The 54,292-nt window shown below is 64.9% G+C and carries 63 protein-coding genes (1 of these 63 cut by a window edge); 29 read left to right on the forward strand and 34 right to left on the reverse strand.

The features are described from left to right. Positions 1-58 precede the first annotated feature (58 nt). The 6 genes from fabF to ACREBX_RS07975 all read right to left on the reverse strand — a co-directional run bounded on the left by fabF (position 59) and on the right by ACREBX_RS07975 (position 6,460). Positions 59-1,318: a beta-ketoacyl-ACP synthase II gene (gene fabF, locus ACREBX_RS07950; RefSeq protein ID WP_431561216.1), complete on the reverse strand. Its 1,260-nt coding sequence runs from the start codon at positions 1,316-1,318 to the stop codon at positions 59-61. A gap of 168 nt (positions 1,319-1,486) precedes the next feature. Beyond that, complete coding sequence (locus ACREBX_RS07955) at positions 1,487-1,723, reverse strand: acyl carrier protein (protein ID WP_003039428.1); 237 nt, start codon at positions 1,721-1,723, stop codon at positions 1,487-1,489. A 46-nt stretch (positions 1,724-1,769) separates the two neighbouring features. After that, positions 1,770-2,981 carry a serine hydrolase domain-containing protein gene (locus ACREBX_RS07960; protein ID WP_431561217.1) on the reverse strand — a complete coding sequence of 404 codons (1,212 nt, stop codon included), beginning with the start codon at positions 2,979-2,981 and terminating at the stop codon, positions 1,770-1,772. 31 nt (positions 2,982-3,012) lie between these two features. Then, positions 3,013-4,776: a tetratricopeptide repeat protein gene (locus ACREBX_RS07965; protein WP_431561218.1), complete on the reverse strand. Its 1,764-nt coding sequence runs from the start codon at positions 4,774-4,776 to the stop codon at positions 3,013-3,015. Positions 4,777-5,106: 330 nt separating this feature from the next. After that, positions 5,107-5,772, reverse strand: coding sequence for a hypothetical protein (locus ACREBX_RS07970; protein WP_431561219.1), 666 nt, complete (start codon positions 5,770-5,772; stop codon positions 5,107-5,109). 169 nt (positions 5,773-5,941) lie between these two features. Beyond that, positions 5,942-6,460 (reverse strand): DUF3617 domain-containing protein, encoded by a 519-nt coding sequence (locus ACREBX_RS07975; RefSeq protein ID WP_431561220.1) that lies wholly within the window; start codon positions 6,458-6,460, stop codon positions 5,942-5,944. A gap of 88 nt (positions 6,461-6,548) precedes the next feature. Here ACREBX_RS07975 and uvrB point away from each other — a divergent pair, with 88 nt between their 5' ends. The 5 genes from uvrB (at position 6,549) to ACREBX_RS08000 (ending at position 11,561) form a co-directional block, all read left to right on the forward strand. Further along, positions 6,549-8,735, forward strand: coding sequence for an excinuclease ABC subunit UvrB (uvrB, locus tag ACREBX_RS07980; protein ID WP_431561221.1), 2,187 nt, complete (start codon positions 6,549-6,551; stop codon positions 8,733-8,735). Between the two features lie 62 nt (positions 8,736-8,797). Continuing rightward, complete coding sequence (locus ACREBX_RS07985; RefSeq protein WP_431561222.1) at positions 8,798-9,331, forward strand: hypothetical protein; 534 nt, start codon at positions 8,798-8,800, stop codon at positions 9,329-9,331. Beyond that, positions 9,328-9,693 (forward strand): type II toxin-antitoxin system RelE/ParE family toxin, encoded by a 366-nt coding sequence (locus tag ACREBX_RS07990; RefSeq protein WP_431561223.1) that lies wholly within the window; start codon positions 9,328-9,330, stop codon positions 9,691-9,693. The genes ACREBX_RS07985 and ACREBX_RS07990 overlap by 4 nt, the downstream gene beginning before the upstream one ends. Beyond that, the gene (locus tag ACREBX_RS07995; protein WP_431561224.1) at positions 9,668-9,958 is read left to right on the forward strand and encodes an addiction module antidote protein; all 291 of its coding nucleotides are present in this window, start codon (positions 9,668-9,670) and stop codon (positions 9,956-9,958) included. The genes ACREBX_RS07990 and ACREBX_RS07995 overlap by 26 nt, the downstream gene beginning before the upstream one ends. A 97-nt stretch (positions 9,959-10,055) precedes the next feature. Beyond that, entirely contained in the window at positions 10,056-11,561 is a 1,506-nt protein-coding gene (locus ACREBX_RS08000) for a S10 family peptidase (RefSeq protein ID WP_431561225.1), read from the forward strand. Positions 11,562-11,599: 38 nt separating this feature from the next. Here ACREBX_RS08000 and ACREBX_RS08005 read toward each other — a convergent pair whose 3' ends face one another. From ACREBX_RS08005 to ACREBX_RS08015, 3 genes are read right to left on the reverse strand one after another with little or no spacing between them, the layout of a single operon-like run. After that, on the reverse strand, positions 11,600-12,049 hold the full coding sequence (locus ACREBX_RS08005) for a hypothetical protein (RefSeq protein WP_431561226.1): 450 nt from the start codon (positions 12,047-12,049) through the stop codon (positions 11,600-11,602). A gap of 20 nt (positions 12,050-12,069) precedes the next feature. Beyond that, positions 12,070-12,678, reverse strand: coding sequence for a TetR/AcrR family transcriptional regulator (locus ACREBX_RS08010; protein WP_431561227.1), 609 nt, complete (start codon positions 12,676-12,678; stop codon positions 12,070-12,072). Positions 12,679-12,688: 10 nt separating this feature from the next. Continuing rightward, entirely contained in the window at positions 12,689-13,243 is a 555-nt protein-coding gene (locus ACREBX_RS08015; RefSeq protein WP_431561228.1) for a DUF4287 domain-containing protein, read from the reverse strand. Between the two features lie 97 nt (positions 13,244-13,340). Here ACREBX_RS08015 and ACREBX_RS08020 point away from each other — a divergent pair, with 97 nt between their 5' ends. Then, positions 13,341-14,039, forward strand: a complete 699-nt coding sequence (locus ACREBX_RS08020) for an NRDE family protein (RefSeq protein ID WP_431561229.1) — start codon at positions 13,341-13,343, stop codon at positions 14,037-14,039. 107 nt (positions 14,040-14,146) lie between these two features. Next, positions 14,147-14,887: a hypothetical protein gene (locus ACREBX_RS08025; protein WP_431561230.1), complete on the forward strand. Its 741-nt coding sequence runs from the start codon at positions 14,147-14,149 to the stop codon at positions 14,885-14,887. Positions 14,888-14,902: 15 nt separating this feature from the next. Here the strand turns inward: ACREBX_RS08025 and infC are convergent, their stop codons facing one another. Both infC and ACREBX_RS08035 read right to left on the reverse strand, forming a co-directional pair. Beyond that, complete coding sequence (infC, locus tag ACREBX_RS08030; protein ID WP_039572576.1) at positions 14,903-15,439, reverse strand: translation initiation factor IF-3; 537 nt, start codon at positions 15,437-15,439, stop codon at positions 14,903-14,905. A gap of 190 nt (positions 15,440-15,629) precedes the next feature. Continuing rightward, positions 15,630-16,766, reverse strand: a complete 1,137-nt coding sequence (locus ACREBX_RS08035) for a penicillin-binding protein activator (protein ID WP_431561231.1) — start codon at positions 16,764-16,766, stop codon at positions 15,630-15,632. Between the two features lie 61 nt (positions 16,767-16,827). Here ACREBX_RS08035 and rsmI point away from each other — a divergent pair, with 61 nt between their 5' ends. Genes rsmI through ACREBX_RS08055 form a run of 4 tightly spaced genes read left to right on the forward strand, consistent with a single transcriptional unit; the run spans position 16,828 to position 19,624 of the window. Then, the gene (gene rsmI, locus ACREBX_RS08040) at positions 16,828-17,688 is read left to right on the forward strand and encodes a 16S rRNA (cytidine(1402)-2'-O)-methyltransferase (RefSeq protein ID WP_431561232.1); all 861 of its coding nucleotides are present in this window, start codon (positions 16,828-16,830) and stop codon (positions 17,686-17,688) included. Then, positions 17,685-18,035: a YraN family protein gene (locus tag ACREBX_RS08045; protein ID WP_431561233.1), complete on the forward strand. Its 351-nt coding sequence runs from the start codon at positions 17,685-17,687 to the stop codon at positions 18,033-18,035. Before rsmI ends, ACREBX_RS08045 begins: the two co-directional genes overlap by 4 nt. Before the next feature lie 10 nt (positions 18,036-18,045). Then, complete coding sequence (gene gshB / locus ACREBX_RS08050) at positions 18,046-18,996, forward strand: glutathione synthase (RefSeq protein WP_431561234.1); 951 nt, start codon at positions 18,046-18,048, stop codon at positions 18,994-18,996. 22 nt (positions 18,997-19,018) lie between these two features. Beyond that, positions 19,019-19,624 (forward strand): DedA family protein, encoded by a 606-nt coding sequence (locus ACREBX_RS08055; RefSeq protein WP_431561235.1) that lies wholly within the window; start codon positions 19,019-19,021, stop codon positions 19,622-19,624. Here the strand turns inward: ACREBX_RS08055 and ACREBX_RS08060 are convergent. From ACREBX_RS08060 to rph, 4 genes are read right to left on the reverse strand one after another with little or no spacing between them, the layout of a single operon-like run. Continuing rightward, on the reverse strand, positions 19,621-20,511 hold the full coding sequence (locus tag ACREBX_RS08060) for a tyrosine recombinase XerC (RefSeq protein ID WP_431561236.1): 891 nt from the start codon (positions 20,509-20,511) through the stop codon (positions 19,621-19,623). The two genes, ACREBX_RS08055 and ACREBX_RS08060, sit on opposite strands and share 4 nt — an antisense overlap. 24 nt (positions 20,512-20,535) lie before the next feature. Beyond that, a complete protein-coding gene (gene hemW, locus ACREBX_RS08065; protein WP_431561237.1) occupies positions 20,536-21,741 on the reverse strand; it encodes a radical SAM family heme chaperone HemW in 1,206 nt (401 codons plus the stop codon). A gap of 38 nt (positions 21,742-21,779) precedes the next feature. Beyond that, a complete protein-coding gene (rdgB, locus tag ACREBX_RS08070; protein ID WP_431561238.1) occupies positions 21,780-22,403 on the reverse strand; it encodes an RdgB/HAM1 family non-canonical purine NTP pyrophosphatase in 624 nt (207 codons plus the stop codon). Position 22,404: 1 nt separating this feature from the next. After that, positions 22,405-23,121, reverse strand: a complete 717-nt coding sequence (gene rph, locus ACREBX_RS08075; RefSeq protein WP_431561239.1) for a ribonuclease PH — start codon at positions 23,119-23,121, stop codon at positions 22,405-22,407. 104 nt (positions 23,122-23,225) lie between these two features. Here rph and hrcA point away from each other — a divergent pair, with 104 nt between their 5' ends. Further along, on the forward strand, positions 23,226-24,269 hold the full coding sequence (gene hrcA / locus ACREBX_RS08080) for a heat-inducible transcriptional repressor HrcA (RefSeq protein WP_431561240.1): 1,044 nt from the start codon (positions 23,226-23,228) through the stop codon (positions 24,267-24,269). Between the two features lie 4 nt (positions 24,270-24,273). Further along, complete coding sequence (gene grpE, locus ACREBX_RS08085) at positions 24,274-24,828, forward strand: nucleotide exchange factor GrpE (protein ID WP_431561241.1); 555 nt, start codon at positions 24,274-24,276, stop codon at positions 24,826-24,828. A gap of 179 nt (positions 24,829-25,007) precedes the next feature. On the opposite strand, the gene def is transcribed toward grpE, so the two are convergent. Further along, positions 25,008-25,541: a peptide deformylase gene (gene def, locus ACREBX_RS08090; protein WP_431561242.1), complete on the reverse strand. Its 534-nt coding sequence runs from the start codon at positions 25,539-25,541 to the stop codon at positions 25,008-25,010. 31 nt (positions 25,542-25,572) lie between these two features. Beyond that, positions 25,573-26,169 (reverse strand): recombination mediator RecR, encoded by a 597-nt coding sequence (recR, locus tag ACREBX_RS08095; protein WP_431561243.1) that lies wholly within the window; start codon positions 26,167-26,169, stop codon positions 25,573-25,575. Between the two features lie 231 nt (positions 26,170-26,400). On the opposite strand from recR, the gene fmt reads away from it, so the two are divergent. Both fmt and truA read left to right on the forward strand, forming a co-directional pair. After that, on the forward strand, positions 26,401-27,321 hold the full coding sequence (fmt, locus tag ACREBX_RS08100; RefSeq protein WP_431561244.1) for a methionyl-tRNA formyltransferase: 921 nt from the start codon (positions 26,401-26,403) through the stop codon (positions 27,319-27,321). Continuing rightward, a complete protein-coding gene (truA, locus tag ACREBX_RS08105) occupies positions 27,318-28,058 on the forward strand; it encodes a tRNA pseudouridine(38-40) synthase TruA (protein ID WP_431561245.1) in 741 nt (246 codons plus the stop codon). The genes fmt and truA overlap by 4 nt, the downstream gene beginning before the upstream one ends. Before the next feature lie 212 nt (positions 28,059-28,270). On the opposite strand, the gene ACREBX_RS08110 is transcribed toward truA, so the two are convergent. Then, entirely contained in the window at positions 28,271-28,798 is a 528-nt protein-coding gene (locus ACREBX_RS08110) for a CarD family transcriptional regulator (RefSeq protein WP_431561246.1), read from the reverse strand. A gap of 313 nt (positions 28,799-29,111) precedes the next feature. Between ACREBX_RS08110 and ACREBX_RS08115 the strand changes: the two genes are divergently transcribed. Beyond that, positions 29,112-29,924: an SDR family NAD(P)-dependent oxidoreductase gene (locus ACREBX_RS08115; RefSeq protein WP_431561247.1), complete on the forward strand. Its 813-nt coding sequence runs from the start codon at positions 29,112-29,114 to the stop codon at positions 29,922-29,924. A gap of 56 nt (positions 29,925-29,980) precedes the next feature. Then, positions 29,981-30,763 carry a tetratricopeptide repeat protein gene (locus ACREBX_RS08120; RefSeq protein WP_431561248.1) on the forward strand — a complete coding sequence of 261 codons (783 nt, stop codon included), beginning with the start codon at positions 29,981-29,983 and terminating at the stop codon, positions 30,761-30,763. Positions 30,764-30,835: 72 nt separating this feature from the next. Here ACREBX_RS08120 and ACREBX_RS08125 read toward each other — a convergent pair whose 3' ends face one another. From ACREBX_RS08125 to hisG, 6 genes are all read right to left on the reverse strand, one after another. Continuing rightward, entirely contained in the window at positions 30,836-32,947 is a 2,112-nt protein-coding gene (locus ACREBX_RS08125) for a sodium-translocating pyrophosphatase (protein ID WP_431561249.1), read from the reverse strand. A gap of 182 nt (positions 32,948-33,129) precedes the next feature. After that, entirely contained in the window at positions 33,130-34,062 is a 933-nt protein-coding gene (thiL, locus tag ACREBX_RS08130; protein WP_431561250.1) for a thiamine-phosphate kinase, read from the reverse strand. Positions 34,063-34,291: 229 nt separating this feature from the next. After that, positions 34,292-34,741 carry a transcription antitermination factor NusB gene (gene nusB, locus ACREBX_RS08135; RefSeq protein WP_431561251.1) on the reverse strand — a complete coding sequence of 150 codons (450 nt, stop codon included), beginning with the start codon at positions 34,739-34,741 and terminating at the stop codon, positions 34,292-34,294. Further along, positions 34,738-35,265, reverse strand: coding sequence for a DUF1993 domain-containing protein (locus ACREBX_RS08140; protein WP_431561252.1), 528 nt, complete (start codon positions 35,263-35,265; stop codon positions 34,738-34,740). Before ACREBX_RS08140 ends, nusB begins: the two co-directional genes overlap by 4 nt. Before the next feature lie 13 nt (positions 35,266-35,278). Beyond that, the gene (gene hisD, locus ACREBX_RS08145; protein WP_431561253.1) at positions 35,279-36,574 is read right to left on the reverse strand and encodes a histidinol dehydrogenase; all 1,296 of its coding nucleotides are present in this window, start codon (positions 36,572-36,574) and stop codon (positions 35,279-35,281) included. Next, entirely contained in the window at positions 36,561-37,223 is a 663-nt protein-coding gene (gene hisG / locus ACREBX_RS08150; protein ID WP_431561254.1) for an ATP phosphoribosyltransferase, read from the reverse strand. Before hisG ends, hisD begins: the two co-directional genes overlap by 14 nt. A 39-nt stretch (positions 37,224-37,262) precedes the next feature. On the opposite strand from hisG, the gene ACREBX_RS08155 reads away from it, so the two are divergent. Further along, the gene (locus ACREBX_RS08155; protein WP_431561255.1) at positions 37,263-38,339 is read left to right on the forward strand and encodes a DUF2332 domain-containing protein; all 1,077 of its coding nucleotides are present in this window, start codon (positions 37,263-37,265) and stop codon (positions 38,337-38,339) included. Positions 38,340-38,351: 12 nt separating this feature from the next. On the opposite strand, the gene ACREBX_RS08160 is transcribed toward ACREBX_RS08155, so the two are convergent. Continuing rightward, on the reverse strand, positions 38,352-38,795 hold the full coding sequence (locus tag ACREBX_RS08160; protein WP_431561285.1) for a DUF1465 family protein: 444 nt from the start codon (positions 38,793-38,795) through the stop codon (positions 38,352-38,354). A gap of 258 nt (positions 38,796-39,053) precedes the next feature. Then, positions 39,054-39,251, reverse strand: coding sequence for a DUF465 domain-containing protein (locus ACREBX_RS08165; RefSeq protein WP_431561256.1), 198 nt, complete (start codon positions 39,249-39,251; stop codon positions 39,054-39,056). Positions 39,252-39,374: 123 nt separating this feature from the next. On the opposite strand from ACREBX_RS08165, the gene ACREBX_RS08170 reads away from it, so the two are divergent. Continuing rightward, on the forward strand, positions 39,375-39,533 hold the full coding sequence (locus ACREBX_RS08170) for a DUF465 domain-containing protein (protein WP_431561257.1): 159 nt from the start codon (positions 39,375-39,377) through the stop codon (positions 39,531-39,533). A gap of 45 nt (positions 39,534-39,578) precedes the next feature. On the opposite strand, the gene ACREBX_RS08175 is transcribed toward ACREBX_RS08170, so the two are convergent. The 4 genes from ACREBX_RS08175 to ACREBX_RS08190 all read right to left on the reverse strand — a co-directional run bounded on the left by ACREBX_RS08175 (position 39,579) and on the right by ACREBX_RS08190 (position 42,061). After that, positions 39,579-39,944 carry a PilZ domain-containing protein gene (locus ACREBX_RS08175; RefSeq protein ID WP_431561258.1) on the reverse strand — a complete coding sequence of 122 codons (366 nt, stop codon included), beginning with the start codon at positions 39,942-39,944 and terminating at the stop codon, positions 39,579-39,581. Between the two features lie 109 nt (positions 39,945-40,053). Next, entirely contained in the window at positions 40,054-40,515 is a 462-nt protein-coding gene (dksA, locus tag ACREBX_RS08180; RefSeq protein ID WP_431561259.1) for an RNA polymerase-binding protein DksA, read from the reverse strand. 64 nt (positions 40,516-40,579) lie between these two features. Beyond that, positions 40,580-41,173, reverse strand: coding sequence for a hypothetical protein (locus ACREBX_RS08185; protein WP_431561260.1), 594 nt, complete (start codon positions 41,171-41,173; stop codon positions 40,580-40,582). A gap of 60 nt (positions 41,174-41,233) precedes the next feature. Beyond that, entirely contained in the window at positions 41,234-42,061 is an 828-nt protein-coding gene (locus ACREBX_RS08190; protein ID WP_431561261.1) for a hypothetical protein, read from the reverse strand. Between the two features lie 154 nt (positions 42,062-42,215). On the opposite strand from ACREBX_RS08190, the gene ACREBX_RS08195 reads away from it, so the two are divergent. The 6 genes from ACREBX_RS08195 to ACREBX_RS08220 all read left to right on the forward strand — a co-directional run bounded on the left by ACREBX_RS08195 (position 42,216) and on the right by ACREBX_RS08220 (position 46,964). After that, positions 42,216-42,557, forward strand: coding sequence for an ArsR/SmtB family transcription factor (locus ACREBX_RS08195; protein ID WP_431561262.1), 342 nt, complete (start codon positions 42,216-42,218; stop codon positions 42,555-42,557). Beyond that, positions 42,554-43,021 (forward strand): SRPBCC family protein, encoded by a 468-nt coding sequence (locus ACREBX_RS08200; RefSeq protein WP_431561263.1) that lies wholly within the window; start codon positions 42,554-42,556, stop codon positions 43,019-43,021. Before ACREBX_RS08195 ends, ACREBX_RS08200 begins: the two co-directional genes overlap by 4 nt. A gap of 43 nt (positions 43,022-43,064) precedes the next feature. Further along, complete coding sequence (gene serS / locus ACREBX_RS08205; RefSeq protein WP_431561264.1) at positions 43,065-44,345, forward strand: serine--tRNA ligase; 1,281 nt, start codon at positions 43,065-43,067, stop codon at positions 44,343-44,345. A 104-nt stretch (positions 44,346-44,449) separates the two neighbouring features. Next, the gene (gene surE / locus ACREBX_RS08210; RefSeq protein ID WP_431561265.1) at positions 44,450-45,214 is read left to right on the forward strand and encodes a 5'/3'-nucleotidase SurE; all 765 of its coding nucleotides are present in this window, start codon (positions 44,450-44,452) and stop codon (positions 45,212-45,214) included. Between the two features lie 89 nt (positions 45,215-45,303). Beyond that, positions 45,304-45,900 (forward strand): murein hydrolase activator EnvC family protein, encoded by a 597-nt coding sequence (locus tag ACREBX_RS08215; protein ID WP_431561266.1) that lies wholly within the window; start codon positions 45,304-45,306, stop codon positions 45,898-45,900. Continuing rightward, positions 45,897-46,964 (forward strand): potassium channel family protein, encoded by a 1,068-nt coding sequence (locus ACREBX_RS08220; protein ID WP_431561267.1) that lies wholly within the window; start codon positions 45,897-45,899, stop codon positions 46,962-46,964. Before ACREBX_RS08215 ends, ACREBX_RS08220 begins: the two co-directional genes overlap by 4 nt. Here ACREBX_RS08220 and ACREBX_RS08225 read toward each other — a convergent pair. Then, positions 46,961-47,287, reverse strand: coding sequence for a DUF423 domain-containing protein (locus ACREBX_RS08225; RefSeq protein ID WP_431561268.1), 327 nt, complete (start codon positions 47,285-47,287; stop codon positions 46,961-46,963). The two genes, ACREBX_RS08220 and ACREBX_RS08225, sit on opposite strands and share 4 nt — an antisense overlap. Before the next feature lie 65 nt (positions 47,288-47,352). On the opposite strand from ACREBX_RS08225, the gene ACREBX_RS08230 reads away from it, so the two are divergent. The 4 genes from ACREBX_RS08230 (at position 47,353) to ACREBX_RS08245 (ending at position 52,087) form a co-directional block, all read left to right on the forward strand. After that, positions 47,353-48,057 carry an esterase/lipase family protein gene (locus ACREBX_RS08230; RefSeq protein WP_431561269.1) on the forward strand — a complete coding sequence of 235 codons (705 nt, stop codon included), beginning with the start codon at positions 47,353-47,355 and terminating at the stop codon, positions 48,055-48,057. 71 nt (positions 48,058-48,128) lie between these two features. Beyond that, positions 48,129-49,514 (forward strand): 30S ribosomal protein S12 methylthiotransferase RimO, encoded by a 1,386-nt coding sequence (gene rimO, locus ACREBX_RS08235; protein ID WP_431561270.1) that lies wholly within the window; start codon positions 48,129-48,131, stop codon positions 49,512-49,514. Positions 49,515-49,603: 89 nt separating this feature from the next. Then, entirely contained in the window at positions 49,604-50,080 is a 477-nt protein-coding gene (locus ACREBX_RS08240) for a SecDF P1 head subdomain-containing protein (RefSeq protein ID WP_431561271.1), read from the forward strand. A gap of 528 nt (positions 50,081-50,608) precedes the next feature. Then, complete coding sequence (locus ACREBX_RS08245; RefSeq protein WP_431561272.1) at positions 50,609-52,087, forward strand: DUF4403 family protein; 1,479 nt, start codon at positions 50,609-50,611, stop codon at positions 52,085-52,087. Positions 52,088-52,091: 4 nt separating this feature from the next. Here the strand turns inward: ACREBX_RS08245 and ACREBX_RS08250 are convergent, their stop codons facing one another. From ACREBX_RS08250 to ACREBX_RS08260, 3 genes are all read right to left on the reverse strand, one after another. Further along, positions 52,092-52,553 (reverse strand): DUF1579 domain-containing protein, encoded by a 462-nt coding sequence (locus ACREBX_RS08250; protein ID WP_431561273.1) that lies wholly within the window; start codon positions 52,551-52,553, stop codon positions 52,092-52,094. Positions 52,554-52,621: 68 nt separating this feature from the next. Further along, entirely contained in the window at positions 52,622-53,635 is a 1,014-nt protein-coding gene (locus tag ACREBX_RS08255) for an inorganic phosphate transporter (protein ID WP_431561274.1), read from the reverse strand. Positions 53,636-53,650: 15 nt separating this feature from the next. Then, positions 53,651-54,292 carry the 3' portion of a DUF47 family protein gene (locus ACREBX_RS08260; RefSeq protein ID WP_431561275.1) on the reverse strand. It continues 483 nt past the right edge of the window, so only the last 642 of its 1,125 coding nucleotides appear in the window; its start codon lies beyond the right edge, outside the window — the gene reads right to left on this strand; the stop codon is at positions 53,651-53,653.

A 54,292-nucleotide genomic window follows, 5' to 3' on the forward strand; every position in this document is an offset into this window, starting at 1 on the left:
ATCCAGGGCGTGGCAAGCCGCTCTGGATTGCTTCGCTTCGCTCGCAATGACGACGTGTTTAATCGATCGCCTTGACGATGACGCTGGCGTTGGTGCCGCCGAAGCCGAAGCTGTTGTTGAGCGCCGCCTTCACCTTGCGCTTCTTCGCCTTGTGCGGGACCAGGTCGACGCCGTCGGTGCCTTCGTCGGGATTGTCGAGGTTGAGCGTCGGGGGGACGATCTGGTCGCGGATCGCGAGGATGCAAAAGATCGTCTCGACCGCGCCAGCGCCGCCGAGCAGGTGGCCGATCGCCGACTTGGTCGAGCTCATCGACACATTGGCGATTTCGTTGCCGAACAGCCGCTTGACCGCGCCGAGCTCAATCGTGTCCGCCATCGTCGAGGTGCCGTGCGCGTTGATATAGTCGATGTCCGCGACGGTCATGCCCGCCTTTTTCAGCGCCATTTCCATCGAACGATACGCGCCCGAACCATCGGGATGCGGCGCCGTCACATGATAGGCATCGCCCGACAGACCGTAACCGACGACCTCGGCGTAAATCTTCGCGCCGCGCGCCTTGGCATGCTCATATTCCTCGAGCACCACGACACCCGCGCCTTCGCCCATGACGAAGCCGTCGCGGTCCTTGTCATAGGGACGGCTCGCCTGCTCTGGCCGGTCGTTATAGCTGGTGTTGAGCGCGCGCGCCTGTGCGAAGCCCGCAATGCCGATTGGGCAGATCGTCGCCTCGGCGCCGCCGGCAAGCATGATGTCGGCATCGTCGTCCTTGATCATCCGCGCGGCGTCGCCGATCGAATGCGCGCCGGTCGAGCAGGCGGTAACAACCGCGTGGTTGGGACCCTGCAGGCCGTATTTGATGCTGACCTGGCCCGAGATCAGGTTGATCAGGCGGCCGTGGACGAAGTGCGGCGAAACGCGGCCGGGACCCTTTTCGGCGAGCAGCAGGCTTTCGCTTTCGATGCCCGGCAGGCCGCCGATACCCGAACCGATCGAGCAACCTGCGCGCAGCTTCATTTCCTCGGGCATATCCTCAAGGCCCGCGTCCTCAATCGCCTGCCCCGCGGCGTCGATGCCATAGATGATGAAGGGATCGACCTGGCGCTGCACCTTGTGGTCGACGCGCTTGCCGGGGTCGAAGCCATATTCATGGGTTGGGCCCTTCACTTCGCACGCGATCGTGCATTTCTGGTCCGACGCGTCGAAATGGGTGATCGTGCCCGCGCCCGATTTGCCCGCGATCAGATTAGCCCATGTGGTTTCCACATCGGCGCCCAGCGGCGTCACCAAACCCAAACCCGTCACCACAACCCGGCGCATAGTCATTCCTTTCATCGGCCCCTGCCCCCGCAGGGCGCCGCGTCACTTGAGAAGACGCATATCCATAAAAAAAGCTTCCCGGCCACTGCGCGCGAACGCTCGGGACCGGGAAGCCGGAAACGCGTGGACGGCGTCGCCGCCGCGTCCGGCCAGGCCGGACCGCAGGGCTTAGCCCTTGTTCGCTTCGATATAGTCGATCGCGTCCTTGACGGTGGCAATCTTTTCCGCCGCATCGTCGGGGATTTCAACGCCGAATTCTTCTTCGAACGCCATCACCAGCTCGACGATGTCGAGGCTGTCGGCGCCCAGATCGTCGATGAAGCTCGCTTCTTCGGTGACCTTGTCGGCTTCGACGCCCAGATGTTCGACGACGATCTTTTTAACCTTTTCGGCCGAATCGCTCATGCACAGTTCCTTTTTTCTGACTATGTCGTGAATGTTGAAAATTGCCCTAGTGCCCGTGGGCGGGGCTGGCAAGAGGGCTGGCATCGGCCGTGCGGCGAAGCGCCGCGTCGACCAAGACTTCCTCTGCAGCGCTATAAGCCGACCGTGTCCCTTTCTGCCCCTCCGGCACCTGTGTGACGAAATAGGCAATGCCATCGCCGCCTTCAAGGTCGAACCATATCCCCGAGCGTAATCCATAGGCATCGCCCGAATGGCCAAGGCGCAGGCGGCCGTCGCCAAACAGGTCGTCGCGGCAGGCAGGATCGCGCAGCGCCGGGCCGCCCGTGCTGTGCATAGCTATGCCATATTCGCAGAAAAAGCCGCCCGTCCCCTCGCCGCTCGTCGGGTGAACGGGCGCCATCGCTTCGAGCCGGGCGAGGCTTGCAGGTTTCAGAAACCCCTCGCCGCGGCGCAGCAGCATGATACCGATGCGCGCGAGGCCGTTCGCCGAGATACGCAGCCCGCCCTGCGGGCTGAACCCCGCGCCGTGGCGGGCGAGACGATAGGTGCCGAGGTCGCAGCTGCCGTTCGCTGCCGGCACGACGGGACAGGCGGGCCGCGCGCCTTTCAGGTCATCGCGCACCACATTGCCGTCGGCGCCGTAAAGCACGACGGCGCGCGCGATCGCTGCGTCGCTGCAGGTCGGCCAGTTGAAGCAGGCATCGAGGCCGAGCGGGCGAAAAACGAGCCGCGTCATCGCCGTGTCGAAACGCTCGCCGGTTGCCCCCTCGATTGCCGCCGCAACGACCGGGTAATTGAAATTGGCATAGGCGAAGTCGCCGCCGGGGGAACGCGCCTTGTCCCAGGCGGCCGGGTTGGCAAGCGCGGTTTCGAGATCGGCGTCCAGCGGCAGCGCATAATCCGTATCATCGTTGAGTCCCGATCGGTGCCCCAACAACTGCGCGAGGCTGATCGGCCGGTCGGGCCAGGCGGGATGGCGCAGACGCCAGCCGAGATAGTCCGACACGTCGCGATCCAGATCGAGCTTGCCCGCCTCGACCAGCCGCAACACGCCGAGCGCCACAACAAGCTTCGAAACCGACGCGACGCGCACCGGATCGTCGGGCGTGATCGCGCGGCCGCTCGCCCGGTCGGCGAGGCCCTCGACGACGCGCACCTCGACCTGTCCCTCGCGCTCGAAATGCACCGCCACTGCGGCGGGAGTGGGGGTGGGGGTGGGCGGTGCGACCGAAGTCAGCAGGACTAGAAGTGATAGCATGATGCCACTCTGCGCAGCGCCAGGCGCAGCGTCAAGGCGCCGCCGTGGCGGGAACGACGCCCGAATCGCGAAGCGCGTCCGAGGCGCGCTGGATCACAACCGGAGTGATGATGAACCGGCCGAGCACCCGTTCGGGCGGCGCACCGGCGGGCTGGCGCGTATAGGCAAGCAGGCGCTGCCATTGCGCGCGCGCCTCCGCGACCTGCCCCTGACGCGCCTGCACGATCGCGCGCACCATCATATATTGCGGCTCCATATTGCTCGGCGACGGCATTTGATCGAGGATCCGCCGCGCCTCATCCTGTTCGCCGCGCTGCGACAGGGTGAAGGCGAGCGTGACCGCCGGAACGCCGGGGTAGGAGGAATCGAGCTGGAGCGACCGCCGAAGCAACAGTTCACCCTCCGGCCCCATCCCGCATGTCAGTTTGAACAGGCCGAGAAAGCCCGCCATGTCGGGATCATAGGGATTGAGCGCGATCGCGGCGTCGCCCATCGCATTACCGCCAGCGCAATTGCCCGTATAGAAATTGGCGCGCGCCATCGCGAACAGGCCGGCCGACGAATTGGGACTGCTTTCATAGGAGCGCTGCGCCAGCGCCCGCGCTTCGGCAAATGCCTCGCGCCCCGCCGGCGTCATGCGCTGCGGTTGCCAGTCACCATAGCGCACGAGCGACAGCGCGGTAAGCGTTACGGGATCGCGCGGGTTGGCCTTGATCGTCGCGCGCAGGCAGGCGTCGACCTGTTTCGCGTTCGCGACATTGCGCATCTGGCGCGTCCGGTTGAACTGCGCGAGGCACGGAAAGCCGGGAGAGAAATTGTCGGGTTGGCGCTGGACCTGGTCGCGCACGATCACGCCATAATCCCCGGCAAGCTGTGCGATCAGCGGCTCGATGGCAGTAAATTCAGGCGTTTCATCCTGCGTCAGGCGCAATTGTTGCGACCAGATCGCGCGCTGGTCGGCGACACGATTGAGAACGAGCGTGACGTCGGTGTTGCCCTCGACCGTGCGGACGATCGACGTGTCGAGCCGATAGTCGCTTTTGCCGGTGACCGCACTGCCCGGTGCCTTCGAACTCAAAAGATCGACGAGATCGAAGCGCCGCAGCCCGTCGCGCAGCTTTCCATCGAGAGCCCGCGCAAGCGCGCGCGATTCGGGCAAATTTCCCGCGACCGGCGCGCTGACTTCGAGCAAGGGGACCGGCACCGGGTCGCCGACGAACAGCCGGTCGGACCCGCCGCGGAGCGTCCACAGGGTGAACAGCGCGAGCGCGAGGAGGATCAGGACGACGATCCAGCGGCCAAAGCGGGCGCCGCGATCGAGCGGGCGCCGGACGCCGCCGGGCCCCGCCGGCCGCCCCGGGACGGCTGCGGCGCCTGCGGTCTTGACGTCATCTTCGCCTGCCGGATCGTCGGCCGAGCGCGCCGACGGCGGCGCCGAGCGATACTGGACGACGACTTCATAGCTGCCCTGCGGTACGCGCAGGCGATGCACCCACGGCATGTCGGCATAATAGCGGTCGAGCAGGCTGCGCAGACGCCCCACCATGACGCGCGGATAGCTGTCGACGGCGGGGTCGAAATCCTCGCTGCGGCCGAGCGCCTCGGTGGCGATCGCATAGGCTTTGGGCGAGCTTCGCCCGCCGCGAAGACGGTGTTCGACAAGGAATTGTAGCAGCCGCGACAGCACCGGCGAACGGGTGAACATCGGGGAATCGAGCAGGCGCTCGAGTTCAACCGCGATGATCCGCTCGACCTCGGCGGGGTCCTGTGTCTCGTTCGTTTTCGCCTGGTCCATGCTACCCTCAAATACCCCTGACGGGCGGTGCGGGTGATACGCCAATCAACAAGCGCAGCCACCCATTGTTACTTCCACGTAACGGTAACAAGGCGGCCGCACGCCATATCAGAAGAAAAGCCCGTCGCCAATCTGCGAGGAAAAACGCGAAAACGGGTTAAGGATTGGTTATCAAATGGCAACATCGCGGCATGTGACCCCTTGTAACTGCCACAGTTTCGAAACTGTGGCATCTTTTAAGTATCGCGGCATTCCTACGATGACGCGGTGTGAGACCAAAAGGCGAAGGGTGCGAGCTGGTCCCTGGCACCCTTCGATCCCCCTCAGGTCTCATTTCAAGACTTCGCCGGGCGGCCCGACAGCCCCACCTGTTCTGTCGCCCGGCAAGTCGACAATCCTCACTCTCTCCTCCGCACGCTGCACTGGCCACAGGCGCAGCGCGAGCGCCGCGACCATGACGCTGCCGAAGACGATACCGACGACCTGCTTGCCCGGATCGGCGCCAAAGGCACGCCCGGCGTAACTCGCCGTAAAAATGAACCAGATATAGTAGATGCCGAACCGGTGCAGGCGCCCCCACCATTTGCCCAGCCGCCGCTGCCATTCGTCGGTCGAGGTCAGCATCATCAGATAGAGTATGACATAAGCGAGCCCGCCGCCGATCAGCGACTGCCAGGTTCGCCCCGGCGCATAGACGATCACGTTGATGCCCAGCGCGACGAGGTGGATCGTGTGGGCGAGCGCAAAGCCCAGCCCCCATTGCCGCCGCCGGCGAAGCAGCGCACGCGTTGTCGTCCCCGGCCAGCGGCGCACCAGCGCCGATGCAAGAAACGCGACGAGGAAGAGCGGCAAGCCGGCGCGTGCGGTCCATCGCGCTGCAAACCCCGCACGCTCGGCAGCATCGCCGCCCGCCAGCAATCCCGCCGCGACCGCGAGCAGCCCGGCGGCGAGGCCGAGCCACAACGGGGTCCCCCGGCGGTCGAGCCAACCGGTCAAATTCAGGCGGCTTCGATGCGAAAGGCACGCACGCACGCACGTGTCAGCTCGTCGGTGCCCAACGTCACATAACCAGGCATATTTGCGACCCCCCGTTTTTCTCTGCATATACGAAAGGGGCGCCGGTTTCCACCGACGCCCCATCATTTTTCATTAAAAGATGCAGGACTTAGGTCGTGGCCGGTGCCTTGCACGGACCCGTGTGAACGCTGGTCATCTGCATGACCATTTCCATGTCACCGCCGGTCGGGACCTTGCCCTTGGTCGTGATGGTCACGTCGTTCTTCTTGGCTTCCATCGTGCCGACCATCGCCATGTCGACCGTCTGGCCGTTAGCCGTGCAGGTGCCGGCGACGTCGATCTTGCCGCCAGCGACGTCCTTCTTCGACCATTTGCATTCGCCGCCGTTGCCCGGGCCCTTGGCGAGTTCGGCCGCGATGTCTTCCTTGTCGACCTGCTCCTGCGTGAAGCACTGGTCCATGCCGCTGGCGCCTTCCATCATCTTCGTCATCTGGTCTTTCGCTTCCGCGGGCATGCCGGGGACTTCGAACTTCACCAGCTTGACGTCGGTCTTCCAGTTACCGGCTTCGCGCTTCATGGGGCCGCTGGCGGCCGCATTCTCGCTCTTGCCGCAACCCGACACCGCGATGAGGGCGCCGATGGCGGCGACCGTCAGAAATTTCTTCATACCCTGTCTCCTGTGACTATCCGTTTGGGGGCTTTGTTTTGATTCATTGCGATTGTGGACCCGCCCCATCGATACCATATTGGCAGCAATGGCAATTCAGATTCGTACATCGCTCGATGAAATCGACACGGCGGAGGGCTATGTCCCGCATCGCCCGGCCCGCCCCGACAAGGTCGAAGGCGGCAAACGATTTGAACTGGTTAGCGACTATGAGCCGGCGGGCGACCAGCCGACGGCGATCAAGGAACTCGTCTCCACCGCGCTCGACGGCGAGCGTGACCAGGTGCTGCTGGGGGTCACCGGATCGGGCAAGACCTTCACGATGGCGAAAGTGATCGACGAGTTGCAGCGCCCCGCGCTCATCCTCGCGCCGAACAAGATCCTCGCGGCGCAGCTCTATGGCGAGTTCAAAAGCTTTTTCCCGAACAATGCGGTCGAATATTTCGTCAGCTATTACGACTATTACCAGCCCGAAGCCTATGTGCCGCGGTCGGACACCTACATCGAGAAAGAGTCGAGCGTAAACGAGGCGATCGATCGCATGCGCCACTCGGCGACGCGCGCACTGCTCGAACGCGACGACGTCATCATCGTCGCCTCGGTGTCGTGCCTTTACGGCATCGGCTCGGTCGAAACCTATTCGGCGATGATCTTCGACCTCAAGAAAGGTCAGGTCGCCGACAATCGCGAGATCATCCGCAAGCTCGTCGCGCTACAGTATAAACGCAACGACCAAGCGTTCGCGCGCGGCAATTTCCGCGTGCGCGGCGACAGCCTTGAGGTTTTCCCGTCGCATTATGACGATATGGCGTGGCGTATCAGCTTTTTCGGCGACGAGATCGAGGAGATAACCGAGTTCGATCCGCTCACCGGCAAGAAGATCGCGAACCTCAACCACATCCGCATCTATGCCAACTCGCACTATGTGACCCCGGGCCCGACGCTCAAGCAGGCAAGCGAAGCGATAAAGCACGAGCTGACCGAACGCCTCAAGGAACTCGAAACCGAAGGCCGCCTGCTCGAAGCCCAGCGGCTCGAACAGCGCACCAATTTCGACCTCGAGATGATCGCGGCGACGGGAAGCTGTGCTGGTATCGAGAATTACAGCCGCTTCCTCACCGGCCGGCTGCCCGGCGAGCCGCCGCCGACTTTGTTCGAATATCTGCCCGACAATGCCCTGCTCTTCGTCGACGAAAGCCATCAGACGATCCCGCAGATCGGCGCGATGTCGAAGGGCGATCACCGCCGCAAGATCACGCTCGCCGAATATGGCTTCCGCCTGCCGAGCTGCATCGACAACCGGCCGCTGCGCTTCGCCGAATGGGATATGATGCGCCCGCAGACGGTCAGCGTGTCGGCGACCCCGGGGACGTGGGAGATGGACCGCACCCAAGGCGTGTTCGCCGAACAGGTGATCCGCCCCACCGGGCTGATCGATCCGCCGGTCGAGATCAAGCCGGTCGAGGAACAGGTCGACGACCTGATCGTCGAGGCGAAGAAGACCGCCGCAGCGGGATACCGCACCCTCGTCACGACGCTGACCAAGCGCATGGCCGAGGATCTCACCGAATTCCTCCACGAAGCGGGGGTGAAGGTCCGCTACATGCACTCCGACGTCGAAACATTGGAGCGCATCGAGATTATTCGCGACCTCCGGCTCGGGGTGTTCGACGTGCTCATCGGCATCAACCTGCTCCGCGAAGGGCTCGACATTCCCGAATGCGGGCTCGTCGCGATCCTCGACGCCGACAAGGAAGGCTTTTTGCGTAGCGAAACGTCGCTCGTCCAGACGATCGGCCGCGCCGCACGCAACGTCGACGGCCGCGTCATCCTCTACGCCGACCGCATCACCGGCAGCATGGAACGCGCGATGCGCGAAACCGACCGACGGCGCGAGAAGCAGACCGAATATAACGTCGAGCACGGCATCACCCCGACGACGATCAAGCGCAACATCGGCGACATCATCGCGCATGTGGCGTCGAAGGATCAGGTAACGATCGACATCGGCGACGACAAGCCCGCGCATATGGTCGGGCACAACCTCCGCGCGTACATCCAGGATCTGGAGAAACAGATGCGCGATGCGGCGGCAGACCTTGAATTCGAGCAAGCCGGCAAACTGCGCGACGAAATCCGGCGGCTGGAGGCGGACGAGCTGGGGCTGCCGACGGACCAGCAGGTGGCGCCGCGGGTGGGGCGGAGCAACGAGGGCAAACCGGGCACGCGCAAGGGACGGTTCGGGAAGCAAAGCAAGACCAAGTGGGGGAGATGATCTAATATTGCTATTTGCACTAATGGTGCTATTATCTCTCCAACTAGCAATTGGGGCACCTCATGCAGATTGATATAGATTTCGATGTCTTTAAGGCACTTACAGCGCTCAGGCAGAGCGAAACCGACTCGTATAATGCCGTATTGCGGAGACTTTTGAATCTATCGAGTCCAAATGCAGAAACGTATGCCGCTGCTGCGAGCGCTCTGCTTGCTCCGGCTGTTGGAACAGAGCAATCGCCCGCGCAGTATCCTAACGCGCTTGAAAACGTCGGCGGCATATTTGGCCTTCGCTCAAATGCCATTCGTAGTAGCGAGAATGCTTTGGGTGCGCTGTCCGGGAGATACACATTCGGCATCTGGTTAGGAAATGCGCATTTTCCGGAAGGAACTCAGTTCCGCGCTAACTACAAAGGCCAGACCTATTTCGCCGAGGTGCGTGACAGTAAGTGGCTTGGCCAAGATGGAATACCGAGAACCAGTCCTTCAGAGGCGGCCAGCGCTATCACTGGAAACAACGTAAATGGGTGGCGATTTTGGTTTGTTCAAATGCCGGACGACGCTGGATGGCGCAGACTTGACGAGTTCAAGTCGTGAAGAAGGTCGTTGACAAACCTCTGTTTGTCCCATATATAGGACAAGGTTTTTCGCTGGAGCAGTCCGACGATTTCGCCCGCTGGATGAAGAAGCTGCGCGACCGCGATGGGCGGCTGCGCATCATCAAACGGCTGCGGCGACTATCGGACGGCCAGTTCGGCGATTGCCAGTCGGTGGGCGATGGCTTGCACGAACTACGCATGTTCTTTGGTCCCGGCTATCGTGTCTATTTCATCCAGCAGGGCGATACGATTATCGTCCTTCTGGCAGGCGGCGACAAGGACAGTCAGGCGGGCGACATTGCCCGCGCTAAGGTGTTGGCAAAGGAGCTAGGCATTGGGAGCGAAGACAACCCCCTTTGACCCCGCGGACTATCTGTCGTCCGAAGCCGATATCGTCGATTACCTCAAAATCTGGATGGAGGATGGCTCGCCGCAGGAGATTGCGCGGGCGATCGGTGACGTCGCGCGCTCGAAGGGTATGAGCGATATTGCGCGCAAGACAGGGCTTGGACGGCAGGCGCTGTACAATGCGCTGTCGGACAATGGTAACCCGACGCTGGAAACGCTGACCGCTGTTCTCGATGCACTTGGATTGCAGCTGACTGTGCAGCGCAAGGCAGCCTGAACGCCCCCTTCGACCAAAACCCGTCTCCAACCGACCAGCACCCTTGCCCCCTCCCCACGCGCTGCTTAGGGTCCGCGCCAAACCGGGGAGTACATCAATGAAATCGGGTCTGTCGCTTATCGCCTTGGCGCTTGCCTTCGCCGCGCCCGCCGCGCTCCATGCACAAGACAAGCCTGACGAGAAAGCGAAGGCCGAAAAGCCCACCGAGATCGAACCGCAAATCCGCACCACCAAACTCTCAGGCACCTTCGGCGGCCAGCGCATCAACTATGCCGCAACGATCGGCGAGACGATCATCAAGAACAAGGATGGCGTGCCCGAAGTCGCGGTCGTCACCACCTCCTACATCAAGGAGCCGCGCGACCCGAACCGGCCGATCACCTTCCTGTTCAATGGCGGGCCCGGATCGGGCACCGTGTGGCTGATGATGGGGGCGTTCGGGCCGAAGCGCGTCGCGATCCCCGGCACTGGAGTCGACGACGGCGCCCCGCCCTATCCGATCGTCGACAATCCCGATGCGCTGCTCGATGTCACCGACGTCGTTTTCATCGACCCGCCGGGCACGGGCTTTTCGCACCTGATCGGCAAGGCCGAGCCCAAGGATTATTACGGCGTCACGCAGGATGCGAAGCTGGTTGCCGAGGTGATCCGTCGCTGGCTGAATGACAATGGCCGCTGGAACAGCCCCAAGTTCCTCGGCGGCGAAAGCTATGGCACGACGCGCTCGGCCGCGGTCGCCAACCAGCTGATGAACGAGACCTACAATGATGTGGCACTCAACGGCATCATCCTGATTTCGACCGTGCTCGACTTCGCGGCGGGGGCCGACACGCCGGGCAACGAGCTGTCGCCGATCACCAATCTGCCCTCGATGGCCGCGACCGCACTCTATCATGGCAAGGCCACAGCGCCGTCGGTCGAGGCGTTCGTCGAGGAAGCGCGGCAATGGGCGATCGGCCCCTATGCCACTGCGCTGCTCAAGGGCCAGAAGTTGCAGGGCGACGAGCGTGCCGCGATCCGCCGCGAGCTATCGCGTTTCACCGGCCTCTCCGAAACCTATCTCGACAGCGCCGACCTCCGCGTCACGCCCAACCGCTTCTACAAGGAGTTGCTGCGCGATCGCGGGCTCACCGTCGGGCGTCTCGATAGCCGCTACACCGGCAAGGATTATGACAGCGCCGGCGAAGGCCCAGACAATGACCCGAGCTTCTATGGCATCGATGCGAGCTATACCGCCGCGATCAACAGCTGGAGCCGCGACGGGCTGGGATTCAAGACCGACCGCGAATATCAGTCGATCGGCGGCATCGGCGGGCAGTGGGACTGGCGCATCGGCGGCCGCGACACCAACGCCTATATGAACGTCGCGCCCTATATCGGGCAGGCGCTGCGCGAAAATTCGGGGCTGAAAGTGCTCGTCGCGCAGGGCTATTATGATTTCGCGACGCCCTTTTTTGCCGCCGAATATGCGCTGTCGCGCACCGGCATCCCGCAGGATCGCATCAGCTATACTTATTATGGCGCGGGCCACATGATGTATATCCGCGACGAGGACCGCCATAAATTGTCGGCCGACGTCCGCGCCTTCATCCGGGCGCGGTAGGAACGGTCAGGGGCGCCGCCGCGGCGCCCCTTTTCGTTTCAGCGCAGCACGCCCGCCGCGACCTGCCGCCGCGCGTAGACGAAGAGCGCGATCAGGATCACCCAGATCACGAGGGTGAAATACATCGGGCCGGGGCCGAAGAGACCCATGAACTCGTCCTTCTTCAGCACGAGCTGATAGATGGTCATCAACAGCAGCCCCGCCGCCGAGACGAGGAATGCGGTCACCGCATGCCGGCTGCGCATCAGCAACAATATCGTGCCGAGGAACGATCCCCAGACGCCGAGCGCCCAGCCGATGTTGGCCCACAGCGGGAAATCGCCGAACCAGGCGATCTGCTCGGGCGTAAAGCCGCCCATCTCCCTCATATACCAGTCGCTCTTCATCTTTGCGAAGGTGTAGTCGGTCACCGCCATCAGATTCCACAGCAGGCCGAGTATCCCGACCAGCCACAGGTGCCAGGGCGTTTTGCGCACTTCGATCATCATAAGTCTCCCCCTCCAGAAAGTCAGGCGAAGCTATCATCCTTTGCCGTCGCCATCAACGTGGTGATATAGTCCCGCAATACAGCAATGTTGCGGTCGAAATAGCCGATGTCGCGATAAGTGCGCGCCTGCATCACCGCGCCCTCCATCACCGTGAGCACGAATTCGCCGAGCGCCTTGCGGTCGGCATCGGGCGGGAGGCGACCGGCGGCGGCTTCGAAGCACCCTGCGATCGCGGTGGACCAGCCCGTAAAATTCGCCGCCATCAGGTCGCGCACCACCGGATCGGGTTCGTGAATTTCGAGCGCGAGGCTGCCGATCGGGCAACCGTAAGTGCAGTCGGTGACGACCAGATGGGTGCGATAGCCCGCGAGCAGCGCGAAGATCTTGTCGATCGGATCGACGACCCCCTCCCAATTGGGCGCGAGCAGCATTTCGTCGATCCCGTCGCGATAGAGTTCGAGCACCCCGACTAGCACGTCCTGCTTGCCCGGGAAGAAATGATAGAGGCTGCCCGAATGCACCTGGCTGCGCGAAAGAATGTCGGAGACCGAGGTCGAGAGATAGCCCTTCTCCCAGAACAGCTCCATCGCGGTCATCAATATGCGCTGGCGAGTGTCGGCGGCGTTCAATGGTCTTCCCCTATCCGGCGCGATCATAGGCGGCGCGGAGCCAGCCCGCCACATCGTCGCCCGCCTCGACATCGTCCGCGATCCGCACACGGTGCGAGACCATCGCGTTCCAGCTGCCCGCGGCTTCCAGCTTGCCCGCGGGTTCCTCGCCTTTCAGCGCAAGGCCGATGTCGAAGCGGTCCTTGGTCGACGGCTGGAGCAACGCGAACTGCTTCTTGCGGCGGAGGCTGACATAGCCCTTCTTCGGTGACAGCTCGACGTCGTCGCCGAAGCCCTGCACCAGCTGGGTCAGCCGGTCATAGAGCGGGCGCCAATGCGCCCTCGCCTCGTTGAACGCCGCCTCGACCAGCGCGTCATCGTCCTGCGACAGCGAGGAGGAGGCGTTGGCGGCATGGACGATCATATTGGCATAGCCGTGGCCGAGCCCGTGCTGCGATTTCAGGTGGTTCACCAGCGCCATATGGCCGGAAATGCCCGCGGTGCGCGCGGTGGCGACCCATTCGTCCAGCCCCTTGCCCGTCTTGGCACGGAGGCTTTCGCCCATCTTCTCGAATTCGTCGGCCACAACCGTCCTCCCTCGTCAAGATGAGTTGATTGAACATTCAACCAAGCAATTTGTCAAGAGGCTTGGCAAGCGGGCGGCGAGACCCGATATGCGCTGCATGTGCGTCGTTGCTATCGCCTGGCAGGTTCATGCCGACTGGCCCCTCATCCTCATCGGCAATCGCGACGAGTTTCACGGCCGCCCGAGCGCCGCGCTGGCAGAATGGGACGACGGTGGCGGCGTCGTCGCGGGTCGCGACCTGCAGGCGGGCGGGACATGGCTCGGGGTCCATGCGCCCAGCGGGCGCGTCGTCGTCGTGACCAACGTCCGCGGCGCGGCGCCTGATCCCGCGAAGGAATCGCGCGGCGCGCTCGTCGTCGACATGCTACGCGGCGACGGCATTTTTGCCGATCCGGCCACCGCCGACCTCGACCGCTTCAACGCGTTCAACCTGTTTGCCGTTGGCGAAGACGGCGCGCGGCTGCTCACCAATCGGCCCGAGCCGCTGATCGCATCGCTCGCGCCGGGCGTGCACGCGCTCGCCAACGAGCCCGTTGACCAACCTTGCGCGCGCGCCGAGCGGCTGCGCGCGGCGCTGGAAGCGGTGGCCGTTGCGCGAAGTGATCCCGAGTGCCTGCTCGACACGCTGACCGCCGAGGGCGACCCGGCGCTGTTCATACGCGGCGACGTTTACGGCACGCGCGCCTCGACGCTGGTTGCGGTCGCCGCCGATGGGAGCGTGCGGATGATCGAACGCCGATACGAAGCCGGCGGCCGCCCCGCTGGAACGACCGACCTCGATTTTCGTCTCGGCTGAGCCGACACGCCGATTGGGGGCGGTATGGCGTTTCCGTCCAAGTATTCGGGCGAAACTCTGATATTATGACCCAGCGGAATTCGGCGCCTTTACCGAGGAGCGAGTCGATGGCGACCGAGGCCAAGCTGCGCACAAGACTGACCGACGAACGATTGTTCTTTATGGGCATGGCGGCCGCGATGGCGATCGTCACCTTTGTCGGATTTGCACCGACCTACTATCTTGCCGGTTCCTATGCGCCGCGCGCGCCCGCTTTAACGCCCACAGTCCACCTCCACGGCGCCTTATGCACCGGCTGGATCCTTTTCCTCATGCTCCAGACGGGATTGATCGCCGCCGGCCGCCGCGATGTGCACCGGGTGGCAGGAATCGCCGGCGTCGCCATCGCCGTGGCGGTCGTGGCGACCGGCTTGTTCGTGGCGATCCACAGTCACCGCCGCGTCCACACGGCCGTGACCGATGGCACCATGGCCGATCCCTATGTTTTCTTTGTCTTTCCGGTGACCGCCGCGTCGATCTTCGCGCTTTTCGTCGGCCTCGGCCTGCTGAACCGGCGGCGTCCCGATTATCACAAGCGGCTGATGATATTGGCGACAGCGAGCATGATCGGCCCCGCCCTCGCGCGAATCGTGGGGCGCACCACGACTATAATTCCCAGCGCCATCGGTGCGCTCATCCTGATCAACCTGTTCATCGCGGCACTCGCGGTCCATGACATCCGCACGCGCGGGCGCCTTCACCCGGCCACACTGTGGGGCGGTGGTTTCCTGCTGGTTTCGGAACCGCTGCGCGTCGCGATCGGGTTCAGCGAACCCTGGCGCGCCTTTGCCCGGATGGTGATGAGCTGATGCGACGGATCGCGCCTATTTAGGCGCGATCACCATCAGCATCTGGCGGCCTTCGGTGCGCGGGTGCGCCTCGACCTTCGCGATTTCGGACGTCAGTTCGGCGACGCGCTGGAGCACGTTCAGACCGAGCTGCGTGTGGCTCATTTCGCGGCCGCGGAAACGCATGGTCATCTTGACCTTGTCGCCTTCCTCGAGGAAATCGAACACCTTGCGCATCTTCACGTCGAAATCATGATCGTCGATATTCGGACGCATCTTGATCTCTTTGATTTCCTGCGTCTTCTGGCTCTTGCGCGCGAGGTTCGCTTTCTTCTGCGCCTCGTACTTGAACTTGCCGACGTCGAGGAACTTGCACACCGGCGGATCGGCGTTCGGGGATACTTCAACCAGGTCCAGCCCGACGGAAGCCGCCTGCTCAATCGCTTCGGCCGTCAGCATCACGCCCAGATTTTCGCCTTCCTCGTCGATCACGCGAACTTTGGGGGAGGCGATAAATTCATTGTAACGCGGGCCGTTTTTGGGCGGCATCGGTGCCATTGGGCGACGGGTCATGGGCGGTGGTATAGCTGTATCTCCTGAATCGTTTATACAAAGGCGTTCGTCTAAAATGGGCGTGCAGCATCGACGCAAAAACACGCGTGGTGGTCATATAGTGATCAAAGCGCCGTCGTAAAGGCCGCCGCGCTCACCTTATAACGCTTTTCGGGCCGACTGTGGCCGGTCTGCCACTGTCAGCGGGCGACTACCATTTGGTCGGCGCGGGATCGACGACGCGGAAGCCCCCCGCGCCGATCTCGCTAACCTCCAGCGCCCGCTCGGCGATACCTCTGTTACTGAAGCGGAAGATGCCGTCGATGCCCCCGAAACCGTCGGCGGCGAGCAGGCGGTTCGCGGGGAAGTTCGTCCCCGGTTTCCAGTCGCGCGCGATGCGCACCGTCAGCAGAACCGAGTCATACCCCAGGCTCGCCAGCCGGTACGGCGCTTTGCCAAAACGCGTGCGATATTTCGTCGCAAGCTGGCCATAGAGGCCGTCGGAAACGCTTGCGAACCACGCCCCGCGCATCACGGCATTGCTGCCGAGCGCCGCGTCGGTGTTCCAGAGTTCGGTGCCGAGGATCTGCTTGTTCCCGGTGGTTTTGATGACGGGGACGGCACGAATGGCATTGCCGCCACTGTCGGCGATCAGCACCGCGTCCATCGCGCCGGCGTTGGCGAGGCGCCGTGCCGCGCCGGTCAGCGCGGTCGCGCTGCGGTCATAGCTTTCGACGGCAACCAGCGTGCCGCCAGCTTGGGCCACCGCGGCGCGGAACGCCGCCGCCGAGCGATCGCCATAGACATTCTTGGGCACGAGCGCACCGAAACGCAGATGCCCCTTGGCGCGCGAGAAAGCGACGACGCGCTCGACCGACTGGCCGGGGACGAAGCCCATGATGAAGACGCCGTTGCCCGCAACGCCGCTGTCGTTCGAGAAGCTCAATACCGGCACCTTCGCCTCGCGCGCGATCGGCGCGGCCGCTGTGACATCTTCGCTGAGCAAAGGCCCGAGGATCAGCTTGTTGCCGTCGGCAACCGCCTGCCGTGCCGCGGCCGCGGCGCCGAGCGCGGTGTCATAGGTGGTGATGCGAACGCGCTCGGTGCGCGAATCGAGCAGCGCGAGCGTCGTCGCATTGGCGATCGCGGTGCCGACGTCGGCGTTCGGACCCGTCTGCGGCACGAGCAGCGCGACGCGGTGGCGATCGGTGTCGGTGGGCAAGCCTGGACCGACGTTGTCGTCGGGGTTGGTTGGCGGCGGCGGGGTCGCGGGGCCGTTCGACTTCGGCACCACCTGACACGCTGCAAGCAGTCCCGCCATCGCCGCCACACCAAGCCCGCGCAACATTCGGCGGCGGGCCGGTGCATTAATTTGGCGCTGGGCGGCAGTTTCTGCCATTTTCAGCGTCATGCCAGATTCGAACATCTCAAATTCTCCCTTGCCCGGTCTCTATATCGTTGCGACGCCCATCGGCAACCTTGGCGACATCAGCGCGCGCGCGGCAACGACACTCGCCTCCGCCGGCGTGATCGCCGCAGAGGATACGCGTGTGACCGCGAAATTGCTGTCGCATCTGGGTTTGCGTGTGCCGATGACCCCCTATCATGATCATAGCGACGAACGCACGCGCGCGACGCTGGTTGCGCGGATGGGCGAGGAAGTTGTCGTTTTGGTGTCGGACGCCGGAACCCCGCTGATTTCGGACCCCGGATACAAGCTCGTCCGCGACGCGCGCGCCGCGGGGCGGCACGTCACTACCCTGCCCGGCCCCTGCGCCGCGATCGCCGCGATCACGCTTTCGGGCCTGCCGAGCGACCGTTTCCTGTTCGCGGGTTTCCTGCCCAACAAGGCGAAGGCGCGCGCCGACACGCTCGCCGAGTTTGCCGCGTTGCGCGCGACTTTGGTATTTTACGAAAGCGGACCGCGGCTGTCGACGTCGCTCGCGGCGATGGCCGAAGGGCTCGGTGACCGCGAGGCCGCGGTCGCACGCGAGATCAGCAAGATGTTCGAGGAATGCGTGACGGGCACGCTAAGCGAGCTTTCCGCCCGCTATGCCGACGCGCCGCCGAAGGGCGAGATCGTCGTCATCGTCGGCCCACCCGGCGAAGCGGTGACCGAGGAAGCCGATGACGCAACGCTCGACGCGGCGCTCCGCGAAGCGATGGCCGACAAGCCCGTGGCGCAGGCGGCGAAGGCGGTCGCCAAACGTTTCGGCCTCGACCGCCATGACGTCTATGCGCGCGCGCTGACACTGAAAGAACGGGCTTGAACCGCGCCGCCGCCGAGGCGCGCGGGCGCCGCGCCGAACGCCGCGCGGCGTGGTGGCTGCGCCTCCACGGCTGGCGCATCCTCGGCGAACGATTGCGCGTTCCCGCAGGCGAGGTCGACATCGTCGCGCGGCGCGGGCGGACGGTGGCCTTCATCGAGGTCAAATGGCGCGACCGCGCCGCCGACCTCGACCTCGCCATCGACCATTATCGCCTGCGCCGCGTCGCGGCGGCGGCCGAAATGCTGAGCCCGCGCTTCGCGGGTCCGCGCGACGACATCCGGATCGACGTGATGCTCCTTGCGCCAAGACGCCTGCCACGCCATCTGGTCCACGTCTGGCAACCCTGAGGAATATCGAATGACCCTGCGCGCCGCGGTACAAATGGACCCGATGGACGGAATCAACATCGGGGGCGACAGCAGTTTCCACCTGATCCTGAAAGCGCTCGAGCGCGGCTATGAGCTCTATCATTACGATGTGCGCGGGCTGACATGGGAGGCCGGGCGGCTGACGACGAAAGCGCATCGCATCCTCGAGGCGCAGCGTGAGGCGGGCGCCCACTATAAATTCGGCGAAGAGGTGCTGCTCGACCTTGGCCGGGACGTCGATGTCGTGCTGATGCGACAGGATCCGCCGTTCGATCTAGGTTATCTCACCGGCACCTGGCTGCTCGAACGGCTGGCGGGTCAGACGCTCGTCGTCAACGACCCCGTCTCGGTGCGCAACGCCCCCGAAAAAGTCTTCGTGCTCGACTTCCCCGAATTCATGCCGCCAACGATGGTGACGCGCAGCCTCGACGCGGTGAAGGATTTTCAGGCACGCTACGGCGCCGTTGTCATCAAGCCGCTCCACGGCAATGGCGGCAAGGCGGTGTTCAAGATCGACGCCGACGGCGGCAACCTTGGTGCGCTCGTCGAGCTGTTCGGACAGGTCTGGCCCGAACCCTTTATGGTCCAGCAATTCCTGCCGAGCGTCAGCCAGGGCGACAAGCGCATCGTGCTCGTCGACGGCGAGGTCGCGGGTGCGATCAACCGCAAGCCCGGCGAAGGCGAGTTCCGCTCGAACCTCGCGGTCGGTGGTTTCGCCGAGGCAGCCGACCTCACCCCACGCGAAAAGGAAATCTGCGACGTCCTCGGCCCGCAGCTTCGGACACGCGGGCTGGTGTTCGTCGGCATCGACGTGATCGGCGGCGAATGGCTGACCGAAATCAACGTCACCTCGCCCACCGGGATCGTCGCGATCGACCGTTTCAACAACAGCGATACGGCGGGCATGATCTGGGACGCGATCGTGCGGCGGATCGGCTGACGCGCCCGCGCGTTCCCTCCCCATGACCGATTTCATCCTGAACCTGATCCAGAGCTGGGGCTATGCGGGGATTTTTATCCTCATGTTCCTCGAAAATGTGTTCCCGCCGATCCCCTCCGAAGTGATCATGGGGCTCGGCGGTATCGCGGTCGCCAAGGGCCATTTCGATTTCTGGACGCTCGTCGCGGTCGCGGTCGCGGGGACGACCGCGGGCAACTGGATCTGGTACGGCATCGGCCGCTGGATCGGCTACGAGCGGCTCAAACCCTTCATCGATCGCCACGGCCGCTGGCTGACGCTCGACTGGGCCGAAGTCGAGCGGCTGCACGCCTTCTTCCTGAAATATGGTCCCGCGATCGTCTTTATCGCGCGCTTCATGCCCGTCGCGCGGACGATGGTGTCGCTGCCCGCGGGCATGGTGAAGATGAACCAGGCGAAGTTCCTGCTCTGGACCGCGGCCGGATCGACGATCTGGATTGCCGCGCTCGCGGGCGCGGGCAACTGGTTCGGGGGGCAGTTCGCGAACCTCGACGCCTTCGTCGGCCCGGTGGCGCTGGTCGCGATCGGTTCGCTCGTCGTCGTCTATATCTACCGCGTCATCACCTGGAAGCCGAAGCAGGCGGACTAGGCGCGCGGGTGCGCGCTGCGATAAATGTCGAGCAAATGCGCGGCATCGACTGCGGTATAGACCTGCGTCGAGGCAAGGCTTGCGTGGCCGAGCAATTCCTGAAGGCTACGCAGATCCGCTCCCCCCGCGAGCAGATGCGTCGCAAAACTATGACGCAGCGCGTGCGGCGTCGTGCGTTCGGGAAGGCCGAGCGCGCGCCTGGCCGACCGCACGCTTGCACGGACGACGCCGGGCTGAAGCGGCCCTCCGCGCGCGCCGAGGAACAGCGGCGTATCCTTGGCGATCGGATAGGGGCACACCGCGACATAGCGCGCCATTGCGCTCGCGACCGCGGGAAGGATCGGGACGATCCGCGTCTTGCCCCGTTTGCCCGTCACGCGCAGCGTCTCGCCAAGCGGCAACACCGCGCCCGTCAGCGACAGCGCTTCGCCGATCCGCAGCCCCGCGCCATAGAGCAGCAACAGCAGCGCAAAATCGCGCGCGCCGACCCAGCCCTCACAGGCATTATCCTCGACATCCTGCGCAAGCTGCAACGCCTCGGCGGGCGAAACCGGCCGCGGCAGGCCCTTCCTGACGCGCGGCCCGCGCATCTGCGGCACGCTCGCGCCCGATCCCCCGACAAAGCGCAGGAACCCGCGCAGCGCCGAAAGTTCGCGCGCCGCCGACGCGTTGCCCAGCCCTTCGGCGCGGCGGTCGGCCAGATACGCGCGGAGGTCGTTCGGGGTCAGCGCCTTCAGCATATGCGCGTCGACCGCGCCGCCGCGATGATGCGACAGGAAGCCGCAAAATCGCTCCGCGGTCGCGATATAGGCGCGGCGCGTATGCTCCGACCGGCGCTTCTCGTGCGCCAGATGGGCATCCCAGTCGCGGATCAGGGTATCGCTCAAAATCGGCCTCACTTTGCCCCGAGCCTAGCCGGTCCGCACCACCTCGGAAAGGATCGAGTCGAGCAGCAATATGCCGTCGTCGGTGACGGCAATCCGGTCGGCGTCCTGCCGCATCAGCCCTTGCTTCGCGAGCCGCGCGACCGCGCCCGCATCGATGAACGCCTCGCGCGCCAGACCGCTGCGCGCCTCGATCCGCGCCAGATCGATACCCTCGGTCAGCCGCAGCCCCATCAGCATCGCCTCGGTCGCGCGTTCGTGCGCCGGCAGGTCGGTCTCGACCTTCAACCCATGATCGTTGCGCTCCACCGCTGCGATGAAATTCTCGGGCTTCTTGTGCCGTTCGGTCGCCTGTCCCAGTCGCCGCCCGTGCGCCCCGGGGCCAACACCCGCATAATCGGCGTAGCGCCAGTAAGCGAGATTGTGGCGGCTCTCCTGCCCGACGCGGGCATGGTTCGACACCTCGTAGCGCGGCAGACCCGCAGCGCGCGTCATCGCCTGCGTCGCGTCGAACAGGTCGGCGGCGGTATCGCCGTCGGGGATCGTGAGGTCGCCCTTGGCCGCCAATGTCGCGAAGCGCGTGCCGGGCTCGATCGTGAGCTGGTAGAGCGAAAGATGATCGGTGCCGAAGGCGAGCGCGTCGGCCAGCTCGCTTTTCCACGCCGCCATCGACTGTCCGGGCCGCGCATAGATCAGGTCGAAGCTGACGCGCGCGAAATGTTCCTGTGCCGTCGCTATGGCGCGGCGCGCCTCATCCTCACTGTGCGCACGACCAAGAAATTCAAGCACTTCGGAATCGAAGCTCTGAACGCCGATCGAAACGCGATTGACCCCGGCCGCGGCGAGGTCGGCGAAATTGGCGACTTCGACCGAATTGGGGTTCGCCTCCAGCGTGATCTCGGCATCGCCGGTCAGGCCCCAAAGCGCTGCGGCTTCTTCGATTACCGCAGCGACCGTCGCGGGCGGCATCAGGCTCGGCGTTCCGCCACCGAAAAAGATCGACCCGACCGTGCGATCCGGCAGCAACGCCGCTTCATACCGCAAGTCGGCAAGCAGCGCGTCACCCCACACTGCCTGATCGACGCTCTCGCGCACATGGCTGTTGAAGTCGCAATAGGGACATTTCGACACGCAAAACGGCCAATGGACATAGAGGGCGAGCGGTCCTTCACTCCCCTCCCGCTGGCGGGAGGGGTCGGGGGAGGGTCTGTCTTGTAGATTGGTGGTGGCCACAAGCCCTCCCCTAGCCCCTCCCGCAAGCGGGAGGGGGATTAAAACACCTCCGCCACCAGCTTCGCAAACGCGTCGGCACGATGGCTGATCGCATGCTTTTCCGCCGGATCGATTTCCGCATAAGTCAGTCCGTTACCGACCGGAACAAACACCGGATCATAGCCGAAACCAAGCAGCCCGCGCGGCGGCCAGGTCAGGCTGCCCTCGGCCCGCCCCTCGAACACCTCGGCGTGGCCGTCGGGCCAGGCCAGCGCGAGGGTGCAGACGAAACAGGCGCTGCGGTCGACGTCCGGCCCCTGCTCGGCAAGCAGGCCCTCGACCTTGCCCATCGCCATATACCAGTCGCGCCCCGGTTCGCCCTCGAACGCATGCCGCTCGGCCCAGTCGGCGGTGTAGACGCCCGGCCGCCCGCCGAGCGCCGTCACTTCCAGCCCGCTGTCGTCGGCGAGCGCCGGCAGTCCCGACGCCGACGCGCTCGCATGCGCCTTCAGCAGCGCATTCTCACGAAAGGTCGTCCCCGTCTCCTCGGGCTCGGGAAGCCCAAGGTCGCCCGCCGACACGGGTTCGATCCCGAAGGGTTCGAGCAGCGCGCGAATCTCGCGCACCTTGCCCGCATTATGGCTGGCGATCACCAGCCTGCCGGGGGCGAGCTTCCGCGTCATCTCAGCGACCCGTTGCCTTGTCCTGCGCCACGAAAATCTCGCCGCAACCGATGCGCGCGAGACGCAGCAGGCGCAGCAGGCCCTCCTCGTCATAGGTCGCGCCTTCGGCGCTCGCCTGCACTTCGACGATCTGGCCCTTCGCGGTCAGCACGAAATTCCCATCGGCCTCGGCGACCGAATCCTCGTCATAGTCGAGATCGAGCACCGGCGTGCCCTGATAGATGCCGCACGAGATCGCGCCGACCTTGTCCACGATCGGATCCTCGGCGATCGTCTTCGCCGCGAGCAGCTTGTCGACCGCGATGCGCAGCGCGACCCACGCACCCGAAATCGATGCGGTGCGCGTGCCGCCATCGGCCTGGATCACGTCGCAGTCGATGACGATCTGGCGCTCGCCGAGCTTCTTCATATCGACGACGGCGCGCAAACTACGCCCGATAAGCCGCTGAATTTCCTGTGTACGGCCCGACTGCTTGCCCTTCGCCGCCTCACGACTGCCGCGCGTGTGCGTCGCGCGGGGCAGCATGCCATATTCGGCCGTCACCCAGCCCGCACCCTTGCCGCGCATCCACGACGGCACTTTCTCGTCGACGCTGGCGGTCACCAGCACCTTGGTATTGCCGAAGCTGACGAGCACGCTTCCCTCGGCGTGGATAGTGAATTCGGTTTCGATCGCGATGGGGCGCATCTGGTCGGGCGCGCGGCCGGAAGGGCGCATATCTATTATCTCCTGTGGCTGTATGCACGCGCGCTTAGCGGCGCAGGTGCTGCTTGGCCAGAGCATAGCTTGCCCCATCCCCTCGCCATCCCTAAATCCCCTGTATGACGACCCCGCCGATCACCGAACTCACCACGCGCGCCCGTGACGTGTTCCGGCTGGTCGTCGATGCCTATCTGGAGACCGGCCAGCCCGTCGGCTCGCGCACCCTGTCGAAGCTCGCGACGCTCAACCTTTCGCCCGCGTCGATCCGCAACGTCATGCAGGATCTTGAGGAATTCGGCCTGCTCGCGAGCCCGCACACCAGCGCCGGGCGCCTGCCAACCGAACAGGGCCTCCGCCTTTTCGTCGACGGGATGATGCAGGTCGCCGAGCCAAGCGCCGAAGACCGCGCGCAGATCGAGGCGAGCCTGTCCGATGCGGGCCCGATCGAAAGCGCGCTCGCGCAGGCGACGTCGGCGCTGTCGGGATTGTCGGCGTGCGCGGGGCTGGTGCTCGTTCCCAAGCATGAGCGCGTGCTCAAACAGGTCGCCTTCGTGCCCCTGTCAGCGAGCCAGGCGCTCGTCGTGCTCGTCGCGGGCGACGGCGCGGTCGAGAATCGCGTCATCGACACCCCGCCCGGGCTCAATCCCTCGGCATTGGTCGAGGCGGGCAATTATATCAGCGCGATGCTCGCCGGCCTGACGCTGACCGAAGCGATGGCACGCGTCCGGCGCGAGATCGAAGCCGAGCGCATCGCGATCGACCGCGCCGCGCAGGATCTGGTCAGCCGCGGGCTCGCGATCTGGTCGTCCGACGGCGCCGACCGCCCGGTGCTGATCGTGCGCGGGCAGGCGAACCTGCTCGACGACAGCGCGGTCGGCGACCTCGACCGCGTGCGCCAGTTGCTCGACGAACTCGAAACCAAACAGGACATCGCGCAGTTGCTCGACAGCGCGCGCGAGGGTGCCGCAACCCGGATTTTCATCGGCTCGGAGAATAAATTATTCTCGCTTTCGGGCTCGTCCGTGATAGCGGCGCCCTATCGCGGATCGGACGGGCGCGTAGTCGGCGTGGTCGGGGTCATCGGCCCGACGCGCTTGAACTATGCCCGGATCGTTCCCATGGTGGATTTCACCGCACAATCGCTCTCCAGACTGATACGATAGGTTTATGACGAACATTGAAAACGACACGCCGGTCGACGACGGCGCGAACCCCGAAGTTGAAACCGCGGAAGCCGCAACGCCCGCCGAAGGCACGAATGAAGAGCTGGCACAGCTCGCCGAACAGGTCGCCTCGCTTCAGCAGGACCTGCTCTATGCGCGCGCCGAGACGCAGAATGTCACGCGTCGCAAGGACAAGGAAATCGCCGACGCGCACGCCTATGCCGCGACGAAATTCGCACGCGACATATTGTCGATCGCCGACAATCTCGGCCGTGCGCTTGCGGCACTCAGCGAGGAACAGCGTGCCGACGACGCGATCAAGCCGCTGATCACCGGGCTCGAAGCCACCGAGCGCGAATTGCTGAGCGTCTTCGAGCGCAACGGGATCACGCGCATCGCGGCGATCGGCCTGCCGCTCGACCCGAACCAGCATCAGGCGATGCTCGAAATCCCGAGCGAGCAGACGCCGGGCACGATCGTGCAGGAAATGCAGGCGGGCTATATGCTCAAGGATCGCTTGCTACGCCCCGCGATGGTGGCGGTGGCGAAGGCGGGGTAACCGCTTATTCCCTCTCCCCTTGCGGGAGAGGGATGCGAAGCCTTGGCGGCTCTGCCGCTTAGGCGAAGCTGGGAGAGGGGTTCGACCTTATCGCAAGGGAGCGGCCCCTCTCCCGCTGCGACTAGCCAGCAAGCTGGCAAGTCTCGCTGCCTCTCCCGCAAGGGGAGAGGCGATATTCGTCACGCCGCCTTGCGCAGCTTCGCGAGCTTCTTCAGCACCATTTCGCGCTTCAGCCGCGACAGATGGTCGATGAAGAGGATGCCCTCCAGATGGTCATGCTCGTGCTGGATGCACGTCGCCATCAGGCCGGTCATGCGCTCCAGATGATGCTTGCCGTCCTCGTCCTGCCAATCGACGGTGACCTCGGCGGGGCGCGTCACGTCGGCATATTGTTCGGGGACCGACAGGCAGCCTTCCTGATAGATCGCATGTTCCTCGGACTCGTCCGAAAAGATGGGATTGATGAACACGCGCGGCTCACGGATCAGCGCCTTGCCCTCTTCGTCATCGGGATCGGGTTCCTGCAGGTCGATCACCAGGATGCGCTTCGCCACCCCGACCTGGATCGCCGCCAGCCCGATACCGGGGGCGTCGTACATCGTCTCGAACATGTCGGCGATCAGCGTCTTGAGCTCGGCATCGAATTTTTCGACGGGCTTCGAAATGACGCGCAGCCGGGGATCCGGGGTCTCTATGATAGGGAGTAAGGCCATGGCGTGCAGGTATGAACTCGAACGCCGGACGTCAACCCACCGGTCGCCGTGCCCTGAGTGCCTGCGCCAGCGTCCCCTCATCGAGATAATCGAGCTCGCCACCGACCGGCAAACCGTGCGCCAACTGCGTGAGCCGCACCGGATAGCCCTCGAGCCGCTCGGCGAGATAATGCGCCGTCGTCTGCCCCTCCAGCGTCGCGTTCATTGCGAGGACGACCTCGTCGATCCCGCCCGCCGCGACGCGTGCGACCAGCGCGTCGATCGCCAGATCCTGCGGGCGAATGCCCTCGAGCGCCGACAGCCGCCCGCCGAGCACATGATATTTGCCCGGAAAGAGCCGCGATTTGTCGAGCGCCCACAGGTCTGAGACTTCCTCGACGACGCACAGCGACCGCGCATCGCGGCGCGGGTCGACGCAGATCGCGCACGGATCCTGCGTGTCGACATTGCCGCAAATCCCGCAGGTGACGAGCCGTTCGGACACGGTGTGGAGCGCTGCGAGCAACGGCATGAATGCACTCTCGCGCTTCTTCATCAGGTGCAGCACAGCGCGCCGCGCCGAACGCGGGCCGAGGCCCGGCAGGCGGGCGAGTTGCTGGACGAGCGCTTCGATTTCGGTGGACGCCATGCACCGCACCTATCGCGCCGCGCGGGGCCGCACAACAATCCTCTCCCCTTTGCGGGAGAGGATGCCGGAGCTTGGCGCAACGCGCCTAGCGAAGGCTGGAGAGGGGTTGCGGCGGCGCGTGCCCCCTCTCCCGCTGCGACTAGCGAACAAGTTCGCAAGTCTCGCTGCCCTCTCCCACAAGGGGAGAGGGAGGGTTGCGCCATCCCCAAACCTCCGCCAAAGCCCCACGCCATGCGTATCGCCTTCATGGGAACGCCGCCCTTTGCGGTGCCGACACTTGCCTCGCTCCACGCTGCGGGGCATCAGATCGTGGCCGTCTATACCCAACCCCCGCGCCCCGCACAGCGCGGCAAGAAAGTACAGCAAAGCGCGGTGCATAGCTGGGCCGAGGACCATGGCCTGCCTGTCCGCACGCCGAAGAGCCTCAAGACAGAAGAAACGCAGGCCGAATTCGCGGCGCTCGACCTCGATGTCGCGGTGGTCGCCGCTTATGGCCTGATCCTGCCGCAGGCGGTGCTCGACGCGCCGCGCGAAGGCTGCCTCAACGTCCATGGCTCGATCCTGCCGCGCTGGCGCGGCGCCGCGCCGGTGCAGCGCGCGATTCTCGCGGGCGATGCCGGGACGGGCGTGACGATCATGCAGATGGACATCGGGCTCGATACCGGCGCGATGCGGTTGATCGGGCGGACTCCGGTCGACGGCAAGACCGCGGGCGAATTGACCGACGAACTCGCGGCGATGGGCGCCGGGCTGATGGTCAAGGTGCTCGGCGACCTCCACGCCTTCGCGCCCGAGGCGCAGCCCGACGAAGGCGTCACTTACGCGGCCAAGATCGACAAGAGCGAAGCGCGGCTCGATTTCCTGACCAGCGCGGTGCAGGTCGAGCGCCAGATCCGCGCGTTCAACCCGATGCCCGGCGCCTTTTTCGAGCTCGACGGCGAACGCTACAAGCTTTTGACGGCCGAGGTCGTCCATCCCGCCGACACCGTCGCGGGCGCGACGCCCGGCGTCACGCTCGACGACCGCCTCACCATCGCCTGCAACCCTGGCGCGATCCGCGCGGTGCGCGTCCAGCGCGCCGGCAAGCCCGCAATGGACGCCGGCGAACTGCTGCGCGGCCGCGCAATCGCGGCGGGCACCCGCCTCGCATGACCCGCTTCGCCCTCACCATCGAATATGACGGCCGCCCCTTTATGGGCTGGCAGCGGCAGGCGCATGGCCCGAGCGTCCAGCAGGCGATCGAGGAAGCGATCCACCGCTTTACCGCCGAGACCGTCCAGGTGTTCAGCGCCGGGCGCACCGACGCCGGCGTCCACGCGATCGCGATGCGCGCGCACGTCGACATCGAAAAGCCGCTGACCCCGTTCAAGCTGACCGAGGCGCTGAATGCCCAGCTTCGCCCGGCGCCGGTCGCGGTGGTGGCGTGCGAGATCGTTCCCGACGACTGGCATGCGCGCTTTGCCTGCGTTGGCCGGTCGTACGAGTATCGCATCGTCAATCGCCGCGCGCCGCTGACATGGGACAAGGGCCTGTCGTGGCAGGTTGCCCGGCCGCTCGATTCGGATGCGATGCACGCGGCGGCGCAGCACCTCATCGGCCTCCACGACTTCACGACGTTTCGTTCGGCGCATTGCCAGTCGCAAAGCCCGGTGAAGACGCTGGATAAACTGACCGTCAGCCGTCACGGCGAAGAGCTGATTATCGAGGCCGCGGCGCGCAGCTTCCTCCACCATCAGGTCCGCTCGATGGTCGGCTGCCTCGCGCTTGTCGGCTACGGCAAATGGTCGGCGCGCGACTTGAAGGCGGCGTTGGAGGCGGCAGATCGCAACGCATTGGGGCTGAATGCGCCGCCCGACGGGCTGTATTTCGTCAGCGCGGCCTATCCCTGACTTCCCTCTCCCCTTGGGGAGAGGGTTGCGCAAGCTTGGCAGCTTGCTGCCTAACTGAAGCTGGGTGAGGGTATGCTGCCTCCCGTCCCTCACCCGCTGCGACTAGCCAGCAAGCTCGCAAGTCTCGCTGCCCTCTCCCCCAAGGGGAGAGGGATAAACGAAAAAGGGCGGCCCTTTCGGACCGCCCTTGCCTTTATCGCTAAGCCAGCAGCTTACACCTTTTCGACGTAGTAGAGCGGCGCATGTTCGTTGAGGATCTGAAGGATCTTTGCCTGCGCGGTCTTTTCGTCGCTTTCTTCCATCGCGCCCAGTTCGCGCGCGAGGCGGCTCGATGCCGCTTCGAAGATCTGCCGTTCCGAATAGCTCTGCTCGGGCTGGTCGTCGGCGCGGAACAGGTCGCGGGTCACTTCGGCGATCGACACGAGGTCGCCCGAATTGATCTTTGCTTCATATTCCTGGGCGCGGCGCGACCACATGGTGCGCTTCACCTTCGGCTTCGTCGTCAGGACCTGCAGCGCTTCCTTCAGCGTCTTGTCCGACGACAGCTTGCGCATGCCCACGCCTTCGGCCTTGTTGGTCGGCACGCGAAGCGTCATTTTTTCCTTTTCGAAGCGCAGGACATAAAGTTCGAGCTGCATGCCGGCGATTTCCGACCGCTGCAGTTCGATGACGCGCCCCACGCCATGTTTGGGATAAACAACATAATCGCCGACTTCAAACAAGAGCGTGTTCACGGACATGCAAATTCCTTTCTGTGCCTTGACCCTGGCCGGAAACTGCGACAACACCGGGACATCCGGCCCTCCGTATTGAGGGGGATGAGCATTCGGGCCGCGCTAGCCAGTCAGAGTGACAAGGGATATGGCTCCATCGGAAACGCCGAATGTGCCCCAGCCCGAGCGGCGGGAAGAGGCAGGGTGTCGGCGTGTTGATATTTATTATAACAGATTCGCAACAAAATTGCCACCCCTCCGCGGAAATGCGTCGGTCGGCACCTTGACGGCTCCTCATGCCCGTTTCAGGTTGAAACGAAATCAGAGATAGGGAGCCGGTATGCAGGGTCAAGTTTGGTGGATCACGGGCGCCTCCTCGGGCATCGGCGCGGCGCTCGCCCGCGCGCTCGGGGCACGCGGCGCAAAGCTGATCCTGTCGGGGCGCAACGTTGCGGCATTGGAAGCCGTCGCCGCCGATTGCGATACCGAAACGCTGCTCCTGCCGTTCGAGGCGACCGATTATGCCGCCCTCCCCGCGATCGCCGATCGGGCCTGGGGCTGGCAGGGCCGCATCGACGGTCTCGTCAACAACGCCGGTATCTCGCAGCGCAGCCTTGCGATCGAGACCGACTTTTCGGTCTATCAGCAAATCATCGGCGTCGATCTGCTCGCCCCGATTGCCCTCACGCAGCAATTGCTGCCGCGCATGGTCGGCGCGGGCGGCGGACAGATTATTGCGATCTCCAGCGTCGCGGGGATCGCCGGCGTGCCGCTGCGCAGCGCTTACTCGGCCGCCAAGCATGGCCTGATCGGCTATCATGACAGCGTGCGCGCCGAAAATGAGCATCTGGGGCTGAAGATACTCGTCGTCGCGCCGGGTTCGGTGCGGACGAACGTCAGCCGCAACGCGCTCAACGCCGACGGCAGCGCGCGCGGGGAAAGCGACGCCGCGATCGAAAATGGCCTGTCCCCCGACGACGCGGCGGCGCAGATGTTGGCAGCGGTCGATGCCGGAACGCGCGAACTGGTGGTCGCCGAGGGCGCCGAAGCGATGATCGCGGGCCTCCGTCGCAGCGACCCCGATGCGCTGTTCGATCGGATGAGCGCGATGGTCCAGGCGGGTTATGCGCAGCAGATGAAGGCCGGGCGGTGAGACTTTTGCGTCGGGGGATGCGTGTCTAACGCAGGCAGCAATAGGGAGGGGACAATATGGCATACGGGCGGATCGTCTTGTCAGCAGCATCGATGCTCGCTTTCACAGGCTGGGCGCAACCAGGCTGGGCGCAGGCGGAAGCCACGCCGCGCTCGGAACTCGGACAGGCGGGAGCCGAGGCTGAAGAGGCGGGCGACCCTGCCGGCGCCGCTAAGCTTTACCGGCAGGCATGCGGCATGGATGACGGCGCGGCCTGCGCCTTGCTCGGTTCGAAATACACGCGCGAGGGGGGCGGCGTGGAACCCGATATGAACCGGGCGCTCGAATATTTCCGGCGCGGCTGCGACCTCGGCAACGCCGCCGCGTGCGATGCCGTGGAACAAGTCGAGGCATTTCTGGCTTCAGCGACGGAGGCCGACGGTGCAGCGGCGGAGGCCGACAGTGCGGCCGCAGCGGTTGCGGCGGCCGAGGCGGCAGCGGAGCCCGAACCCGATCCGTCCGACCCGGCTCCCGTCACCTTCGAAGCCATGCGGCAGGGTTGCGACGATGGCGCCGCGATCGACTGCCTGACGCTCGGCCATATGTACCGCGACGGCAATGGCGCGCCGCAGGACGCCGCACGCGCCATCGCGATGTACCGGACGGCCTGCGACATCAGCAAAAGCGACGACCCCTATGGCAGCTACGCCTGTCACTTCGCAGCGGCGGCGTATGAAAGCGGCGACGGGCTGCCGCAGGATCTGGCTCGCGCGCTCCAGCTCTATGAAAAATCGTGCAAGGCGGGCAATGACGACAGTTGTTCGCAAGCCACCGTCGTGAGGCTGGCGACCGGGTCGTAGAACCTGATGACCGAATGAAAAAGCCCCGCCGGATCGCTCCGGCGGGGCTTTCTTTGCCCAAGAGTGGCAGATTTAACCGTGCGCCAGCGCCGCGAGGAGCAGGATCGCCACGATATTGGTGATCTTGATCATCGGGTTGACCGCCGGACCCGCGGTATCCTTGTACGGATCGCCCACGGTGTCGCCGGTCACCGCGGCCTTATGGGCCTCGCTGCCCTTGCCGCCGTGGTTGCCGTCCTCGATATATTTCTTGGCATTGTCCCATGCGCCGCCGCCCGAGGTCATCGAGATGGCGACGAACAGCCCGCTGACGATGACGCCGAGCAGAAGCGCGCCGAGCGCCTCAAGCGCCGCGGCCGGACCCGCAACCGCACGGATCACGAAGAACACGACGATCGGCGCCAGCACCGGCAATAGCGACGGGATGATCATTTCCTTGATCGCCGCCTTGGTGACGAGGTCGACCGTGCGCGCATAGTCGGGCTTGCTCTCATAAGTCATGATGCCCGGGTTGTTCTTGAACTGGTCGCGAACATCCTTGACGACCTCGCCCGCCGCGCGGCCGACCGCAGTCATGCCGAACGCCCCGAACAGGTACGGCAGCAACGCGCCGAGCAACAGCCCGACGATGACGTAAGGCGACGACAGCGAGAAAGTCAGCGGTTCGGTCAGGCCGAGCTTGGCCGAATATTCGGTGATGTCGGCCGTATAAGTACCGAATAGCACCAGCGCCGCCAAACCCGCGGACCCGATGGCATAGCCTTTGGTCACCGCCTTGGTCGTGTTGCCCACGGCGTCGAGCAGGTCGGTCTTTTCGCGAACCGAATCGTCGAGGCCCGCCATTTCGGCGATGCCGCCGGCGTTGTCGGTGACGGGGCCATAAGCGTCGAGCGCGACGACCATGCCGGCGAGTGCCAGCATCGCAGTGGCCGCAAAGGCGATGCCGACGATACCGGCGATCTGGTGCGAGGCAATGATGCCGACGCAGATAACGAGCGTGGGCAGCGCGGTCGATTCAAGGCTGATCGCCAGACCCTGGATGACGTTGGTGCCGTGGCCCGTTTCCGAAGCCTTGGCGATCGAGCGCACCGGGCGATAATTGGTGCCCGTGTAATATTCGGTGATCCAGATGATCAGGCCGGTGATGATCAGTCCGAGCAGCGAGCAATAGAAAAGGTCGCTGCCGTTGAACGTCTGGCCCGTAACGTCGGTCGTCATGTCACCCTTGAAGATGTAGCTGGTCGAGAACCAGATCGCCGGGATCGAGAGGACCGCAGTGACGAGGAAGCCCTTGTACATCGCGCCCATGACATTCTTGCCGCTGCCGAGACGGACAAAGTAAGTACCGATGATCGAGGTGATGATGCAGACGCCGCCCATCAACAGCGGCAGGCTCATCAACGGAACGAGCATGTCGCCCGCGCCCTTCAAGAGCAGCGCCATCAGCACCATCGTTGCGCCAACCGTGACGACATAGGTTTCGAACAGATCGGCTGCCATGCCGGCGCAATCGCCGACATTGTCGCCGACGTTATCGGCAATCACTGCGGGGTTGCGTGGATCATCCTCGGGAATTCCGGCCTCGACCTTACCGACGAGGTCGGCGCCGACGTCGGCGGCCTTGGTGAAGATGCCGCCGCCAAGACGCGCGAAGATCGAGATCAGCGAGGCTCCGAAAGCGAGCGCGACGAGCGCGTCGACGACGGTGCGATCCTCACCGCCAACGGTGAAGCCCCCGGGGCCGGTCAGATACCAGAAGAAGACCGAGATCGCGAGCAAGGCAAGGCCCGCCACGAGCATGCCGGTGATCGCGCCGGCACGGAATGCCATGGTCAGGCCCGCCTGCAGCCCGGTCTGCGCCGCGGCCGCGGTGCGGACGTTGGCTTTCACCGAGATATTCATGCCGACGAAGCCGGCGACGCCTGACAGGATGGCGCCGATCAGGAAGCCTGTGGCCGAAACCTCGCCAAGAAACCACCAGACGAGAATGGCGACAACGACGCCGACGATGGCGATGGTACGATATTGGCGGCCGAGATAGGCTTTGGCGCCTTCCTGAATGGCGGCGGCGATTTCCTGCATCTTTTCATTACCGGCGGAGGCGCTGAGCACCTGCCGCGAGGTAATGAACCCATAGAGCACGGCCACAAGGCCGCACGCTATCGCGATCAAAACCGGATTCATGCGTGACTATTCCTTCCCGTTGAGAAGGGCGACGCAGAAGATAGCAGTCGAGCACGTCCGACTTGTTGATGCCGGTTCGCTCTCTCCCCTGATGCGACCGCCCCAAATTTGGACGCCGATTTATGGGAAGAAAGAAAGCCAAGGGCAAGCCCGGTTATTCCGCGCTTTTCCGTGTTTTCGCGTCAGTGCATGAAACCAAGCCGCTCGGGCGGCGCAATCCGCTGCGCCCGGTGCGTCAGCGTGATTCCCTCGCCGACCCCCGCATGACCGAGGGGCGTGACGGCGACATTCAGCCCGGCCGCGATCTCGCGGATCGCCGCGGCGGCCGAAGGGTCGGCAGTGAACAGCAACTGATAATCGTCGCCCGCGGTCGCCGCCGCGAGCCGCGTGTCGAGCACGTCGGGGCGCACCGCGAGCAGCGCAGCCGCCAGCGGCACCGATTCCAGCATGATGCCAAGCTGGCATCCGCTCGCTTCGGCCATGCGCTGCGCGTCGATCAGCAGGCCGTCGGACACGTCCATCATCGCATGGACGTGCGGCGCCACCGCCTGCCCGAAGGCGAGTTGAGGCTCGGGACGGCAATAGGCGGCGAGGCAGGTCTCGTTCGGATCCACCTGCCCCAACCGCATCGCGAGGCCAAGCCCCGCACTGCCGATCGTGCCGGTGACCCAGACCTGGTCGCCGGGCTTTACTCCGCTCCGCGCGGGTGCGCCGGTCGCAGGCGCCTTGCCGATCGCGGTGAGCCCGAATGTGCGCGGGGCACCGGCGGGAATGCCGACCGTATCGCCCCCGAGCAACGGCACTTCATACCGGCGCAGCACATCGCCCAGACCGCGCACGAAGGCCGCGTCCCAAAATTCGTCGCCGGTCAGGCTGTACCCGACAAGCACGCCGAGCGGCGCCGCGCCCTTCGCCGCCAGATCGGAGAGGTTCACCGCGACGAGCTTCCACGCGACATCCTGCGGCCGTTCGTCGGGAAGGAAATGAACGCCCTCGACGATCATGTCGTGGGTGAGGACGAGCCCGTCCAGCACCGCGGCGTCGTCGGCCAGCCCGCGCGCGGCGGGATCGGTCGCGATGGCACGCAGACGGGCGATGAAATCGGCTTCGCTCATACGAAGAGCGTAGGACATACCAGAGCGGTATAAAAGATACCGTCGATCCTCCCTGTCGCGCAGCGATGGGGAGGTGGCAGCGCCCTTCGACTGCCTTGCAGGCGCTCAGGATAAACTGCGCCAAAGGCGCAGCGCTGACGGAGGGGCCGATGGCGCGCCGGTGCAGCCCCTCCACCATCCGCTACGCGGACGGTCCCCCTCCCCATGGCTTCGCCCAGGGAGAAATCAGTTACTTCGCCCGCACATCCTTGCCGATCGCATCGAGCAGGCCGTTGGCAAAGCCCGCCTCGCGCGCGTCGAAAAATGCCTTCGCGACATCGACATATTCGCTGACCACCGCGCCGACGGGCACATCGCCGCGCGCCATCAGCTCGTAAGAGCCCGCACGCAGGATCGCCTTCATCGTGCGGTCGAGCCGCTCCATCGACCAGCCGCTGGCGAGCCGCCCGACGATCGCTGCGTCGATCTCTTCGAGGCGCGCCAGCGTGCCCTTCACGATGTCGTCGAAAAAGGCGGTGTCGGCGGCGGCATATTCCTCGTCCTCGATCGTCGCGCCGATCCGGTGCTGATGGAATTCGTGGATCAGCTTGGCCACGGGCGTGGCCTCCATCTCATGCTGATAGAGCGCCTGGACCGCAGCGAGACGGGCGGCCGAGCGGGACTGGGTGCGCTTGTTCATGCGACGGCCTTTGTGCGCAGCGCGCCCATGAAATCGCGCTTGCCCAAGGGAACGCCCTTCCAGCGCAGGATGTCGTACGCGGTGGTGGCGTGGAAATAGAAATTCGGCTGCGAAAAGGTCAGCAGGAAGCATTCGGCGGTGAAATCGAGCGAATGTTCGCCAAAGACGAACTTCATATCCTGCCCGACGAAGCCGTCGATCTCGGCCGGATCGATCGCGCGGAGCGCCTCGCTGGCATTATCGATCTTGGCGAAGAGGTCGGCGAAATTATCGGGAAAGGGGCCGGTGTCGGGCGAATAGCTGCCCTTGCGAACCCCCTCGATCGCGCCGAGCGAATGCTCGGCGGCCGATTTCACCTGATAGGAAAAGGGCAGCATATCGTCCGCCAGCCGGGCCTTGATGATCTCTTTCGCATCAAGACCTTTTTCGGCGCAATATTTTTCGGCGCTGGTCAGCAGGTTACGAACCGAACCCAAGATCTGGATTTGCGAGGGAATGACGGCGTCGTGGAGCGAAATGGTCATGGGGGGTTCCTGTCTATGAGTTGAGACGGTTGGCGACCGATGCCGCGTGCGCGGGCAAACCTTCGGCCCGTGCAAGCGCGACGGCCGCCGGGCCGATCGCGGCGAGGCTCGCGTCGTCGAGCGCGAGGAAGCTGGTGCGCTTCATGAAGTCGGTCACCGACAGCCCGCTCGAAAAGCGCGCGCGGCGGCCGGTCGGCAGCACATGGTTGGGACCCGCGACATAATCGCCGATCGCTTCGGGGGTCTGGCGGCCGAGGAAGACCGAGCCCGCATGGCGCACCTTGGCAAACAGCGCATCGGCCTCGGCAGAATCGACCGCGAGTTCGAGATGCTCGGGGGCGAGCCGGTCGCAGAGCGGGATCGCGTCGGCGAGGGTCGGCACGATAATGACAGCGCCGTTAGCGTCCCAGCTTTCGCGCATCGTTGCCGCGGTGCCGAGCGTCGGGATGATCGCATCGACCGCTTCCGCCACGGCGTCGGCGAAATCAGCATCGTCGGTGAAGAGGATCGACTGGCTCGTCGGGTCATGCTCGGCCTGGCTGAGCAGGTCGGCGGCGATGACATGCGGCTCATTCTTCGCGTCGGCGACAACGACGATCTCGCTCGGCCCCGCGACCATGTCGATGCCGACGACGCCATAGACCTGCCGCTTCGCCTCGGCGACCCACGCGTTGCCCGGGCCGGTGACGACATCGACCGGCGCGATCCTGTCGGTGCCATAGGCGAGCGCTGCGACCGCCTGCGCACCACCGATGCGCCATATCTCGTCGACCCCGCCAATATGCGCGGCCGCCATCACCACGGGGTTGGTCTCGCCGCCCGGCGTCGGGGTCATCATCACGATGCGCTCGACTCCGGCAACCTTCGCCGGAAGGATGTTCATCAAGACCGACGAGGGATAGGCGGCGCGGCCGCCGGGGACGTAGACCCCCGCCGCATCGACCGCATTCCACCGCGCGCCGAGCCGTGCGCCCGTGCTGTCGCGATAGTCGCGATCCTCGGGACGCTGCGCGGCGTGATAAGCGCGGATGCGGTCGGCCGCGAGGTTCAGCGCATCGCGGAGATCGGGCGCCAATGCTTCATAAGCCGCAGCGCATTCCTCCTTCGAGATGCTCCAGCCGCTCGTGTCGAGATCGAAGCGGTCGAATTTCGCGGTGTAATCGGCGAGCGCGGTGTCGCCCTCGGCCTTCACCCGTGCGATGATCGCGGCGACGTCGGCCGACACATCGGATGTGCTCTCGCGCCGATCGTTGACCAGCGCGTCGAACTCGGCGGCGAAGCCGGGTTCGGAAGCATCAAGCCGCCGCATCGCCCTGCCCTACAGCCTGACGGAAGCGCTCGACCAGCGCCGGCACTTCGGCCGAGCGCAGCTTGAACGCCGCGCGGTTGACGATCAGCCGCGCCGAAACCTCGCTGATGATCTTCTGTTCGGCGAGCGCGTTCTCGACCAGCGTGCGGCCGGTCGAAACCAGATCGACGATGTGCGATGCGAGCCCCAGCTTCGGCGCGATTTCCATCGCACCGTTCAGCTTGATGCATTCGGCCTGGATGCCCTGCGCCTCGAACCAGCGGCGCGTCGTCGCGGGATATTTGGTCGCGACGCGAATATGGCTTTCACCGAGCCCCGGCGGCGCGCTGCCCTCCGGCCCGGCGAGCGAGAGGCGGCAGTGGCCGATTCCGAGGTCCACCGGCGCGTAAAGTTCGCTGTAAGCATACTCGTCGACGACATCCGACCCAACGATGCCGAGCTGCGCCGCGCCATGCGCGACGAAGGTCGCGACGTCGAACGCGCGCACGCGGATCAGCGAGATGTGCGGCTGGTTCGTCCCGAATACTAACGCTCTGCTTTTCTTATCGAAAAACTCAGCCGAAGGCTCTATGCCAACCCGCGCAAGCAGGGGCAGCGCCTCGTCGAGGATGCGCCCCTTCGGGATGGCAAAGATGATCGGTTCGGGCATAAGCTTGCGCGCCCATAAGCGGCGAGAGGAAAAAGGGCAATGAGCGAGCGCTACGACTTCATCGACATGGCCGAGACGGGCCCGAAGACCGTCCGCACCGCCTTTACCAACCAGGTCGCCTATTGCCGCGCCAACGATGCGCGCGTCACCGCCCGCGTCGTCGCCGCGCTGGGCGCATTGCTCGACAAGCCGGCGAGCGAATTCGCGCGCCGCATCGCCGGCTGGCAGGGCCCCCCGCTCGCCGATGCACTGCCGCTGCGCGCCGCCGGCGGCATCCACGCGCTCCACCTGTCGGGAACCGCGCACGAACTCGCGCCGATCTATGCCGATTCCGAGGACATCAACGACGCCACGATCATCGCCGGCGTCGTCGCGCGGCACGAGGCGACGCTGCTCCCCTGGCTCGACGGCCCCCCGCAAACCAACGAGGCGGGGCGCTCGTCCAATTTTATCGCGGCGATGCTCTGGCTCGCCGACCACGGCCTGCCGCGCTTCGACTGCCTCGAAATCGGATCGAGCGGCGGGATCAACTTGATGATCGACCGCTATCATTACGACCTCGGCGGCGTGCATGTCGGGCCAAAGCCGGGCGCAATGGCGTTCGCCCCCGAATGGCGCGGCAACCATCCGCCACAGCATCCGATCGAGTTCGTCGGCCTCAAAGGCTGCGACGTCGCCCCCGTCGACCTGACCGATCCCGTACAAGCGCTGCGGCTGAAAGCCTATATCTGGCCCGAGCATCATATCCGCTTCGCGCGCATCGAGGCGGCGATCGCCGCCGCGACCGAGGAGCCGCCGCAACTGATCCGCGCGAACGCCGCCGATTTCGTCGAGGCCGAACTCGCGCGCGCGCAGGCCGCGGGGACGACGCGCGTGCTGATCCATTCGATCGTCTGGCAATATGTCCCCGCCGACCAGCAGGCGCGCGTGACCGCCGCGATGGAGGAAGCCGGCAAGCGCGCGACCGCCGAGCGGCCGCTCGCGTGGGTGGCGCTCGAGGCGAACCGGACGGTGCATCATCATGAACTGGTCGTGCGCTATTGGCCGGGCGGCGAAGCGCCGAGGAAAATCGCCCACGCGCACGCGCACGGCGCGTGGGTCGAGTGGCTCGGCTAACGCTCTTCTTCGTCAGAGCCGCGCTTCGAGCCGTGCCAGCAATTGCTGCACCGGCGTCACCGCCGGCGCTTCCCAGCCCGCCTCCAGCATCGCGATCCGCTCGAATAGTCGCTCGCTCGCCGAAACAATCCGGCGCACCGACACATCGAAGCTCGCGCATATGGCCCAGTCGGCCGCGACCGCTTCGCCGATCCGCGCCGCGCTGTCGTTCGGCCCCGCCCCCGGGTCGCCCGCGAACATCGCGCGGCGGTGGAGCAGCCACGCGATGACATGCATCAACCGCGTCGTCGTCTTCAGCGATTCGCACGCGAGCCCGATCTGCGCCGCCGCATCGCCGCCGGCACGCCCCAGGTTGCGCTGCGCCGCAAAGGCGGCGTGCGCCTCGTCGGCGAGCAGCATCGCCTCGACATAGAGATTTTCGACCTGTGCGCGTTGCACCGGCACATCGATTGCCATCACGTTCGCTCGCCCACCGACCATGACGCGGGGGATGCCATGCCCGCTATCGGGTCCGCAACGTCGGTAACCATGAAATTACGAACGCAAGCCGTCCCGTTTTGATTCAAGCGACCAGGATCGGCTGACATTTGGTTCAGGGCGAGTCGAAAATGGTGATTTTTCGTGACCCGGAGCGCAGCGTACTTCAGTACGTGAGCACCGGAAGCACGGGAAATCGCCATTTGCAGGCCGGCATGGGTCGAATGTCGGCCGATCCTAGGCGATGATGTCGGGAAGCAGCTGGTCCGCGCACCAGGAGATCTCGTCGCGCAGGCGCAGCTTGCGTTTTTTCAGGCGTGCGAGCTGCAGCTGGTCGGGAACCGCCGCGATGCCAAGCGCGATGATCGCGGCATCGAGGTCGCGATGCTCGATGCGAAGCAGTTCCAGGCGCTGGGTAATTTCCTCGGGGCTCACATCGCCTCCCTGCCACGTTCACCACTGGTCCGCAACGGGGACCGCCCCACCGAATCGTCACGACATCGGGGTGGTTTCGTGATTTAATTCGTCCCGCCCATCGAGTCGAAAAGGAGAATGCCAATGAGCACGTCGCACCTTTCCACCTTGAAGTCCCGCCACGCGGACCTCGATGCGAAACTTGCGAATGAAGAGCGCCGCCCCGCCCCCGATACCGGAGTGGTCGCGCAGCTCAAGAAGCAGAAACTGAAACTGAAGGAAGAGATGCTCGCGGTCGGCTGACCGCCGGCGCTATCGCCCCGCTGATGCCACCCTGTGAAGGACGCATCAGCGCCGGCGGTAGAGGGGCCCTTTCTCGAGGCCCGTGCGCCGAAGATGCGGCGGCAAATCGGACTGCGAAACCACCTGACGACGGACAGCCTGCGGATCGACCTGACGGTCGAACGCAATGCCGAACTTGCCCTCGCCTACCCAGATCACGCGGCCCGCGACCGGGCCGACATTGCGCAGGTCGACCTCGACCGCCGCGCCCTGCGCGACCTTGACGTTCGCCTCGGCCAGCATGCCGCCGGGTGACAGGTTGCGCACGCGCACACTGACGGGGTCCGGGCTGCCGGGCAGGATCAGGACGGCCTGCATGAACAGGCTGTCGCGATCGGCGCCGCGCGACAGCGCCGCGACTTCCTCGTCCACCGATCTGGGTCCTAGTGAATCCATTGCGCCCCGTTCCTCTTGAGATTGAGGAGCGGAATCTAGGGCCGGGTCATTGCGGAATCGTAAATGGGACCGGGATCCTCACCGACTAATCTTCGCGTGAAATCCGTTCGTTGCGCTCGTGGCGCTCCTGCGCCTCCAGCGTCATCGTCGCGATCGGGCGCGCCTGCAGGCGCGCAAGCGAGATCGGCTCGCCGGTGACCGCGCAATAGCCATATTCGCCTTCGTCGATGCGGCGGATCGCCGAATCGATCTTGGCGATCAGCTTGCGCTGGCGATCGCGGGTGCGAAGTTCGATCGCCCAGTCGGTTTCGCTCGACGCGCGGTCGGCCAGGTCGGGTTCGCGCAGCGGGCCGTCCTGAAGATGCGCCAGCGTCGATTCGGATTCGGACAGGATCGACTTTTTCCAGGCGAGGAGCAGGCCGCGGAAATAATCCCGCTGCCGCTCATTCATAAACTCTTCGTCGTCGCCGGGGACGTAGTCCGAATCGAGATTGGATTTGGCTTCGCGAAGCGCGTCAGCGCCAACGTCGGCAATCTTGGTCGGCATGAGGGGCTCTCGCGTCCTTTCCTGTCACCTTACGAACCGTCAAACGGCTCGGGGAGTGGCGCGCCTATACCCAGCCGCTGGCGACGATACAAGCGCCTAAGCTGCCGATAGCGACGCGCCGTGAAGCGGCGATGAACCGGCGAAGCGACAGCAGCGATTCTATAGGCTTGATGGTGACGGGCGAGAGAGGTTCCCGAAGCGGCGATTTAGGGCCGAAGGTTAACCAATTGCATAGAATTGCTGCATAATGCGTTCTGTTTTGGGACAGATACCGGGATTTTTGTTGATTCCGCGTGCCAATTCCCGCTCTCGGACAGGCAAACGCGGTTAACACAATTGCCGCGTTCACAAAGCTTTGGCCTTTTGAGTTATAGCGAAGGGTGACGGGGGGTGCCGGTCGATGGCGCTTCGCACCTGCAACGGGAAAGAAAGAAAAGCCTATGTCTGTCCGAATGGCCCTTGCCAAGCTTTGCGCCTGCACCTGCGGCGGGGCGATCATCGGTAGCGGCGCAATGCAGATCGCGGACGTTCCAAAGGCACGCGCCCAGACGGTCCAGTCCTGCTCGCCGTGCGTCGGCAAGAAGGTCGTGCGCAAGCGCCACGCAGCGCGCAAGCCTGTGAAGCGCGTGCGCCGCGTCGTCACGACGAAGCGCATCATTCGCACCATCACCCCGCAGACGCAGGTCGTGACGCAGACGATCCCGCTGCCCCCCATCCCTTACGCGCCCTTCCCGCGCGGCGGCTTTGAAGGCGGCAGCAGCGGCGGCGGCGTGACCGTCATCGGCGGCGGCTTTGGCGGCGGTTTCGGCGGCGGCTTCTTTGGCGGTTTCTTCGGCGGCAGCAGCGGCGGCGGTGGCAGCAGCGGCAGCATCGTCGTCACCTCGACGACCACGGGCGGCCTCAGCACGACTTCCAGCACCTCATCGGGCGTCTCGACCTCAACGGGTGGCGTGTCGACCTCCACGGGCGGGGTGTCGACCTCGACCGGCGGTGTCTCGACGTCCACCGGCGGCGTATCGACGTCGACGGGCGGCGTATCGACCTCGACTGGAAGCGTCAGCACCTCGACCTCGTCGGGCAATGTTTCGACCTCTTCGGGCAACGTCAGCACCTCGTCTTCGAGCAGCAGCTCGTCGTCGAGTTCGTCTTCCTCCTCGTCGTCGTCGAGCTCATCCTCGTCGGGCGGCAGCTCGTCGAAGGGCAGCTCGGGTTGGGGCGGGTCGTCACACGGCAGTTCGTCACACGGCAGTTCGGGCAGCTCGGGCGGTTCCAGCAGCTCGTCTTCCTCGTCGAGCAGCAGCACCTCCAGCGGCGCGACCTCGTCGGGTGCGACCGGCAGCACCAGCAGCTTCGGTTCGACCGGCAGCACGAGTTCGTCTTCCTCGTCGAGCAGCAGCTCGTCTTCGAGTTCGTCGAGTTCGGGCAGCAGCAGCAGCCATGGCAGTTCGTCGGGCGATCCGACCCCTGTTCCTGCGCCGCCAATGATGCTATTGTTCGGCGCTGCAGCCGCTGCGCTCGTCGCGCGTCGCCGTGCGGCCAACCGCAACGACAATGACGCCAACGCGGCTTAAGAAATCCACTGGCGGTTTGGGGGGCTAACCCGAACCTCAGAAACTAAGGGCTGCTCCTCGGGGCGGCCCTTTTTTCTGCCCGGTGAGAATTAGTTTGCCGATCGGGAAACTGTTATTATAGTTCGCCATATGGTGAACCAACAAGCCGCGCTCGATTCGCTCTTCCACGCGCTCGCCGACCCGACGCGCCGCGCGGTCGTCAGCCGCCTGCTCAAAGGCGCCGCGCCGGTAAAGCAGCTGTCCGAACCGTTCGAAATGGGCCTCCCCGCCTTCCTGAAGCATCTAGCGGTGCTCGAGGCATCGGGACTGATCCACACCGAAAAGCACGGCCGCGTCCGCACCTGCCGCGTCGATGCCGAGCGCCTCGCGGCGGCGGAAGGCTGGCTCAGCGAACAGCGCGCCATCTGGCAGGGCCGCACCGACCGGCTCGCCGACTTCGTCGAATCGCAACATCCCCCGGAGAAAATATGATGACCAACGACACGACCCTCACCATCTCCCGCCTGATCTCCGCGCCTCCCTCGGCGGTTTGGAACGCGTGGAGCGTGCCGGAGAATCTCGCAAAATGGTGGATCCCGGCGCCGATCGAATGTCAGGTCGTCACGCTCGACCTGCGCCCGGGCGGCGGCTTCGTGACGCGGATGCGCGAAGCGGGTGCCGCCGATTTCCAGCCGCATGTCGACGGCTGTTTTCTGGAAGCCATCCCCGAAAAGAAGCTCGTCTTCACCACCGTCCTCACCGAAGGCTGGCAGCCCGCCGAACCGTGGCTCGCAATGACCGCGATCCTGACCTTCGAAGCGAGGGACGGCGGGACCCTCTATTCGGCGCGCGTCCTGCACAAGACGGCCGAGGACAGCGCCAAGCATGAGGAAATGGGTTTCCACGAAGGCTGGGGCACAGCGATCGGCCAGCTCGCGGACCTAATCGAACGCTAAGACGGGCTTGCACCGCCCGCGCCGCAACGCCATAGCGCGGCGCATGCACGATATCCGCCTGATCCGGGAAAACCCGCAAGCATTCGACGACGGCCTCGCGCGCCGCGGTCTCGAACCCCTGTCCGCCCAGATCGTGGCGGCGGACGCGTCGCTGCGCGCGTTGCAGACGGAGATCCAGGGTTCGCTCGCGCGCCGCAACGAGGCATCGAAGCTGATCGGCCAGGCGATGGCCAATGGCGACAAGGACAAGGCCGAAGCGCTGAAGGCCGAGGTCGCCGACCTCAAGACCGCGCTCCCCGCGAAGGAAGACGCCGAGCGCGATCAGCTTGCCGCGTTGCAGAACATCCTCGCCGCAATCCCGAACATTCCGCTCGCCGACGTCCCCGCGGGCGAGGACGAGGCAGGCAATGTCGAGATTGCACGCTGGGGGGCGCCGCGGACGTTCGATTTCACGCCGCAGGAACATGCCGATTTCGCCCCCGCACTCGGCCTCGATTTCGAGACCGCGGCGAAAATGTCGGGCGCGCGCTTCGCCTTCCTGAAAGGTCAGATGGCACGGCTCGAACGGGCGATCGGCCAGTTCATGATCGACAAGCAAACCAATGAAGCGGGCTACACCGAATGCGCGACCCCGCTGATGGTCCGCGACGAGGCCGCCTATGGCACGACGCAGCTCCCCAAGTTCCGCGAGGATCTGTTCCAGACCACCGACGGCCGCTGGCTGATCTCGACCTCCGAGATGAGCCTGACCAACGCGGTGCGCGAAGAGATTTTGCCCGAGGCCGACCTGCCGATCCGCATGACCGCGCTCACTCCCTGCTTCCGGTCCGAAGCCGGGTCGGCCGGGCGCGATACGCGGGGCTATATCCGCCAGCACCAGTTCTGGAAGGTCGAGCTTGTCTCGATCGTCCGGCCCGAAGACTCGGGCGCCGAACTCGAACGCAAGACGCGCGCGGCCGAGGCGATCCTCAAGGCATTGGAACTGCCGTACCGCAAGATGCTGCTGTGCAGCGGCGACATGGGCTTTTCAGCGCGCAAGACCTATGACCTCGAAGTATGGCTGCCGGGGCAAGACAGCTACCGCGAGATTTCGAGCTGCTCGAACTGCGGCGACTTCCAGGCACGCCGCATGAACGCCCGCTTCCGCCGCGACGGCGCAAAGAGCAACGAGTTCGTCCATACGCTCAACGGCTCGGGTTTGGCTGTCGGGCGAACGTTGGTCGCGATCCTCGAAAATTATCAGCAGGCGGATGGAAGCGTCACCATTCCGGCGGCGCTGTTGCCGTACATGGGTGGCATCACGGAACTGACGCCCGTCACCTAACACCATCGTCACCCCGGACTTGATCCGGGGCCTGCCTTCTTGAAGAAAAAAGGCGGGTGCCGTGTCAAGCCCGGCATGACGAAACAGAAACGGAAAGACAGAAAGTGCGCATCCTCCTCACCAACGACGACGGCTACCACGCCCCCGGCATGGCGGTGCTCGAAGCGATCGCGCGCGAACTTTCGGACGACATCTGGGTCTGTGCCCCCGCCGAGGAACAATCGGGCGCCGGCCACTCGCTCACCCTCTCGCGCCCGGTGCGCATCCGCCAGCATGAAGAGCGCCGCTGGTCGTGCAGCGGCACCCCGACCGATTCGGTGATGATGGCGATCGGCAAGCTGATGCCCGACAAGCCCGACCTGATCCTGTCGGGCGTCAATCGCGGCGCAAACCTCGGCGACGATGTCACTTACTCGGGCACCGTTTCGGCGGCGATCGAGGGCGCGCTCGCGGGCATTCCGTCGATCGCGCTCAGCCAGGTTTACGCCAGGGAAGGCATGGGCGACAGCGTCCCCTTCGAAGCGGCTGCGACGTGGGGCGCGAAGGTGCTGCGTCCGTTGCTCGCGATGGAGATGACGCCGCGCACGCTGATCAACGTCAATTTCCCCGCGATCCCCGCCGAAGACGTGCAAGGCATCCGCGTCACCCGCCAGGGCTTCCACGACTATGGCCGCGGTTCGATCGTCGAGGGCACCGACCCGCGCGGTTATCGCTATTACTGGTTCGGGCTCCACGGCATCGAACATAGCCTCGGCCACGACAGCGACCTGGAGGCGATCGATGACAATTATATCTCGGTCACCCCGCTCCAGCTCGACCTGACGCATGATGCCTCGCTGGCAGCGCTGCGCGGAGCCTACGGCGGCTGATCCGCCGAAGCCAAAACCATTCGTCATCCCCGCGAAAGCGGGGACCCAGCAGCAACGTCGGACTGGGTTCCCGCGTTCGCGGGAATATATTGCGTGTCGGCCAGCGGCTGCGCCTGCCCTCCAACGCACGCGCCATTCCGCGCGGTCCCGTCGATGTCGGCGCGCGCGCCGCCGCTTTCCACCTCGACATCGATGACATTCTGACGGGCAGCCAGCCCGCGCTCGCCGAAGCGGCCCGCCCGACCATGGGCACCGCCACACCGCGCCAGCCGGTTACGACCGCGATCGCAGACCCCGCTTATTTCGCCGGCCGCTTCGAGTGGCCACTCAACGGGCCGATCCTCGCGCGCTTCGGTCCGCTCGCATCGGGCAAGCTCAGCGACGGGATCAACATCGCCGCCGCCGCGGGCACCCCGATCCGCGCGACCGCGGGCGGCATCGTCGCCTATGCCGGCGACCAGATCGGCGTCTATGGCGGGCTGATCCTGATCAACCATGGCGGCGGCTGGGTCAGTGCCTATGGCCACGCCGGCCGCATCGACGTCAAGCGCGGCCAATCCGTCAAAATGGGCGACGTCATCGGCCGCGCTGGGGCGACTGGACAGGTCCAGACGTCGCAACTCCATTTCCAGTTGCGCAAAAATCGCATACCCGTCGATCCGATGAAGCAATTGCCGCCCCGATGAGCAAACGTCCCGGCTCGAAGCCGAAGCTGCAGCACCGCTTTCAGCCGCTCAAACGCGCGAGCAAATGGCCGATCTGGGCCGATGTCATCACGCGGCTCGGCGTTGCCTTCTTCCTGATCGGCATCGTCGTGCTCGTCCACTGGATCGATCGCGCGGGATTGAAGGACAGCCACGACGGCCAGATCAGCTTTCTCGACGTCGTCTATTTCACGATGATCTCGGTCACCACGACGGGCTTCGGCGACATCGCCCCGGTCTCCGATCGCTCGCGGCTGATCGAGGCGGTGATCGTCACCCCGATCCGCATTGCAGTGCTCTTCATTTTCGTCGGCACTGCCTATAATTTCGTCCTCAAACGCACATGGGAAAAATGGCGCATGGCCCGCATCCAGGCAAAGCTCTCCGACCATATCGTCGTCCTCGGCTATGGCATCAGCGGCAGCGAAGCGGTCAAAGAACTGATCGCGCGCGGCACCGATCCGGCGTGCATCGTCGTGATCGACCAGTCGGCCTCGCGGATCGCGGAGGCGGAGGCGGCGGGCTGTAACGTGCTGCAGGGTGACGCCTCGAACGACGACACGTTGATCGACGTCCACATCGCGCGGGCGCAGTCGGTACTGGTGTCGGCCGGGCGCGACGACACATCGATTCTCATGGTCCTCACCGTCCGCCACCTTTCGCCAAAAGTGCCGATCAGCGTCGTCATCCGCGCGCAGGACAATGAACTGCTCGCGCGGCAGGCGGGGGCGAACAATGTCATCAACCCGGTCAGCTTCACCGGGCTGCTGCTCGCAGGGTCGGCGCAAGGCGCGCATGTCGCCGATTATATGGCCGACCTCGCCAGCATCGGCGGCCGCGTCCAGCTGCGCGAACGTGCCGTCAGCGGCGAAGAGGTCGGTCGCAGCATCGACCAGCTCGCGAGCGGCGGGCGCGGCCTGCGCATCTATCGCGCCGGCAAGCCCTATGGCTTCTGGGAGCCCGAAGCCCAGCGCCTCGAACATGGCGACCAGGTTGTCGAAGTCGTCCGCTGCGAAGAATGCGAGGCGAGCGTTGCGGGCGGCTAGCCCCGCCAGTAAAGCCAGCCGGCCCAAAGCCAGCCAACAATCAGCGGCGTGCCGCCGATCGGCGTCACCGCGCCCAGCCACCGCGGCCCGCCAAACGCCATCGCATAGAGGGTGAGCGAAAAGATCGCGGCACCGACCAGCAGCATGATCGCGGGGCCGCGCGCGACGCCCAAGATCGCAAGCGCCGCGACCGCGTGGATCAGCTGGTACAGTCCGCCGGTGCGCAGCCACTCGGCCTCCTGCTGGCCCGCCGCGCCATGCGCCCCGAACGCGCCCGCCGCTACCGCAATCGCCGCCGAAATCGCCGCAAATACGCCAATCATGCTTCACCACCCTTGCAATTCCGTGCCGATGCGGCGAGCTATAGGAGGACAGGAGGGAGAAGGCGATGCCCCGCGACACACCGCTTCCCGAGGGACTGAAACCGCCGAGCCGCTGGGCGACGCTCGGCGAGTTCGCGCTGCCGTTCGACATGCTGCGCTACGGCCTCGGCGGTTATCACCTCATCGGCGCCCCGCGCGGCGACGGCCGCCCCGTCGCCCTCCTCCCCGGATATGGCGCGAGCGAGCTGTCGATGCGCCCGCTCGAGGCATATCTCCGCCACCTCGGCTATCATGTCCGCGACTGGGGCATGGGCCGCAACCAGGGCCGCGTCGCCGCCGACGTCGAACGCTTCGCCGCTCAAGCCGCCGAATGGGTGAAGGCCGACGGCGCCCCGCTCACCCTGATCGGCTGGAGCCTCGGCGGCGTCATCGCCCGCGAAACCGCGCGCGCATACCCGCGGCTCGTCCGCGAAATCATCACGATGGGCACGCCCATCATTGGCGGCCCCAAATATACCGCGCTCGCGCAGCGCTTCGCCGGCCGCGACTTCGACGCGATCGAGCGCGAGATCCACGCGCGCAATCTGAAAGGGCTAACCCAGCCATTGACCGTCATTTACTCCGACCGCGACGGCATCGTCGGCCCCGACATCGCGGTCGACATCTACAACAGACAGGCGCGGAACATCAAAGTCGACAGCACCCACCTGGGACTCGGCATCAATCCAAGGGTCTGGCGGGTGGTGGCGGATACACTCACCGGGAAATAATAAGGCACAGAAGAACTATACGCGGCCCCACGTGACAAACGCCGAAAAATCCCCTATGCGCCCCGCCAATCATGGCAACGAAAACCCTCCCCTCCCAGCCGAAGGTCGGCATGGTCTCGCTCGGCTGTCCCAAAGCTTTGGTCGACAGCGAACGGATTCTCACCAAGCTCCGCGCCGACGGCTATGGCCTGTCGCCCGACTATGCTGGCGCCGACGTCGTGCTCGTCAACACCTGCGGCTTCCTCGACTCGGCGAAGGAAGAAAGCCTCGAGGCGATCGGCGAAGCGATGGCCGAGAATGGCCGCGTCATCGTCACCGGCTGCATGGGCAATGAAGCCGACGTCATCCGCGCCCGCTTCCCCAATGTCCTCGCGGTCACCGGTGCGCATCAGTACGAACAGGTCGTCGACGCCGTCCACGACGCCGCGCCGCCGACGCAAGGCCCGTTCATCGACCTGGTGCCCGAGGGCGGGCTGAAACTCACCCCGCGCCACTACAGCTATCTGAAGATTTCGGAAGGCTGCAACCACAGCTGCTCCTTCTGCATCATCCCCGATCTGCGCGGCAAACTCGTCAGCCGCCGCATCGACGCGGTGCTGCGCGAGGCCGAAAAGCTCGTCGCCGCGGGGACCAAAGAACTGCTGGTCATCAGCCAGGACACCTCGGCTTACGGCGTCGACACCCGCCACGACCCGCGCCAGTGGAAGGGCCGCGAAGTCCGCGCCCACATGACCGACCTCGCGCGCGAACTCGGCCAGCTCCAGACCAGCGAAGGCCGCGCCCCGTGGGTCCGCCTCCACTATGTCTACCCCTACCCGCACGTCGATGCGGTCATCCCGCTGATGGCCGAGGGGCTGCTCACGCCCTATCTCGACATCCCCTTCCAGCACGCGAGCCCCAGCGTCCTCAAGCGCATGAAGCGCCCCGCGAACGAGGCGAAGGTGCTCGAACGCCTGAAAAACTGGCGCGCCATCGCCCCCGACATCGCGATCCGATCGAGCTTCGTCGTCGGCTTCCCCGGCGAGACCGAGGCCGATTTCCAGTATCTCCTCGACTGGCTCGACGAAGCCCAGCTCGACCGCGTCGGCGCCTTCCGCTTCGAGCCCGTCGCGGGTGCGCAGGCGAACGCGCTCGACGACCAGGTCCCCGAAGAGCTCAAGGAAGAGCGCTACCAGCGCATCATGGACAAGACCGCCGCGATCAGCGCCGCCAAACTCGAAGCCAAGATCGGCCGCACGATGCCCGTCATCATCGACGAAGTCGGCGAAGCCGACCCCAATGATCCGGAATGGGACGGCAGCATCGGCGCGACGGGCCGGTCACAGGCGGATGCGCCGGAGATCGACGGTCATGTCTATCTGCGCGACGTCGCGGCGACTTTGAAATCGGGCGACATCGTCGATGTCGAGATCGAAGACGCTGACGAGCATGATCTGTTCGGGGTTGTCGCTGCGTAAGGGACCCTACCTATCCCGCAGACTGGCGCTGCTCGGCTGGTTAGTCCACAATGCACATGTGATTCCATCACAACAGAAACGGACAAGCGATGATGTTCCTTTTCCGATCGGCCCTGATACTTGCTCTGTCGTTGGCAGGCACACAGGCGCCGGGCGCCGAACCGTCGCTCTCGGCCCCGGCGACGGGGGACGAACCGCAAACCACAGACCGTTGCAGCACCGACAACCCGGCCCCCGAGTGCGGTCCGGGCATCTGGATCGGTTCGCTCTCAATTTGCGGGCCAGCCTCGGTCGAATCGCGACTGTCGCAAGATGAATGGAGCGGCCTTCCGGTCCTGACCATCGATCTTGATGCGCGGTTGGGAACTGCGTTGGCAGAATTGACGACCAGCCTGGTAGGCAAGCCCTTGCCCCTGCGCTTTAACGGCACGACCCTGATTGAACCCATCGTCAATGAGCCGATCACTGGCGGGAGCTTGATGATTTCGGGGCCAGGTCTGGAGGAGATGAAAGCGCTCCAGACGGCGCTGCGCCAATGCAAGAAAAGCGACGACACCGAAGCATAATGCGCCGCCTTCGGGCGCCCCAAAAAACGCTGTCCTACAAAATATCGCCGCATTAGCCTCTGCCCATGCTGGGCATTGCCACTCTTTCAGATCATGACACGCCTCTCGCGCGGCGTTTGCGTGATATTCCGCTTAACGCGACAAAGGAGGCATTTTCGCCCTGCAAGTGCGTAGCTTTTGTCGCTTTAGGCCCCGACGCCTGGACCAACATGTGTGAGCAAAGACGATTCAGAGTGAAGTTACGCAGTTTTCCGCCCTTTCCGAAACCGCCAGCCTTCCCTGTTTTCGCTATCTCGGACTGTCCTGTACCCCTGCGAAGGCAGGGGTCCATCTCCGGTGGGTGCCATATAGAGCCGGCCGGAGATGGATCCCTGCCTTCGCAGGGACACCGAAGCGGCATCCGCACGAAATGCGATTTCAGTGTGAAGTTGGGCAGATTTCCGCCGTTTCCCGCCGCACCCTTCGACGCAAGGAACGCCTTAACCCAAGCACCGTTATAATCAGCAGACACCGCATCAGGGGCACCGCATGCGTCTCGTTCGACTGATCATCGCCGCATCCTTGCTGGCCGCGACCTCGACCGGCTGCGACCGCCAAGCCAAGGTCGAAGCGCCGCCGCGCGCCACCGACAAGGCGCCCTCCCCGACGCAGAAATCACTGATCGCGGTGCCGATCAACGCCAACACCGCGTCGCTCAAGCGGGCGCTCGAACGCGCGGTGCCCAAGACGCTGTGGACGATCAACCAGCGCGAGGCCGCCTGCGTCCAGCCGCAGCGGGTGAAAGTCTTCGGCAAGAAGGTCAAGGTCACGCCGCCGATCGCCTGCACGATCGTCGGCCAGGTGACGCGCGGGCCGCTGCGGCTACGCGGCGAAGGGAGCGAGATCGTCGTCGACGTGCCGCTGCGGGCAACGATCGCCGCGCGCGACGTCGGCGGGGTGCTGAAGGGCGAGACCGCGACCGGCGCCGCGATGGCGCATGCGCGCGTCCGGATCGAGCTCACACCCGACTGGCGCACGCAGGGCAAGGCACGCATCACCTATGGCTGGACCAAGGCGCCGGGCATCGATTTCCTTGGGCGGCGTATCACCTTCACCGATCAGGCCGACGCGAAGCTGAAACCCGTCGTGGTCGGGGTCGAGCGCGAGGTGAACCGCGAGATCGCCAAGATCGACATCCGCAAGCAGGCGGCCGACGTGTGGCGACAGAGCTTCACATCGCTCGAACTCAACCGCGAGAATCCGCCGGTGTGGATGCGCGTGACACCGCAGCGCATCCTCTACGGCGGCTACCGGGTCGAGGGGCAGCGCTTGAACCTCAATCTGGGGCTCGAGGCGATCACCGAAACCTTCGTCTCGCGGCGGCCCGCCGACCCGGCGCCCACCCCGTTGCCACGGTTGGTCCGCGAAGCCCCCAAACCGCATCTCGACGTGCGCGTGCCCGTGATCGCCGATTATGCGCAGCTGCAGCCTGTCGTCGACCGCGCACTCGCCAAACGGTCGGCGCGCCCCTTCGTCCTCCCCAAGCTCGGGGCGATGATGGTCAAATTCGGCAAATCGACCATCTATGGGGCGGAGGGCGGCCGCATCGCGGTGGGAGTCGACGTCGATGCCAAACTAAAGATACGAAGCGGCGAGCCGACGCGCGGACGCATCTGGATGACCGCTACCCCGGTCAACAAGCCGGGATCGGCCGAGGTTCATTTCACCGACCTCGTTATCAACGGCGACACCGACGGGGTCGGCGGCGACCTGCTCATCCTCCTCGGTCGCAGCGAGGGTTTCGCGCCGCTGATCGCCGACGCGTTGACGCAGAATTTCACGAACGATCTCGGCAAGCTGCAAGGCAAGATCAAGCGCGCGGTCGACCAGCGGCGCGAGGGCGCCTTTGTCATCCGTACCCGTGTCGACCGCTTCGAAACCGGCGAGATCAAAGCCTATGGCAACGGCCTCTACCTGCCGGTGCGGATGGTCGGCGGGGCCAGCGTCGATTATCGCCCGGCGCGGTGATCGGTCAGCCGCGGGTAAAATCCATCGTCCAGTTCACTTCCCAGCTTTCACCGCCGTCCGCCGACATCGCCTGCTCCCAGCGCGGCGTCGTGGTGTCGGTGCGGCTCCAGATGAAGCGCAACCGGATCGGCCGCTCGCCGAGCATGTCGTCGGCATAGAAGTGGCCAATGCCATCCTCGAACCGGCCGATAACCGGGACGTCGAGCGCATGCGGGCTGCGCGCATCGAGCCACCAGATAGCCCAGCTGCCTTGCGCCCGGTCATAGGATCGCAGCGCGATCGCCCGATAGGTTCCGCCGGGAATATGAAGGACATTGTCCTCGATATTGCCCTCGCCGCCCAGGATTGGCCGCATGTCGGAGGTCCCGTCGAATTCTTCCCAATCGTCGCAACCGACGAGCCGCTCTTTCAGGCGGCGATGCTTCACCTGCCAGCTGCCAATCTGGAAATCGAAATCACCGGCCATCGTGTGCGCCCCTCTTCACCGAGAGAGCGTTCTTATTACGTTCTCATTCGAACGCAACCCCGCCCGGTTCAGAACAGGCGGGTGATCGCATAGAAGACCGCCGCCACCGCCGCGCTCGCCGGGATGGTGATGAACCACGCCGCGACGACATTGCCCGCGACGCCCCAGCGCACCGCGCTGGCCCGGCGCGCGACGCCGGCGCCGATGATGCTGCCGGTGATCGTGTGCGTCGTCGACACCGGGATGCCGAGCAGGCTGGCGGTGAACACCATGATCGAGCCGCCGGTCGAGGCCGCGAAGCCCTGATGGTGCGACAGCTTGGTGATGCGGCCGCCCATCGTCTCGATGATCTTCCACCCACCCGACAGCGTGCCGAGCGCAATGGCAACATAACAGCTGAACGCCACCCAATGCGGGATATGGAATTCGCCGCCGAGATAGCCGGTCGAATAGAGAAGGACGGTGATGATCCCCATCGTCTTTTGCGCGTCGTTCAGACCGTGGCTGATCGAATAAGCGGCGGAGGACAGGAGGTGGAGGCGACGGAAGGTCTTCTCGGCGAAGCTGGCGGTCGACCGGCGGAGCGCCCAGCTGCTGACCAGCATCACCAGCATCGCCAGCATCATGCCGAGCAGCGGCGACAGGAAAATCGCGATCACCGTCTTGTTGAGCCCGGTCCATTCGATCCCCTCGAACCCCGCATGCGCGACGCCCGCGCCGACGATCCCGCCAACAAGCGCGTGGCTCGACGACGAGGGGATGCCCTTGAGCCAGGTCACGACGTTCCAGAACATCGCGCCGACCAGCGCGCCGAACACGACCGCGGGAGTCACCAGGTCCTTGTCGATGATCCCCTTGCCGATCGTTTCGGCAACCTTGTGCAGTTCGGGAAAGATGACCGACAGGAAGTAGGCGGCAAAGTTAAAGAAGGCGGCAAACAGCACCGCCTGCACCGGCCGCAGCAGCCGCGTCGCAACAACGGTCGCGATGCTGTTCGCGGCGTCGTGCAGACCGTTCAGAAAGTCGAACGCCAGCGCCAGGATGACGAGGCCGACGAGGAGCGGGAAAGCGAGTTCGTGCATGGTGGACGCCCCCGCTTATGCGTGGTCGATGACCAGGCCGTCGATCTCGTTCGCGACATCCTCGAAGCTGTCGGTGACGCGCTCGAGATGGCGGAAGAGTTCGCGCGTGATCAGGAAGCGGGTCGGGTTCGACTCGCCATGCTCGCGGAACAGGCGCTTGAGCCCGGCGGCATGAATCTCGTCGGCATGACCTTCCATCCGCACCAGCCGCTCGGTCAGCTCGTGAAGCCGCGGCCCGTTGGCGCCGATGTTGCGAAGCAGCGGCAACGCCTCTGCGGTCAGGCGCGCGGCATCGACGATGATGCCCGCGATGTCGCGCATCTCGGGTTCGAATTCGGTGACGTCATAGAGGTCGACCGCACCCGCGGTCTTCTGCATCTCGTCGATCGCATCGTCCATCGAGGCGATCAGGTCGGTGATCGCGCTGCGATCGAACGGCGTCAGGAAGGTACGGCGGACGGTCTGGAGCACTTCGCGGGTGATCGCGTCGGCGTCATGCTCGCGCTCGATGATTTCCTGGACATGGTCGGCCATGCCCTCGCCGCCCTGCAACATGCGCGACAAGGCATTCGCCCCGGCGACGAGCGTCGCGGCGTGGCTTTCGAACAATTCGAAGAAATTTCCCTGTCGCGGCAGCAAACGCTGAAACCATGCGAA

The sequence above is a fragment of the Sphingopyxis sp. genome, from assembly GCF_050725655.1.
In the GTDB taxonomy this organism is placed as follows: Bacteria; Pseudomonadota; Alphaproteobacteria; order Sphingomonadales; family Sphingomonadaceae; genus Sphingopyxis.

Excerpts from the sequence above, each read along its gene's own strand:
- fabF (WP_431561216.1), bottom strand. The coding sequence starts at position 1,318 with ATGCGCCGGGTTGTGGTGACGGGTTTGGGTTTGGTGACGCCGCTGGGC.
- ACREBX_RS07955 (WP_003039428.1), bottom strand. The coding sequence starts at position 1,723 with ATGAGCGATTCGGCCGAAAAGGTTAAAAAGATCGTCGTCGAACATCTG.
- ACREBX_RS07960 (WP_431561217.1), bottom strand. The coding sequence starts at position 2,981 with ATGCTATCACTTCTAGTCCTGCTGACTTCGGTCGCACCGCCCACCCCC.
- ACREBX_RS07965 (WP_431561218.1), bottom strand. The coding sequence starts at position 4,776 with ATGGACCAGGCGAAAACGAACGAGACACAGGACCCCGCCGAGGTCGAG.
- ACREBX_RS07975 (WP_431561220.1), bottom strand. The coding sequence starts at position 6,460 with ATGAAGAAATTTCTGACGGTCGCCGCCATCGGCGCCCTCATCGCGGTG.
- uvrB (WP_431561221.1), top strand. The coding sequence starts at position 6,549 with ATGGCAATTCAGATTCGTACATCGCTCGATGAAATCGACACGGCGGAG.
- ACREBX_RS07985 (WP_431561222.1), top strand. The coding sequence starts at position 8,798 with ATGCAGATTGATATAGATTTCGATGTCTTTAAGGCACTTACAGCGCTC.
- ACREBX_RS08000 (WP_431561225.1), top strand. The coding sequence starts at position 10,056 with ATGAAATCGGGTCTGTCGCTTATCGCCTTGGCGCTTGCCTTCGCCGCG.
- ACREBX_RS08005 (WP_431561226.1), bottom strand. The coding sequence starts at position 12,049 with ATGATGATCGAAGTGCGCAAAACGCCCTGGCACCTGTGGCTGGTCGGG.
- ACREBX_RS08020 (WP_431561229.1), top strand. The coding sequence starts at position 13,341 with ATGTGCGTCGTTGCTATCGCCTGGCAGGTTCATGCCGACTGGCCCCTC.
- ACREBX_RS08025 (WP_431561230.1), top strand. The coding sequence starts at position 14,147 with ATGGCGACCGAGGCCAAGCTGCGCACAAGACTGACCGACGAACGATTG.
- infC (WP_039572576.1), bottom strand. The coding sequence starts at position 15,439 with ATGACCCGTCGCCCAATGGCACCGATGCCGCCCAAAAACGGCCCGCGT.
- ACREBX_RS08035 (WP_431561231.1), bottom strand. The coding sequence starts at position 16,766 with ATGTTGCGCGGGCTTGGTGTGGCGGCGATGGCGGGACTGCTTGCAGCG.
- rsmI (WP_431561232.1), top strand. The coding sequence starts at position 16,828 with ATGCCAGATTCGAACATCTCAAATTCTCCCTTGCCCGGTCTCTATATC.
- gshB (WP_431561234.1), top strand. The coding sequence starts at position 18,046 with ATGACCCTGCGCGCCGCGGTACAAATGGACCCGATGGACGGAATCAAC.
- ACREBX_RS08055 (WP_431561235.1), top strand. The coding sequence starts at position 19,019 with ATGACCGATTTCATCCTGAACCTGATCCAGAGCTGGGGCTATGCGGGG.
- rdgB (WP_431561238.1), bottom strand. The coding sequence starts at position 22,403 with ATGACGCGGAAGCTCGCCCCCGGCAGGCTGGTGATCGCCAGCCATAAT.
- rph (WP_431561239.1), bottom strand. The coding sequence starts at position 23,121 with ATGCGCCCTTCCGGCCGCGCGCCCGACCAGATGCGCCCCATCGCGATC.
- hrcA (WP_431561240.1), top strand. The coding sequence starts at position 23,226 with ATGACGACCCCGCCGATCACCGAACTCACCACGCGCGCCCGTGACGTG.
- grpE (WP_431561241.1), top strand. The coding sequence starts at position 24,274 with ATGACGAACATTGAAAACGACACGCCGGTCGACGACGGCGCGAACCCC.
- def (WP_431561242.1), bottom strand. The coding sequence starts at position 25,541 with ATGGCCTTACTCCCTATCATAGAGACCCCGGATCCCCGGCTGCGCGTC.
- recR (WP_431561243.1), bottom strand. The coding sequence starts at position 26,169 with ATGGCGTCCACCGAAATCGAAGCGCTCGTCCAGCAACTCGCCCGCCTG.
- fmt (WP_431561244.1), top strand. The coding sequence starts at position 26,401 with ATGCGTATCGCCTTCATGGGAACGCCGCCCTTTGCGGTGCCGACACTT.
- truA (WP_431561245.1), top strand. The coding sequence starts at position 27,318 with ATGACCCGCTTCGCCCTCACCATCGAATATGACGGCCGCCCCTTTATG.
- ACREBX_RS08110 (WP_431561246.1), bottom strand. The coding sequence starts at position 28,798 with ATGTCCGTGAACACGCTCTTGTTTGAAGTCGGCGATTATGTTGTTTAT.
- ACREBX_RS08115 (WP_431561247.1), top strand. The coding sequence starts at position 29,112 with ATGCAGGGTCAAGTTTGGTGGATCACGGGCGCCTCCTCGGGCATCGGC.
- ACREBX_RS08120 (WP_431561248.1), top strand. The coding sequence starts at position 29,981 with ATGGCATACGGGCGGATCGTCTTGTCAGCAGCATCGATGCTCGCTTTC.
- ACREBX_RS08125 (WP_431561249.1), bottom strand. The coding sequence starts at position 32,947 with ATGAATCCGGTTTTGATCGCGATAGCGTGCGGCCTTGTGGCCGTGCTC.
- thiL (WP_431561250.1), bottom strand. The coding sequence starts at position 34,062 with ATGAGCGAAGCCGATTTCATCGCCCGTCTGCGTGCCATCGCGACCGAT.
- nusB (WP_431561251.1), bottom strand. The coding sequence starts at position 34,741 with ATGAACAAGCGCACCCAGTCCCGCTCGGCCGCCCGTCTCGCTGCGGTC.
- ACREBX_RS08140 (WP_431561252.1), bottom strand. The coding sequence starts at position 35,265 with ATGACCATTTCGCTCCACGACGCCGTCATTCCCTCGCAAATCCAGATC.
- hisD (WP_431561253.1), bottom strand. The coding sequence starts at position 36,574 with ATGCGGCGGCTTGATGCTTCCGAACCCGGCTTCGCCGCCGAGTTCGAC.
- hisG (WP_431561254.1), bottom strand. The coding sequence starts at position 37,223 with ATGCCCGAACCGATCATCTTTGCCATCCCGAAGGGGCGCATCCTCGAC.
- ACREBX_RS08155 (WP_431561255.1), top strand. The coding sequence starts at position 37,263 with ATGAGCGAGCGCTACGACTTCATCGACATGGCCGAGACGGGCCCGAAG.
- ACREBX_RS08160 (WP_431561285.1), bottom strand. The coding sequence starts at position 38,795 with ATGGCAATCGATGTGCCGGTGCAACGCGCACAGGTCGAAAATCTCTAT.
- ACREBX_RS08170 (WP_431561257.1), top strand. The coding sequence starts at position 39,375 with ATGAGCACGTCGCACCTTTCCACCTTGAAGTCCCGCCACGCGGACCTC.
- dksA (WP_431561259.1), bottom strand. The coding sequence starts at position 40,515 with ATGCCGACCAAGATTGCCGACGTTGGCGCTGACGCGCTTCGCGAAGCC.
- ACREBX_RS08185 (WP_431561260.1), bottom strand. The coding sequence starts at position 41,173 with ATGATGCGCTTCGTCGTGACGACGCGGCGCACGCGCTTCACAGGCTTG.
- ACREBX_RS08195 (WP_431561262.1), top strand. The coding sequence starts at position 42,216 with ATGGTGAACCAACAAGCCGCGCTCGATTCGCTCTTCCACGCGCTCGCC.
- ACREBX_RS08200 (WP_431561263.1), top strand. The coding sequence starts at position 42,554 with ATGATGACCAACGACACGACCCTCACCATCTCCCGCCTGATCTCCGCG.
- serS (WP_431561264.1), top strand. The coding sequence starts at position 43,065 with ATGCACGATATCCGCCTGATCCGGGAAAACCCGCAAGCATTCGACGAC.
- ACREBX_RS08220 (WP_431561267.1), top strand. The coding sequence starts at position 45,897 with ATGAGCAAACGTCCCGGCTCGAAGCCGAAGCTGCAGCACCGCTTTCAG.
- ACREBX_RS08225 (WP_431561268.1), bottom strand. The coding sequence starts at position 47,287 with ATGATTGGCGTATTTGCGGCGATTTCGGCGGCGATTGCGGTAGCGGCG.
- ACREBX_RS08230 (WP_431561269.1), top strand. The coding sequence starts at position 47,353 with ATGCCCCGCGACACACCGCTTCCCGAGGGACTGAAACCGCCGAGCCGC.
- rimO (WP_431561270.1), top strand. The coding sequence starts at position 48,129 with ATGGCAACGAAAACCCTCCCCTCCCAGCCGAAGGTCGGCATGGTCTCG.
- ACREBX_RS08240 (WP_431561271.1), top strand. The coding sequence starts at position 49,604 with ATGATGTTCCTTTTCCGATCGGCCCTGATACTTGCTCTGTCGTTGGCA.
- ACREBX_RS08245 (WP_431561272.1), top strand. The coding sequence starts at position 50,609 with ATGCGTCTCGTTCGACTGATCATCGCCGCATCCTTGCTGGCCGCGACC.
- ACREBX_RS08250 (WP_431561273.1), bottom strand. The coding sequence starts at position 52,553 with ATGGCCGGTGATTTCGATTTCCAGATTGGCAGCTGGCAGGTGAAGCAT.
- ACREBX_RS08255 (WP_431561274.1), bottom strand. The coding sequence starts at position 53,635 with ATGCACGAACTCGCTTTCCCGCTCCTCGTCGGCCTCGTCATCCTGGCG.